Origin of the sequence: Pseudoalteromonas distincta (genome assembly GCF_005877035.1) — a bacterium.
Taxonomy (GTDB): domain Bacteria; phylum Pseudomonadota; class Gammaproteobacteria; order Enterobacterales; family Alteromonadaceae; genus Pseudoalteromonas; species Pseudoalteromonas distincta.
On the sequence record NZ_CP040558.1, the window covers coordinates 2,998,920 to 3,056,590 of the forward strand.

Here is a 57,671-nt window from a genome sequence, read left to right on the forward strand (position 1 = left end):
CAAGCATAGGCTGTCCAACTAAGTCACCAATTGCAAAAATATGGCTTACGTTAGTACGTAATTGCTTATCAACATTAATAAAGCCACGCTCATCAACGTTTACGCCCGCTTTTTCAGCATCAAGTAAGTTACCGTTTGGAGTACGGCCAACTGCAACAAGTACTTTGTCGTAACGTACTGGTTCTGCTGGGGCGTTTTTACCTTCAAACGTTACGTATAAGCCGTCTTCTTTAGCTTCAACACCAACAACTTTAGTTGAAAGCATTACGTTGAATTTTTTGCTTACGTATTTTTGGTAAATTTTGATAATGTCTTTATCAGCTGCTGGTACTAATTGATCAGCAAATTCTACAACATCAATTGCAGAACCTAGCGCACGGTAAACCGTACCCATTTCAAGACCAATAATGCCACCACCCAATACAAGTAGCTTTTCTGGTACGTCTTTAAGTTCTAATGCACCAGTTGAATCAATTACACGGTCATCTTCTGGGATGAAAGGTAAGTTAACTGGTTTAGAACCTGCTGCAATAATCGCGTTATCAAACGTGATAGTTGTAGCGCCGTCTGCGCCTTCAACTACTAAAGTATTGCTGCCAGTGAATTTGCCGTATCCAGATACAACTTTCACTTTACGCATTTTGGCCATGCCTTCTAGTCCACCAGTTAACTGGCCAACTACAGAATCTTTCCAAGTACGAACTTGGTCAAGATCGATTTTTGGTGCGCCAAAAGTAACACCGTGAGATGACATTTCTGCTGCGTCATCAATCACTTTAGCTACGTGTAAAAGTGCTTTAGAAGGAATACAACCAACATTAAGACATACGCCACCTAATGTTTCGCGAGATTCTACTAATGTAACTTCTAAGCCCAAGTCAGCAGCACGGAAAGCCGCAGAATAACCACCAGGACCACCGCCTAGTACAACAACTTGAGTTTTTAATTCGTTGCTCATGCTTTTACCTTAATTGTTTGAACGGGACACTGCCCTAAAATTTAACTGCCATGTTTCTGCAAGGCAGAAAGAGTGAGCAGCGCACAAAGTGATGCAATTCGTACAAAGATTGTATCATTGCAAATGGTAAAAATCCCAGCTAAAAACAACTGGCTGGGATTTGATTCTATTTATTTTATTGCGTATACCAATTTTACTAAACTGGTTACATCACCAACTGGCGAATATCGCTCATATAACTTGCAAGAGTCACAGTAAAGCGTGCAGCTAATGCTCCGTCAATAACCCTATGGTCGTATGACATAGACAGCGGAACCATTAGTTTTGGTTCAAACTCTTTGCCATTCCATTTAGGTTTCATTTCAGATTTAGATACACCTAAAATAGCAACTTCTGGCGCATTAACAATCGGCGTAAATGCCGTACCGCCGATACCGCCAAGGCTAGAGATAGTAAAACAGCCGCCTTGCATATCAGACGATGTAAGCTTACCGTCACGTGCTTTAACAGATACTTCCATTAGTTCACGTGATAATTCAATAATGCCTTTTTTATCAACATCTTTAAACACTGGCACTACTAAACCATTTGGCGTATCAACAGCAACACCAATGTTAATGTACTTCTTAAGAATTAAACTTTCGCCGTCGCTAGACAATGAAGAGTTAAATGTTGGGAAGTCTGCAAGTGCTTTAGCCGCTGCTTTCATCACAAACACAAGTGGTGTGATTTTAACGCCAAGCTTTTTCTTCTCGCTAAGTGCATTTTGCTCTTTACGGAATACTTCAAGACTTGTGATATCAGCTTCATCAAACTGTGTAACATGTGGGATTTGCACCCAGTTACGGTGTAAGTTTTTACCTGATAGCTTTTGAATGCGAGACAGTTTTTTCTCTTCAATTTCGCCAAATTTAGCAAAATCTACTTTAGGCCATGGAATAAGACCAAGCTCACTACCACCTGCGCTACTACCTGCAGATAATTGACCAGATTCAACTTGCTTAACTAGGTTTTTAACATAGTTTTGCACGTCTTCTTTAACTATACGGGCTTTGCGACCAGTGCCTTTAACGTTAGCTAGGTTAATACCAAACTCACGCGCTAAACGGCGAACAACGGGTGATGCATGAGCATACGCGCTGTTTTCTGTGAAACTTTCATTACTTGCTTTTGCAGGTGCTGCTTGAGCCGGTGCTGACTCAGTTTTAGCCGCTGCTGCAGGTGCTGATTTTTCAGCTGGTGCAGATGCCGCTGGCGCACTGCCTGCAACTTCAAATACAAAAATTAATGAACCAGTCGATACTTTATCGCCAGCGGCTACTTTAATTTCTTTAACTTTACCTGCAAATGGAGCTGGAACTTCCATTGCAGCTTTGTCGCCTTCAACGTTTAAGATTGATTGATCTTCTGAAACTTCGTCGCCAACGGCAACCATAATTTCAGTTACTTCAACTTCATCGCCACCAATATCAGGTACATTAACTTCTTTAGTGCTTGGTGCTGAACTTGCTGTTGAGCTCTCAGCTGGCGCTTCTACAGGAGCCGACTCTTTAGCCGGTGCTGCAGATTCACTTCCTGCTACTTCAAAAACAAACACTAACGAGCCAGTTTTAACTGTATCGCCAGCGGCTACTTTAATTTCTTTAACTGTACCGGCAAATGGAGCTGGAACTTCCATTGCTGCCTTGTCGCCTTCCACGTTTAAGATAGATTGCTCTTCTTCAACGGTGTCACCAACAGCAACCATGATTTCAGTTACTTCAACTTCATCATCGCCAATATCTGGTACAGTTACTTCTTTAATTGAAGAACCTGTAGAAGCAGCTGGTGCTGCCTCTTCAGATTTAGCTGGAGCAGCGGCTGATGCTTTTTCTTCACCAGTGCTTTCACTCTCGCCTTCAAACAAAAATACTAAAGAGCCTGTTGTAACGGTGTCGCCAACGTTAACTTTAATCTCTTTTACAGTCCCCGCTTGAGAAGCAGGTATTTCCATTGATGCTTTGTCGCCTTCAACATTTAGTAATGATTGGTCAACATCTACTTTATCGCCAACGCTTACTAATATTTCGGTTACTTCTACTTCGTCGTCACCAATATCAGGTACTTTAATTTCAATACTCATTGCAAACCTCTTATGCGTACAGTGGGTTAAGTTTGTTAGTGTCGATGTTGAACTTTTTAAGTGCTTCAACAACTACTGACTTCTCAACTTCACCGCGTTTAGCAAGTTCAGATAACGTAGCAACAACAACGTAGCTTGCGTTAACTTCAAAGTGACGACGTAGGTTTTCACGGCTATCAGAACGACCGTAACCATCTGTACCTAACACTTTGTAGTTGCTGCTTGGAATGAATGAACGCGCTTGTTCTGCGTAGTTTTTCATGTAATCCGTTGCTGCAACAGTCACAGAGTCGTTTAATACGCTTGTGATAAATGCTGTTTTTTGCTCGCTTTCAGGATTAAGCATGTTGAAACGCTCAACATCTTGACCATCACGCGTTAGCTCATTGAAAGATGTTACTGAGTAAACATCTGATGCAATACCATATTCTTCGCTTAAGATTGAAGCAGCTTTGCGCACTTCAGTCATAATAGTACCTGAGCTTAATAGCTGTACGTTGGCCTTTTTACCTTCGTAACTTTCAAGCTTGTAAATACCTTTACGAATACCTTCTTCAGCGCCTTCTGGCATAGCTGGCTGATGGTAGTTTTCGTTCATAAGCGTTAGGTAGTAGTAAATATTTTCTTGGTCGTCACCGTACATACGACGAATACCGTCTTGTACAATAACAGCCACTTCAAACGCGTAAGTTGGGTCATAAGAAACACAGTTAGGAACCGTGTTTGCAAGAATGTGGCTGTGACCATCTTCGTGTTGTAAGCCTTCACCATTTAGCGTTGTACGACCCGCTGTAGCACCTAATAAGAAACCACGTGCTTGTTGATCGCCCGCCATCCATGCCATGTCGCCAACTCGTTGGAAACCAAACATAGAGTAGTAAATGTAGAATGGGATCATTGGTAAATCGTTAGTGCTGTATGATGTTGCAGCAGCAACCCATGACGACATAGCACCTAACTCATTGATACCTTCTTGCAATACTTGACCTGAAGTTGCTTCTTTATAGTAAGAAACAATATCACGATCCTGTGGCGTGTAGTTTTGGCCATGCGGGTTATAAATACCGATTTGACGGAATAAACCTTCCATACCAAATGTACGCGCTTCATCTGCAATAATTGGTACGATATTTTTACCAATGCCTTTATCTTTTAATAAGATATTAAGTGCACGAACAAAGCCCATAGTAGTAGAAATATCACGCTTTTGCTCTTCAAGTAGTGGCTTAAATGCATCTACTTCTGGCAACGTAAGTTTTTCACTAAAACGTGGAATACGCTTAGGTGTGTAACCTTTAAGCTCATCACGACGCGCATGTAGGTACTTGTACTCAGGTGAACCTTCTTCAAGCTCTAGGTATGGTAATTCTTTTAATTGCTCTTCAGATACTAAGTCATCAAGACCAAGGCGTGAACGTAAATGTGCAACATGCGACATATCCATTTTTTTCACTTGGTGCGCAATGTTTTTACCTTCAGCTGCTTCACCCATGCCGTAACCTTTTACAGTTTTAGCAAGAATTACAGTTGGACGACCTTTTGTCTCTTCTGCTTTTTTAAATGCAGCAAATAGTTTTGATGGCTCATGACCACCACGCTTAAGCGCAAAAATTTCATCATCTGTCATATCTGCAACAAGGGCAGCTGTTTCAGGGTAGCGACCAAAGAAGTGCTCGCGCACATATGCGCCATCTTTAGCTTTGTATGTTTGGTAATCGCCATCAATTGTTTCGTTCATCAATTGTAGTAATTTACCTGTTGTGTCTTTAGCAAGCAGAATATCCCAACCGCTGCCCCACACTAGTTTAATTACGTTCCAGCCAGCGCCTTTAAACAAGCCTTCTAACTCTTGAATAATTTTACCGTTACCCATAACTGGGCCGTCTAAACGCTGTAAGTTACAGTTAATTAAATAACAAAGGTTATCTAGTTTTTCACGTGCAGCAAAAGAAATAGCACCACGTGATTCTGGCTCATCCATTTCACCGTCACCTAAAAACGCATATACACGTTGGTTTTTAGTGTCTTTTAAGCCACGACCATCTAAGTATTTTAAGAAGCGTGCTTGATAAATTGATGAAATAGGACCTAAGCCCATTGATACCGTAGGGAACTGCCAAAATTCAGGCATTAACTTAGGGTGTGGGTACGATGGTAAGCCTTCGCCATCAACTTCTTGGCGGAAGTTATCTAGTTGCGCAGCCGATAAACGACCTTCAACAAATGCACGTGCGTAGATACCTGGAGAAATATGACCTTGGTAATAAACTAAGTCACCACCGTCTACATCATTTGGTGCTTTAAAGAAGTGGTTAAAACATACTTCATAAAATGCAGCAGATGATTGGTAAGACGCCATATGGCCGCCTAAGTCGAGATCTTTTTTAGATGCACGTAGAACGATCATAATCGCGTTCCAACGTATAATTGAACGAATACGACGTTCAAGATTTACATCACCTGGGTAAGCAGGCTCTTGATCTACAGGAATAGTATTAACGTAGTTCGTGGTAATACCCGTTGGCATATCAACGCCGTCTAAACGGGCTTGCTCTAATACTTGCTCAAGTAAAAACTGAGCTCGTTCAACACCTTCTTCGCGCACAACTGATTCAAGAGCTTGTAACCACTCTTGTGTTTCTAGCGCGTCTACGTCAATTTTATTGACTTCAGACATATGGAGGTTTCCTTATGTTTAAAATACGAATATTGTTAATTTAATATCACAGCTACTTAATTTGTGTGTTCAAAGTAGTTATGTACTAACTTAATTTTGTTTAGTGCGTCTTAAACTACGTTCAATTCGCGAATGTTCTTTGCCTGCTTCAAGTAGTGCTTCTTCGATAAATGCTAAGTGCGCATTACTTGCTAAACGGGCTTGTTCTGGATTACCGTCAATAACGGCATCCATTAATAAACGCCTGTGTTGGGCTAACTGACTGCTAATATCTGACTTTTTTAATAGAACAGTTAAATTTTGCAATACATTTTGCTCAAGCAGCGCTTTCATACCTCTAACTAAATGCAGTAACACCACATTGTGCGAGGCTTCTGCCACGCTAAAGTGAAATGCATTAATTGCTTTTGCTTTTTGCTGTAAATCATCATTAACTAAGGCAATTTCATCAAAGCTTTGTTTTACTTTGCTAAAATCGTTGCTGGTCCCGCGCAGTGCTGCGTAGTAAGCAGCAATCCCTTCTAATGCATGACGAAATTCAAGTAAATCAAACTGCGACTCAGGGTGCTTACTAATCAAATCAAAAAGTGGATCAGTAAGCCCTTCTTCGAGCTGATTTTTTACAAACGTGCCGCCACCTTGGCGACGCGTAACTAAACCTTTCGCTTCTAATTTTTGAATTGCCTCACGCAGTGACGGGCGAGACACTTCAAATTGCTTTGCTAGTTCACGCTCTGGTGGCAACTTTTCACCTGGTGCTAACGAGCCTTCAAGAATCATATTCTCAAGTTGCTGTAAAATAACATCAGATAATTTTGCTGCTTTAATCTTTAAAGACATGAATCAACGTCCGCGTTGTATAAATACCAAGAGCCCATAAAACGGGGCTTTAAGTAGTATGATTTACCCAAAAGGTAAATTGGTCATACCAAAAATTTTCAATACGGTATCAAAAACACTATTAGCTGTCAATTTACAGGTAGTTTGAGCAATTAAAGTAGCGTAACGCATTTTGAACGAAGATCAAACAATGCGCAATTTGCAAAAATTGTTATAACGTATTTGGGATGAAAACAATTGGTCTGACCAGAATAAATTAGAATATTAGCTCTATTTTATTGTACTTAAAAACTGCAGGAAGAGATTAAAGCACCTTACATTGCATAAGGTACTTTATTAAAAAGGTATTAACTTAAGACAGCCCGCCAAATAATGTAAGCAACGCTATAAGTACTAAGTAAAATAATACATTGCGCTTAACAAGTTTAATCATACACGTGGCTTCGTAGGTACAGCCGTAATAACGCTTTTCAACTTGTTCTGCAGCAAGTGCAGTACATGTTACTACTTCGCGATTTGGAGATTTAAAGTTAAGTACGTAACGTAGCCAACAACTTGTGCCTTTATTAAAGTTACCTATTACTAAATAACCAAAGCTGGTTATGCGTGCAGGCAACCAGTCAAGCCAAAACAGTAGTTTATGTATAAATTTAAAACGCTTCGCAAATATTACTTTATGATCATCTCGTACTAAATCAGCTAAAGTACGCACCAGTGCATATAAAACTGCGCCCGGCGCGCCTAAAACAACAAACCAAAAAATCACCGCACAGTAAAATCGAAAGTTTACCCATGCCAATGTTTGCCCAAAGGTTTCGCCACCATCTTGATCATCAGTACGTTTTTGACCTATTTGCAGCGCATATAAAGATGCAGCAGTACCGTCATCTCGCGTTAAGGCATTTAAGTACGACTTATATAAAGCACGCTGCTTAGCACAACCAAAGCAAACCAAAAGCACAGCAATATTAATAGCTAACTGCCATAATACAAAATCAGATAAACAATAAATAAACGCTATTGCTATTACTGGGAGTAAAAGCCAAATTAAAAAGCCCGGTGCAGAACCAAAGAAGCCTTTGTCACCTAGTAGCTTATTAGAGCGATTTAAATAACCATTTGTGTAGTAGCTTATCTGCCAGTAATTAGACCGAGCCCATAAACGCTCCAGAATTAATGCAATTATTATAGAAACTAAAATCATGGGAATAACTCTCTTAACTTAGTTGTTCAAGCATATTAAAAAACAATGGCCAATTAAAGCTACTGCCAGGATCGGTTTTACGTCCCGGGGCAATATCGCAATGCCCAACAATACGCGAAGGGGTAATTTTTGGATAGCGTTGTATTATAGATTTACTAAGTGTAGTTAATACTTCGTATTGCGCTAAAGAGTATGGCGTGGTGTCGGTACCTTCAAGCTCAATGCCAATGCTAAAGTTATTACAAGCAGAAACGCCCTCAAACTCAGATTGGCCAGCATGCCAAGCACGTTTTTCAAAAGGCACGTATTGTATAACCTCACCGGTGCGCTTTATAAAGCAATGGGCCGATACACGTAAATTTTTTAAGTCACTAAAACTCGAGTGAGCATTGCAGTCAATACTACCCATAAATAACTCATCAACAAAAGAGGTACCAAACTGCCCTGCTGGCAAAGATATATTGTGAATAACCAATAAAGAAATATCAGCCTCATCAGGGCGTTCATCAAAATGCGAACAAGGCCGCTGCGCTACAGTACTTAAAACACCGTTTAAATCTATTTTCATGATACGTTTATTATATAAATATCAAGATATACATAGTACTGATGCTAAAGGATTTATTAAAACAATGATAGTAACAAACAGGTATAAAACCCTACCTGCAAATAATTCAAACCCACACGTAGGTGCTAATTTACGTCCGCTCATGTAACGTAACTTTTGAAATTAAAAGCGAGGTATAAAACCTCACCTACAGATAATACAAACCCACACGTAGATACTAATTTACTATAAGCACTTATCTTTATATTGGTGAAAAGGCAATCGCTTCTCTTTCTTTTATAAACATAGTAAAATTTGCTTAATTTATTAACGCTTATGAGCTTTTATTATGTCTATCCCGCACTCTTTAGTTAGCCAACTTGTCACTCTTGCACTCGACGAAGATCTAAATTATCAAACCGCACAAGAAGGCGATATTACCGCGCAATTGATCCCACAAAATGAGCAAGCAAGCGCCAAAGTAATCACTCGCGAAGACTGCATTTTTTGCGGAAAAGACATCATCCTTGAAGTATTCAAACAAGTAGACCCAAGCGTTAAGGTTAACGTACTTATAAATGATGGCGACGCGGTTAAAGCAAACAGCACATTATTTACCGCTATTGGCTCGGCTCGTTCAATATTAACTGCCGAGCGTACTGCACTTAACTTTGTGCAAACGTTATCGGGTACAGCCACTACTACAGCACATTATGTAAAAGAATTAAGTGGTACAACAACGCAACTACTCGATACACGCAAAACCATACCAGGCCTTAGAGCACTTCAAAAATACGCAGTAAAATGTGGCGGCGGTGCAAATCACCGTATTGGTTTATTTGACGCTTTTTTAATTAAAGAAAATCATATAGCGGCTTGTGGCACAATAAACAAAGCCGTAACTCAGGCTAAACAAAATCACCCAAACAAACCTGTCGAAGTAGAAGTAGAATCACTCCCAGAACTTAAGCAAGCAATTGAAGCTGGCGCCGACATAATTATGCTCGACAATTTTAGCGTTGAGCAAATTAAGCAAGCTGTAATTTTAACCAATAAGCGCGCAAAATTAGAGGTTTCAGGCAATATGACCCTAGAAACGCTCAAAACTTATTCACAAGCGGGCGTCGATTTTATATCAAGCGGAGCATTAACAAAAAACTTACAATCAATCGATTTATCGATGCGTTTTGAACAATTTTAAAACAATAATGGGTAATTAATACCGCTAATTAATTGACAAGTTAAGTAAAAAAGCATTAAATAACCCAAAAGGCTTACTTTGTAACAAATTGTTAAATAAAATCGCTTTTTTATAATAAGATACGTGCTAAATACTAAAATAAAATGGTAGACTAATTCTGTTGTACTATTTTATTTAAAAAGGTAGTCATAAATAACTAGTACCTTTAGTTTTTAAAGACATAATTAAAAACTAAAGCAACTAAACTACTTACTTTATGCCTATACTATTTGTTGCTACAACATGTAGTGCACTTAGTAAACTTTTATAATTAGTACTAAACATAATGAATTCACATTCGGCTTTTGTGTTTCATACTCTAAAGCTAAAGTGTAATAAAATTAATTTTAAGTAAAACTGTAAAGTAAATCAGTTAAATTAAGTGAGGCATTTTGCCGCTTAAGTGATTTAAGTTACAAAAATCTATCCTTTAGGAGAGGAAACATGAAAACAATGACTCAAAAACAACAGGGTTTCACCCTAATTGAATTAATGATTGTTATCGCAATCATTGGTATTTTAGCTGCTGTAGCTTTACCTGCTTATCAAGATTATACAGCTAGAGCAAAAGGGACTGAGATAATGCTTGCAGCTAGTACAGCAAGAACTTGTGCTAGTGAGAAGGCTCAAGTTGGTCAATCTCCGGATGATTGTGATACAGGTTTTGTTGCAACAAAATATGTGAGTGGTATGACAGTGTCTGATGCTGGTGTTATTGAAGCTACAGGTCAGAGCGACATGGCAGGCTTAAAAATAATTTTAACTCCTCAGAATGGTGCCGCGGCAGCAACTGCTGCAAATTTCACATCGGGGTTTACTATCAGTGAGTGGGTTTGTACAGGCTCTGTATCAGGAAATGCAAAAGCAAGCTGGTTACCAAGCTCTTGTACCGTTCCAGCAGCTCCTTAATAGCTTTTTAATTTCTTTGAATTTAAGGTAGCTCATTTAGCTACCTTTTTTATTTAAAAACAAAGAGTCAAATGGATGCCTAAAGAAGCAAAGAAAAAATTAGATACTTTTCAATGGGTTGGTGTCAGCGCCCGCGGAAAAAGACTTGAGGGTGAACTTACTGGTAATAGTATTGCATTGGTAAAAGCTCAGCTTCGTAAGCAAGGTATTACACCTTCAAAGGTCAAACGAAAACCAAAACCCCTCTTTGGCATTCAAAGCGCTCAAAAGATTAGCCCTAAAGACATAGCTTTACTCACACGACAAATAGCAACTATGTTGATGGCAGGTGTACCACTCATTCAAGCGATTGAAATGATAGGTTCGGGTTCTACTAACAAAAGCGTTGCCAAGTTAGTGGAGACCATTGGCGATGAAGTTAAAGCTGGTCAACCGCTATCTACAGCACTTAGAAAACACCCACGTTACTTTGACGATTTATATTGCGATTTAGTCGCATCAGGCGAGCAATCAGGTGCGCTTGATAAAATATTTGATCGTGTTGCTCTTTATAAAGAGAAATCTGAAGCCCTAAAATCAAAAATAAAAAAAGCGATGTTTTACCCGATTGCCGTTTTAGTTGTTGCGCTTATTGTAACTTCAATCCTGCTTATCTTTGTTGTACCTCAATTTCAGGATATCTTTAATGGCTTTGGTGCAGAGCTCCCAGCTTTCACGCTATTCGTCATTAGTATATCTGAATTTATGCAAGCATATTGGTGGATGATACTAATCGCTATTGTAGCTTTTGGATACGCTTTTAAAGAAGCCAAGCTTAGAAGTTTAAAACTCAGAGATGCAACCGACCGAGCCATACTAAAACTGCCAGTAATTGGTATGATTTTAAACAAAGCCGCTGTTGCTCGCTATGCACGAACTCTTTCGACTACGTTTGCTGCTGGTGTGCCGCTGGTTGATGCGCTTGACTCTGCTGCAGGCGCTTCAGGTAATGCAGTTTACCGTTACGCCATTTTAGACATAAAACTCGAGGTTAGCTCTGGTAATCAAATGAACTGGGCAATGCGTAACTCAAAAATATTCCCTGATATGGTAATACAAATGGTTGCGATTGGTGAAGAATCTGGCTCACTAGACGGTATGCTTGCTAAAGTAGCGACTATTTACGAGCAAGAAGTTGATGATGCAGTAGATGGCCTTTCAAGCCTGCTTGAGCCTCTCATTATGGCCGTACTGGGTGTACTTGTTGGTGGCTTAATTATCGCCATGTACTTGCCTATTTTCCAATTAGGTTCTGTAATTTAATTACCAAAAATAACAATTTACAGGAAATAAAAGAGAGGCTTACTTTTTGGTAAGGCATAGCTATTAATGTCTTCTCATTTACTCTCTTTCACTTCTCTTTGTGATAATAATTTCACTTGATTTTTAAACGCTTAATTTTTAAAACAATTTTCAGGTAATATGATGCAAAGTATTATTGAAGTAATGCAAAGCCAGTTGTGGTTTTATTTAACCACTATTGGCTTAATTAGTTTGTGTATTGGTAGTTTTTTAAATGTGGTTATTTATCGCTTACCGTTGATGATGCAACGTGAGTGGCAAAGCGAATGCAGACTACTGTTAGAAGATGAACTTACAGGGAATAAATCTAAACAAGCCAATATCAATAAGCCTTTTAACTTAGTAAAACCCAACTCTACCTGCCCTAAATGTAAAACAGCCATAAAGCCTTGGCAGAATATTCCTATTATTAGTTGGTTAATACTTAAAGGTAAATGCGCAAGCTGCAGTAACCCTATTTCGGTCCGATACCCTGCTGTAGAGCTAATTACTGCCCTATTAAGTTTAATTGTTGCCTATAGCTTTGGTGCGACCGAGCAAGCCCTTTTATATATTTTTGTAACGTGGATATTGGTAGCTCTGACCTTTATTGATATTGACCACATGTTACTGCCGGATCAGCTTACACTTCCGCTTGTTTGGCTTGCACTTATTGCTTCTGTAATGGGTTACACAATTACACCAACCGATGCAATTATTGGTGCGGCTTGTGGTTATTTAAGTTTGTGGAGCGTGTTTTGGTTATTTAAGTTACTAACCGGTAAAGAAGGCATGGGTTATGGCGATTTTAAGTTGCTTGCTGTATTTGGGGCGTTACTTGGCTGGCAGTCATTGCTTACTATTATTCTGCTTTCGAGCGTAGTGGGTGCCATTATAGGTATTGCGCTGTTGAGCATACAAGGTAAAGACAAAGCGACCCCTATCCCTTTTGGCCCTTATTTAGCGATAGCAGGCTGGATCACAATGCTTTGGGGCAACCAAATTCAAGGCGCTTATTTTAATTTAATAGGTTATTAAAATGAGTGAGCAAATAACTAAAGTAAACAGCTGGATATTAGGCTTAACAGGCGGTATTGGCTGTGGTAAAACGGCCATCAGTAACATGTTTGAAGAGCTTGGTATTACAATAGTTGATGCCGATATAATTGCGCGTGAAGTCGTACTCCCAAATAGCAAAGGGCTAAAAGCGATTACAGCCCACTTTGGTGAGCATATTTTATTGCCTGATGGCACATTAAATAGAGCAGAATTGCGCGCAAAAATATTCACTAACAACAGTGACAAAGAATGGCTTAATGCGTTGCTACACCCTCTTATTCGCGCAAAAATACTAAACGATTTAAATAGTGCAACTAGCCCTTATGTTGTTTTAGTAGCGCCTTTATTGTTTGAAAACAACCTTGATAAATATTGCGACCGTACCTTACTTATTGATGTACCAACCTCTGTACAAATAGCGCGTACAGCAAAACGTGACAACACAAGTAGTGAGCAAGTTAAAAGTATTATTGCCTCGCAAATGTCACGTGCCGATAAACAGCAAAAAGCGGATGATATTTTAAATAACGACCGTAGTTTAAACCTAGTGCATATAGAACTTGTTGATCTGCATAAAAAGTACCTACAATATGCATTACACAACAAAACTAACTCACATTAACACTGTCCTAACTCACACAAACTCGTATTTTAGTTAGTAAAATCACAACAAAGAATGAAAGGTGATGTAATCACCTTCTTTTTTCTGATAAATTGCTTACTATTGAAGGAATAAAACAGGTGCGCAATGAATATTAACTCACCGTTATTGAGAAAATTTATAACCCTTGGCCGCATTGATGCCGACACGGTTAAAAACAAACAAAATGAATTTGCCTCAACAGCTGAGCTTATTTCTAAATGTGGAAAAATCGATAGTAAAGATTTAGCTGAACAATGTATTGATTTGTTTCGCGTACCTTATTTTGATTTAAAATACTTTGATCCTACAAGAATCCCGGCCGATCTCGTAAAAGAAAAACTCATACGTAAACATCACATTTTACCGCTTGTTCAAAAAGATCGAAAAGTTTATATAGCAGCATCAGACCCAACAGATTACGGCGCATTCGAAAACTTTGAGTTTAGTACAGGTCTTTCATGCGAAATTGTTGTTGTTGATTATATTCAACTCGATAACAAAATTGAGCAATTGCTAGATGCCACTGGCAGCTTAAATCTAACTGATGACGAGTTTCAAGAATTTGCTGACTTAGATTCAGAAAGCCAAAGAGATACAGCACCACAAGATGACGATAAAGATGATGCGCCTATCATCGTATATATCAACAAAATTTTAATGGATGCCATTAAAAAAGGCGCCTCTGATTTACACTTTGAACCGTATGAGCACAAGTACCGTATTCGCTTTCGTATTGATGGTATTTTGCATGAAGTTGCAAGCCCACCCAATACATTAGCCACCAAGCTTTCTGCGCGTATTAAGGTTATGTCGAGACTCGATATTGCCGAAAAACGCAAACCACAAGATGGTCGTATTAAGCTAAAAATTACTGAACGCAAAAGTATCGACTTTCGTGTAAGTACCATGCCTACCTTGTGGGGCGAAAAAATAGTAATGCGTATTCTTGATTCATCAAGCGCTATGTTAGGCATTGATGTATTAGGCTATGAGCCTGAGCAGAAAAAGCTCTACATGGATGCGCTTGCCCAGCCTCAAGGGATGATACTTGTAACAGGGCCAACGGGTTCTGGTAAAACAGTATCGCTATACACAGGTTTAAATATATTAAACCAGCCTGAGCGTAATATTAGTACTGCGGAAGATCCGGTTGAGATTAACCTTGAAGGTGTAAACCAAGTACAAATTAATATTAAAGCCGATATGACTTTTGCCAACGCACTGCGCGCATTTTTACGTCAAGATCCTGATGTAGTTATGGTAGGTGAAATACGTGACTTAGAGACCGCAGAAATATCAATAAAAGCGGCGCAAACAGGTCACTTGGTTTTATCAACATTGCATACAAACTCAGCGCCGGAAACAATCACTCGTTTATTAAATATGGGTGTACCCGCTTATAACGTAGCAAGTTCGATTAGCTTAATAATAGCCCAGCGTTTAGCACGTCGCTTGTGCCCTAAATGTAAAACGCCAGAACAACTTCCGAGTGAAGAGCTAGCTCGTCAAGGATTTAGTACCGAGCAAATTGAAGAAATGACGTTATATATGCCTAAAGGGTGTGATAGCTGTACTGATGGTTACAAAGGGCGTGTGGGTATTTACGAAGTAATGCAAATTACTCCTGAAATTGCCCAAATTATTATGCGCGGTGGTAATTCGCTTGAAATAGCAGAGGTATCACTTAAAGCCGGTTTTAATAATTTACGTTTATCGGGTTTACGCAAAGCAGCCGATGGCCTTACATCCCTTGGTGAAATTAACCGCGTAACCAATTTTTAAAGTCCCACAGCAAAAGGTATAAGGCTTTAAGCTTTAAGCTCAGAGCCTTATAGCTAGAGACTCATATCTAAGTAATGTAATATGCACCAAAAATTTGTAGAGAGTAATTTATGCCTACTGTTGTAAACTGCCCAACCTGTAAAACTAAAGTTGAATGGTCAGAGCAAAGCCCATTTCGCCCTTTTTGCTCAAAGCGCTGCCAACTAATTGATTTAGGTGAATGGTCGTTCGAAAATAATAAAATTTCTGCACCAATCACCTCGGCTGAAGAGTTTAGCCAAGACATGATTGAAGATATTGAAGCAATGATGGCTAAAAATGAAGATGACTTTTTTAAATAGTTTATCTTCATAATGCCCTAAATACAAAAACCAGCATTACGCTGGTTTTTTAGTATTTACAAAAAAAGTAAAATTAACTTTTTTGTTTACGGTGCTTTTTATTCATACGCTTTTGCATTTTAGCAAACTTCTCTTTTTGCTCAGCGTTAAGCACTTGCATTACTTGGTGCTGCGTTTTTAGTTTAATTAAACCAAATTGCTCACCTTTTGCATGACGTTCATTTAATAGCTCTTTTGCTGTATTTTCGTCAAATGTTGCAGCAGAAAGTAATGCATCCATTTTTGCTTTGTGCGCTTCACGCATCGCTTTACGGGCTTCTTTATCGTCGCCACGCAGTGCTTTCATTTGTGTTTTTTGCGCTTCAAAAATAGCCTTTAGCTTAGTTTGCTGCTCATCTGTTAGGTTTAATTTTTCAACGCCGCGCTCAGAAAGTAAAAAACGAGCTTGAGAATGGCCTTGCTTATGCCCATCGCCTTTAGCTAATACGCTACCAGCACCAAGCGTTGCTGTTGCTAAGCCACAGATAAGTACTAATTTTGAAAGTGTGTTTAATTTAGTCATAATCATTACCTTAATTATTTGGTTTAACTATTGGTTCAGTTCGGTTGTTTGTAACTGCTTAATCAACTGAGTTAACTATACCTAACTCAACGCAAAGTAACGCAAAGCAGTGTAAAGGTTGTGTAAAGATTCACCTTTGCACTATTTAGCGGGTAAAATAACGCTATAAACAACTCTAAGGGTTTGTAAATGAAACTATTAATGATTGATGACGACACTGGCCTTTGTGAGCTATTAAGTGAATATTTAACTGCCCAAGGGTTTGAAATACAAAGCGTACACGACGGTGAACAAGGCCTTAAACTAGCACAAGCAAATGACTACGCCCTTATATTGCTAGATGTAATGCTACCTACCCTTGATGGTTTTGAAGTACTTAAACAACTTAGGCAAACAAAACTCACACCGGTAATAATGCTTACAGCAAAAGGTGAAGACTTTGACCGTATTTTTGGTCTAGAGCTAGGCGCTGACGATTACATTCCAAAGCCTTTTAATCATCGTGAATTACTAGCCCGCGTAAAAGCGATAACTCGCCGTATAGAGCACATTAATAGCTTAAATGTAGCTACAACGAGTAAGTTACTCGTTAATGGCATTACTGTTAACCTTGCAGCTCGAGAAGCCTCAATAGACAGCTCTACACTAACGCTTACTGGCACAGAGTACGAAATACTCACGCTATTGTGTAAAAATGCAGGTGAAGTGGTTAGTAAAGAGCAAATTAGTGAAGAAGTACTAGGTAGGCGTTTAGCTTCTTTTGATCGCTCTATCGATATGCATGTAAGTAATATCCGCAAAAAAATAGCAGAGCATATTCCAGGTGAGCGAATTAAAACAATGAGAGGTACGGGTTATGTCTTTATCCAAGGCGAATAAAAGCACTTACTTTGCTTGGTTAAAACACCCTGGGCACTACCTGTTTTTTAAAATATTTATTTGGTTTTGGTTAACTATAATCGGCACCGTTGCAGCGCTTATATTTTTAAGTAACATTACCGCTATTAACGCGGTAACTAACGAGCCGCTTTATGGCCCTATGAAAAAAAACCTAATATATACCGCCAAAAGTATTGAGCGCACTGCTATTAAACATAAGCGCAGCCTAAGCGATGTATTAGTACACCCTCGCCTATCAAAGCGTAAACTTTTATACTTAAGCGCAGCTCAAAGCGAGGACTCTCTTAGCAGTAAAGAGGTGCCAGAGAGCATCGATTTAAGTTTATTAAACTTTACTCAAAATATGTCACCACAAATTATTTTCACTGAAAAATATCAAGCCTTCGGCCCTGTTAACATAAACGTGCCTGAAGGAAGTTTTTATCTTTATGAAATAGATATTAACCATCAACCGCCGCTATTAATGCGCTTTAAGCTTATGCCTAATTGGATGAAAATAGTCATCGCAATTGTTGCCTCTCTTATTTTAAGCTTTGTATTTAGCCGTAACTTAATAGCCCCTATAAATAGTCTTAAAAAAGCAGCTATTAAACTATCAGCGGGCAACCTAAGCGCAAGAGCCGACATTTCTGTAAACCGAAAAGATGAGCTGGGAATACTTGGGCGAGACTTTAACAGCATGGCCAATCAGTTAGAGCTTTTAATTAGTTCACAAAAACGCTTATTAGCCGACATATCACATGAGTTACGCTCGCCTCTTACGCGTTTAAAAATGGCTACCGGTCTTGCGCAAATGCAAGCTAACGACGCTAGCCAATCGTATTTATTACGCATAGAAAAAGAAGCAAACCAACTTGATAAGATGATTGCCGACGTGCTGCAAGTTTCTCGCTTAGAAGCAAAAAGCCAAGCGCTTTCACTGCAAAAACAATCATTACAAATAATTGTAGATCACGTTATTAACGATGCGCAGTTTGAAGCAAAACAAAATAATAAGCAGCTAAATATAGTGGGCGCTGTAGACGTAAATATTAATTGCGACGAAACACTTATTGCCAGTGCGCTTGAAAACCTACTTCGCAACGCTATTAAATACGCAAACAATACAATTAGCATTACTCTAAAGCACACAGATGCCATTTATATAGAAATATGTGATGATGGCTCTGGTGTGCCCGACGACCAACTGAGCAAGCTTTGTGAGCCCTTTTTTAGGCAATCAGATGCGCGGGATCGCGTAAGTGGCGGCACGGGTTTAGGGCTGGCGATTGCTAAAAATGCTATTACTGCGCATGGCGGCAGTTTAGTATTATCAAATAAAGAACTAGGTGGCTTGTGTGCTAATATAACCTTGCCATTAATAAAAGAGTAAAGCATGTTTTATAGTTCAGAAGCCCAGCTTGAGAGCAATCAAGAGGCCATTAATGTTTTTTATACTGAAAATTTAATTAAAAGCTACTTAGATACGCCATCAGGAAAGCTATTTTACGCATACGCAATCCCTAAAAACGCGACAACCGCAATAGTAGTAAGTACAGGGCGTATTGAAGGCCTAGAAAAATATAAAGAACTACTCTGGGAGCTGTATTGTAATAATTTTGCTGTGTTTATTATGGATCATCAAGGTCAGGGCCGCTCTTACAGGCACCTTAAAAATAAACATAAAGGCTTTGTAAAACATTATAATAACTACAGCAGTGACCTAAATAACTTTGATCAGCAAATAGTTTCAAAGCATTGGCAAGGTAAAAAAGTCATGCTGGCTCATTCAATGGGTGGCGCCATTGCTATTGATTATTTAGCAAAATTTGAAAATAGCTATAAAGGCGTATTTTTGTCTGCTCCTATGTTTGATATTTTTACAAAAGACGTACCAAAAATACCAACGAAGTTTATTGTTAAATTAGCCACTTTACTTGGTTTACACTCTTGCTATGCATTTGGACAAGGCAACTACAACCCGATCCCATTTACCGAAAACGTACTTACTAGCAGCGAGAAGCGTTACACCTACTTTAGGCAAACCTATAAATTAGAACCTAACATACAATTAGGTGGCGTTACGTTTGGCTGGCTAGCAGCTACAATATCGTTTTTAAAGTCTGTTGATAACCTAAACGTACCAATCCCTTTGTTTATAGCAAGCGCAGCTAGCGATACAGTGGTAAACAACGAAGCACAGTACAGTCTTGCAAAAAGGCATGCTCATGCAACGATTGAGAGTTTTGAAGGGGCTAAACACGAGCTGCTTTTTGAACGTGACGAAATTCGAAAGCCGCTATTAACTAACTTTTATCAATTTTGTGAGTCGGTGACGGCTTAACAATTACTGACAAAGGGTCGAGGTGGATCAGTATATCTACCTCAGACTCAAAACGTTCTTTGAGCATTGCCTCTACTTCATCAGCCACATTGTGCGCGCGAATCAAACTTAAATGATCATCAAGCTCTAAGTGCATTTGAATAAACTTAACTTTACCACCTTGGCGAGTACGAATGTCATGCACGCCATGCACATCAGCATGGGCTCTGGCAATGTCAAATATGCTTTGTTTTTCATCATCAGGGAGCTCTTTATCCATTAAGTGATCGGCACTATCGCGAGCTATATCCCAGCTGTTATAAAGTAAGTAACCCGCTACACCTATTGCAAAAATAGGATCTGCATACAACACGCCATAATAAGCTAACAAAATAGCTAACAGCACAGCAGCGTTTAATATTAAATCGCCTTTGTAATGTACTGAGTCGGCTTTTATAGCAATTGAATCGGTATACTTAACCACTTTGTTTTGTACGAATACAATGACGAGCGTACACGCAATAGCAAAAATACTTACCCACACACCTAATAAAGAATGGCTTAACTGTATAGGGTTAAATAATCGCTCAATACCATGAAAAGCTAGTAGGCAACCTGAGCCTGCAATAAATGCGGCTTGGCCAAGTCCTGCAAGTGCTTCAGCTTTTCCGTGCCCAAACCTATGGTCATCATCCGCTGGGCGCAGTGCGTAACCCAACACTAAAAAGCTCATTGCGGTGGCAGTAATATCCATTAACGAATCAGTTAACGAGCCAAGCATTGAAGCCGAGCCAGAAGCCAGCCAGGCCCATGTTTTTGCGCCGATCATTAAACTAACCATGACCATGGTAACAATGCTGGAAGTTTTAACCCAAAATTCGTAGCTACGGTTATGCACGCGTGTATCCATTAATCACTGTATTGAATGTGTTGAGTATATCATTTTTTTAAAAGGTTTCGTGTATACTGCCCTTCGTCAAACTACAGATTATTTTATAAGGCTCATTATGCTGGATATTGTTTTATACCAACCTGAAATACCGCCTAACACAGGTAATATTATTCGCCTTTGTGCCAATACTGGCTATGCATTACATTTAATTGAGCCATTAGGTTTTGAATGGGACGATAAACGCGTGAAACGTGCGGGCCTTGATTATCATGAATTTAGCCATGTTCAACGCCATGCCTCATTTGAGGACTACCTTGAAAAATGCAAACCTAAAAAAGTGTATGCCTGTACAACTAAAGGCAGTCAATTTCATCATGAAGCAAGTTACGAAGCTGGCGACTGTTTAGTGTTTGGTCCTGAAACACGGGGCTTGCCTGATGAAATGATTCAAGCATTACCAAACGATCAACGTGTACGTATTCCTATGCAAGCAAATAGTCGTAGTATGAACCTGTCAAATGCAGTCGCCGTGTTTGTCTACGAGTCGTGGCGTCAGTTGGGCTTCCCTAACGCCCAGTAAATATAATCCGTTAGGCAATAAAAAACCGACATAATGTCGGTTTTTTATTTAAGGCCTAACTCAAGCGCTTATTCAGCGCGTTGTTCTCGTCCTAAAAGAGCCATAGCGGCTTCTTTCATGTCTTTATTTTCATAAAGTACTTTATAAATTTGCTCAGTGATTGGCATTTCTACGCCAGCACGCTGCGCTAGTAAATACACTTCTTTAGTGTTTCTAAAGCCTTCAACTACTTGGCCAATAGACTCAATAGCAGCATCAACACTCTCGCCTTTACCTAACGCCAAACCAAACCGACGATTACGTGATTGGTTATCTGTACAGGTTAGTATTAAATCACCAAGGCCTGCCATTCCCATAAAGGTTTCTGGCTTAGCGCCCAGAGCACAACCTAAACGAGTGAGCTCTGCAAGGCCTCGGGTAATGAGCGCGGTACGCGCATTAGCGCCAAAACCTACACCGTCCGAAATACCAGCGCCAATTGCAATTACATTTTTAACCGCACCACCGAGCTGTATACCAATAAAGTCATCATTGTTATACACACGGAATGAGCGACCACAATGAAGTAAATCAGCCAGCTGCTGAGCAAATTCAGGTGACGTAGAAGACACTGAAATAGCTGTAGGTGACCCCATCGCCATTTCTTTTGCAAACGTAGGACCCGAAAGTACCGCAAGTGGAATGTCATCACCCAATTCTTGCAAAGCAACTTCTTGTAACAAACGTCCAGTATTAGGCTCAAGCCCTTTAGTTGCCCACGCTACTTTAGCACCGTCTTGCAATGCAGGTTTTATCTGCGCAAGCGTGTCGCCAAAAGCATGGCTTGGCACAACAACAAGTACAATAGCACTGCTAGCAACGGCATGTTGTAAGTTAGCTTCAAGAGTAAGAGTATCTGGGAAAGGAGCATCAGGTAAGTAACGTTGATTTTTCCGCTCAGCTGCAAGCGTGGCAACGTCGTCGCTATTTCTTCCCCAAAGTGTCACCTGGTGACCATTTCGGGCTAAACAAATAGCAAGGGCGGTGCCGTAAGACCCCGCCCCTAATACAGTAACAGCTGTAGTTGCTGTACTCATAAGTTATGCGTCTGCTGAAGCCTGGTCAGCTTGCGCAGTACGTTGTTGCATGTATTGTGCAAATAACGCATCAAAATTAACTGGCGCAAGGTTAAGCTGTGGGAAAGTACCACGGTTAACAAGGTTTGAAACAGCTTCACGTGCATATGGAAATAATACGTTAGGACAAAATGCACCTAGCATGTGCGCAAGTTGCACTTCTTCAACTTCAGCAATAGTAAAAATACCTGCTTGTTGAATTTCACATAAGAACGCAGTTTCTTCACCAATAGATGCAGTTACAGTTAGCGCTAAAACAACTTCAAATACACCTTCGTCCAACTTGTTTGAGCGTGTATCTAGGTCTAGCTTAACTTCTGGTGTCCATTCTTTTTGAAAGATGGCCGGAGAGTTTGGCGTTTCAAACGATACATCTTTAGTGTAAATGCGTTGAATAGTAAATTGTGCGCCAGCTTCTGCAGCTGCTACGTTTTGATTTTCTTCGTTCATTGTTATTCCTAACTTGTTCGTTATTATAATTAAATTAAGCGTTTAGCTTAGCGTCAAGTTTACCTTGCGCTTCAATAGCCATCATGTCGTCGCAGCCACCGATATGTTCATCATTAATAAAAATTTGCGGTACTGTGCTTGCACCACCTGCTTTGGCAATCATTTCATCGCGTAGCTCAGGCTGCACACCAATATCATAATTTGTGTATTCAACGCCTTTGCTGTTTAAAAGCGAAAGAGCACGCTGACAAAATGGACAATACGCCTTGGTGTATAAAACAACATTACTCATAATAAATCCTCTATCGGCCTAGCTAAACTGATTAGCGACCTGTTGTAGTTGGTAAGCTGGCAGATTGCCACGCACCCATGCCACCTGCTAATAAGTAAACTCGTTCAAAACCAGCTTTACTCATAGCGGCTGCAGTACCTTGGGCAGTCATACCTGTAGTACATACAACTATAATGGGTTTAGTCTTGTACTTTTCAAGGCTTGAAAAGTCAGATTTTTTCGCACTCTCTGGGCTTAAGTGCTCAGCACCAGAAATACGCCCTGCATTAAACTCTTTTTGCGCACGTATATCGATTACTTGACCGTCATCACGGTTAATAAGTAACGTAAGCTGCTGGGGATTTATTTGACGAACTGCTGAAAGCTTACTTTTTATCCAGCCACTAACAATAAGGAAAACAATACCAACCCAAGCAAGGCTTAAAATGGGATGATTTGTAATAAATTCAATATATTGATCCATTCTACTTCCACTATGAAATTATGTTTTAAAACGTGATGTTTTAATTATTTTGTACTTTAGCCACGCAAGTATACCCAAACCAACCTAAAATGCGAGTTTAGGAGCACTTAGAGACGTTTAAAAAACGATAAAGCCCCCCATATATAGTTAACAGAACTCTGGATAATAAATCTATCTCAAGCAGAGTTCATGTTAGTCAATAAGGTATAAGTAAAAATATTTAATATCTTGTTTTCAATGCTGATCCTAGCTTAAAAACACGGTATGCTAAAACCACGCTAATAAACCTTTTTAGGTGCACAGTATCCATCAACAGATACTAATTTTCAGGAGCTATTATGACAGAGCATAAAAAACCACTGGTATTAATGATTTTAGACGGTTGGGGACACCGCGAAGATACGCAAAGTAATGCTATTCTTGCAGCTAACACACCTGTATTAGACAACTTATGGGCCACCCGCCCACACACATTAATATCTGCTTCGGGTTTAGATGTTGGTCTTCCTGATGGTCAAATGGGTAACTCAGAAGTTGGCCATGTAAACTTAGGTGCAGGGCGCATTGTGTATCAAGATTTTACCCGTATCACCAAGGCAATTAACGATGGCGAGTTTGATTCAACCCCAGCCTTAGTTGAAAACATAGACAAAGCAGTAAGTGCTGGTAAAGCGGTTCACATAATGGGTCTTTTAAGCCCAGGTGGTGTGCATAGCCATGAAGATCATATAGTTGCAAGTATTGAGCTGGCGGCAAAACGTGGTGCTAAAGAAGTCTATTTCCATGCATTTTTAGATGGCCGTGACACACCCCCACGTAGCGCAAAAGCATCAATAGAACGAATTGAAGCGTTATTTAGTAAACTTAAGTGCGGACGTTTAGCATCACTTATTGGCCGTTACTACGCAATGGACAGAGACAACCGTTGGAACCGTGTAGAAAAAGCTTACAACGTAATGACGCTCGCCGAAGGCGACTTTAACTTTGATAATGGTGTTGAAGCACTTAATGCAGCGTACGAGCGCGACGAAAACGACGAGTTTGTAGCAGCTACGACTATTACGCCAACAGGTGCCACTCCGGCTTCAATAAACGATGGCGACACCGTTATTTTTGCTAACTTTAGAGCAGATAGAGCCCGCGAAATTACCCGCGCTTTTGTTGAGCCTGAATTTGATGGTTTTACTAAAAAAAGAACGCCAGAGCTTAGCGCATTTGTAATGATGACAGAGTATGCAGCCGATATAGACGCACCTGTTGCATTTGGACCTACACCACTAATAAACGTACTTGGTGAATGGTTTGAAAAAAATAATAAAACACAGCTTCGTATTTCAGAAACCGAAAAATACGCACACGTTACGTTTTTCTTTAGTGGCGGACGTGAAAGTGAATTTAAAGGTGAAACACGCGAGCTAATTCCTTCGCCGCAAGTAGCAACCTACGACCTACAACCTGAAATGAACTCAGAAATGCTAACCGACAAACTAGTAGAAGCAATTAAAAGCGGTAAATACGATGCTATTATTTGTAACTACCCTAATGGCGATATGGTTGGTCACTCAGGTGTATTTGAAGCCGCTGTTAAAGCTTGTGAAGCTGTAGATAGCTGTATCGGACGTGTCGTTGATGCACTAGAAGAGTTTGGTGGTGAAGCACTAATTACAGCCGATCATGGTAATGCTGAGCAAATGGCTGATCTCAAAACTGGCCAAGCACATACTGCCCACACTAGCGAACCGGTGCATTTTATTTATGTAGGTCGCGATGCAGAGCCAATGCAAGGTAAAGCCTTAAGTGATGTAGCCCCAACAATGCTTCACTTAATGGGTATGGAGCAACCAAAAGAAATGACTGGTACGCCTATCATGATGTTGAAATAACACATGAATAAACGTATTAACCGGTTAATTAAGTGCGGTTTGATACTAACTTCATTAGTGGCTGCATCTGCAGTTGCTAATGAAGATCGTACTAAAAAAGATTTATCAGAGGTTCAAAATGCACTTGAGCAAAGCCAAGCTGAATATAACGCCCAAAGAAAAAAAATAGCGTCGCTACAAAAAAATCTAAAAAGCCATGAACTCGATATAGCTAAAAATGCTAAAGCACTTAACATGGCAGAGCAATCCGTAAAAGAGACTAAAACACAGCAAAAAGAGTTACAAAGTAAAGCCGATGAGCTTGATAAAAAGCACACTCAGTTTCAGAAAATTTTAGCCGCGCAACTCAAAAGTGCCTATATGGCCGGTGGCGACGACTACTCTAAAATGCTGTTGAATCAAGAAGACACAGCCAAGTTTGAGCGCACACTTAGCTATTACAATTACTTAAATAAAGCCCGTATTGAACAAATCGAAGATCTAAAAGATCTTCAACAGCAAATAGTACAAAACCAAGAAGAGCTCGTTAAAACACAAGAAAAACTAGAGCTTTTATTTGATGAACAAAAAAGGCGCCAAACTGCATTACTTAATGCACAAAGTGAACGCCAAGCTAATCTTAAAAACTTACAAGCTCAGCTCAACAGCACTAAAAGCTCAATAAATTATTTAAAAGAAAACCAACAAACTTTAGTAACAACGATTAAAGAGCTCGAAAAAGAAAAAACACAAAAAATAGAATTACTTGGCCTAAATAAGAGCAAGGGAAAATTAGACTGGCCGAGCAAAGGCAAGTTAGAGCACACATTCGGCCAACGTAAGCATGGTGGTATTGATTGGAAAGGCGTATTAATTGGTGCAAAAGAAGGTACTAATATTAATAGCGTGCACAACGGCCAAGTTGTATTTGCCGATTGGCTAAAAGGCTATGGGTGGGTAATTGTTGTAGACCATGGTGAAGGTTTTATGAGCCTATATGGCCACGCTCAAACGCTACTAAGAGATGTAGGGGATATGGTACGTGAAGGCGAAACCCTCGCTTTGGTAGGCCAAAGCGGCGGACAGGCAAGTTCTGGTCTATACTTTGAAATACGCCACAAAGGACGCGCAGTAAATCCTGTAAAATGGTGCAAACGTATTTAATTAGATAAATCGCTGCACCGCCCTGGAGCAGCTGATGACAACTAAAAAACACACAATAAATACCGTTAATAAAAAAAGTGCAGACTTTTATATAAGTCTGTACTTGCTTGTATTACTAACCCTAATTACCTTTACTAGTAATGCACTAGCAAGCTCAATTAAAGATCTTAAAAGACAACAAATAGACGAAATACTCTTTAACATTCATACCTATTACGTTGAAGATCTCACCTTACAAAATAGCCACCATATTAAATATAACAACCAGCAGTTTGAGCGTTTATATTCAAAACTCGACTCCTATTCTAAGTACTTAAATGAGTATGAATTAGCCTCATTATTTGATAACACAAATGGTCGTTACACAGGTATTGGTATAGAAGTTAAAAACATAGACGAGAATATGACTATTGTTAACGTGGTTAATAATTCGCCCGCAAAAGCGGCAGGTATTTTACCAGGCGATATTATTGTAAGTGTAAACAACAACGCAGCCCAAAACCGTACTATCGACGAAGTAGCAACACTAATAAGAGACAGTGAATTTTCGAATATAGATATAATTGTAAATCGCGATAACAATAAAAACCCACTCACTTTTCATGTTACACGTCGCCAAATAAACCTCGAAAGTGTAACAAGCGAACTTTTAGATTTTGGAACTGGCTACATAGCTATCAATAACTTTTCTAACCACACATTACATGAAGTTGCACTACAAGTTGCCGCCCTGCAAAGCCATTTTGGATACCCACTTAAAGGCTTAGTAATTGATTTACGTGATAACCCAGGGGGGACATTAAAAAGCGCAGTGGCTGTATCAGACCTATTTTTACAAAGTGGGACTATAGTGACGACTAAAGGACGTTTTTACGATGCCAACCAAGCATTTTACGCAAAGCGTGGAGATATTCTAAAAAATGCGCCCATAGTTGTGCTTATAAACGAAAATTCAGCCTCTGCAGCCGAAATACTTGCAGCAGCACTTAAAGATAATAAACGAGCAACCATTGTTGGCAGCCAATCTTTTGGGAAAGGCTCTGTACAATCACTCATTCCACTCGGTGATGGCAATACCGCATTAAAGCTCACCACAGCGAAATACTTCACACCGTTAGGTAAATCGATTGATGGAATAGGAATAACCCCAGATGTGGCGGTTAATCAAACAAACCTTTCACAAAGTAATAAAGCCGTTATAATAAAAAATGAACACACTAACAATAATGCGCAATTACTTACTGGTAATCTAACCGATTTACAGTTGGTTAAAGCCAAACAATTACTCAGCATGCAATAGCTTGTATAAGCTGTATAAATAAAGCTAAAAAGATAATAAAAACTATAAACGTGAAAATAATAAAATGGCTAACATTAGCTATTTGTTTTAGCTCTGCAACAATTAGCGCCAAGCAAATAGCAATAGTGATAGACGATATAGGCTATCATCAACGGGACTTAGAGTTCCTTTCCTTACCTGGGCAATTGTCGTATTCAATTTTGCCCCATACCCCTTATTCGCAAATTTTTGCAACACTTGCCAGTCAATCAAATAAAGAGTTATTGCTTCATGTACCTATGCAGGCACTTAACGGTAAAGAACTAGGGCCTGGTGCGCTTACTTTAAATATGAATAAAGAGCAGCTTCAGCAAACTCTTGGAACCGCTCTCGCTAGTTTACCGCAAGTTAAAGGCGTTAATAACCACATGGGCTCAGCGCTTACGCAAAAAAGCCAAGCTATGAAGTGGACAATGGAAGTACTTAAAAAGCGTCATTTATATTTTTTAGATAGTCGCACAACCGATTTGAGTCAGGCACAAAATGCCGCTAACTTTTTGGGTGTTGCTAATATTAGTCGCCAAGTGTTTTTAGACAACATAACTACACCAGAACAGCTGCAGCTAAGGCTTGAAGAGTTAAAACAATTAGCCATTTCCCATAGCTTTGCCATTGCAATTGCTCATCCCTACCCTGAAACCATCGAATTTTTACGCCATGCCTTACCAGAGCTAACTAAGCAAGGTTTTGAACTCGTACCGGTTTCGCAATTAGTTGAACGTAAGTACATTCAGTTAGCGCATGCTGAGGAAAAAGGAGTGAGTGCTCGGTGATATAAGCTTTAAATAATGCTATATCCGAATAATAAACTAATACCAATTCGCTTAATTAAGTGGTCTATTTTGAGGGCGGAAAAACGTGTTGATAGCTAGGCAAAAAATTCGCTATTCAGTTGTTCTAAATGAGAATTTTTTAACGCAGGTAGCGACACGTTTAGCCCCGCAAGATGATTAAGTATTATTGCGGATTGGTATAATCATTTAATAATGCAGAGTATCGGTATTACTTGATAGGGTACTTTACATAAATTTCGCTTTGCTAAACCAGCTTACTGAAAAGCAAAAAGCCCCGCATTTTCATGCAGGGCTTTTTAAATTTGCTGCTTGAGCAATATTAGCTCATAGCGCTTTGTAACTTTTTCATCGCTGTTTTTTCAAGCTGACGAACACGCTCAGCAGATACACTGTACTTTTGTGCAAGCTCCTGAAGCGTCGCTTTATCATCAGACAACCAACGTGCGCTAACAATATCTTGCGAACGCTCATCTAGTGTTTTAAGTGCGCTAAATAAACGAGTATGCGCTTGCTCTTTCCACTGCTCTTGTTCAACGTCGTCAGCTAAGTCTGCTGCGCCATCTGTTAAATACTGTACTGGAGAGTATGTACTTGTTGGTGCATCGTCGTTATCGTCACCAGTTAAGTCAAAGCCCATGTCTTGGCCGCTCATGCGCGATTCCATTTCACGTACTTCTTTTTCACTCACACCTAACTCGCTAGCAACAGTGCTAACCTCAGCTTGGTTGAACCAGCCTAAACGCTTTTTGTTTTTACGAAGATTAAAAAACAATTTACGTTGCGCTTTAGTGGTTGCAACTTTAACTATGCGCCAGTTTTTAAGAACAAACTCGTGAATTTCGGCTTTAATCCAATGCACTGCAAACGACACTAAACGTACACCCACTGTAGGGTCAAAACGTTTAACCGCTTTCATCAGGCCTATATTACCTTCTTGAATAAGGTCAGCTTGTGGTAAGCCGTATCCCGAGTAGCTTTTAGCAATATGTGCTACAAAGCGTAAATGCGACATAATGAGTTGCTTGGCAGCACTAAGATCGCCTTCTTCCTGAAGTCTTTTAGCAAGTTCTTGCTCTTGTTCAACTTTAAGCATAGGAATAGTGCTTACCGCTTGAAGGTAACCGTCCATGCTTGCGCTTTGTTGTCCGACTGTAAGTGCCATTGCGTATAAATCTTTACTCATTTTTCACCTCGGTGATAAACATTTGAAACTATCTTAGCACTCTTTCTCTAAGAGTGCTAACCCCAATTTAAAACTTTTTAAAAGTATAAATCAAGCAGTTTTTAGTATGTGTTTAGTCTACTACAAGCGACTGAATAAGTGATGAATTGAGGGATTGCAGCCAATTAACCTAACCGCATCACCTTATTTACAACTCATTACTTTATGGGAGGATAGTACACAAATATGACAGTTTTAATAACGGGAGGTACAACCCAGTCCGATACGATACGCATATCAAGCTGGGTTGGTTCACTTATAGTTTGCAGGGGTTTTTATACTTTATCGGGTTCTATTTCTTTAATATATCGATTTACAGAAAGGTACGAGCCTACAAATCCTAAGCTTGTTGCAAGTAACACTAAAAAGCCGAGTTCATTAAGCGATAATCCTATTAACGAAAAGCTTGTTTGATACACCCCCGCCACACTGCTCACAGCGCTTGAAAGCCACCACATCATCAGTCCTACGCATATAAAGGCAAACAAACCACCTATTACACCATACCAAATACCGGTCCACAAAAATGGGGCATGTATAAAGGTGTTCGTTGCGCCTACTAGCTTCATTACTTGTATTTCTTCTTTTTTATCCATGATCGACAAACGAATGGTGTTACCAATAATAAGTGTCACTGAGGTAAGTAGTAATAATGCAATGGTTATTACACTTTCTTTGAGTAAATCTAGTAATGCATTTAAACGCTCTAACCAGGCTATATCGAGCTTACCAAAATCAACTTCACGTTCACTTTCTAATTTAGTTAGCAGTACTTTAGCGGCATTTGGGTGTCTGTGACGTTTTGTTGGAGTAACGAGTACCACATCCGGTAATGGATTTTTATCTAAATACTCCAAAGCTTGCCCAAAGCCAGATACATCTTTAAATTCAGTTAATGCCTGTTGTTTTGAAATAAACTCAACACTTTCCACTTCTGGGTAAAGTGCTAAACGCTTTACTAATGTTTGCGTTTCTTGCTCGTTCATACTTTCTTTAACGAACAACGATATTTCACTCGCCTCTTCAAAGCCACTACTCACTTGCTGTACGTTTTTAACGACTAAGTAAAGTGTTGCAGGTAACGTTAGGCTCAAACCAAGTACAGCGATAGTCATCATAGACGCAAGCGGCGTGCGCCACATTTCACCTAAGCTATGCACACCTTGGCGAAAAATATTAATAATAAAAAAGTAACCGCCAGCTAATACTGATTTTTTTTGCTTGTCGTTACTATTTTGGCGACCTTTAAAAAGTAAACTCATAGTGCCCCCTCAGCAAGCGGGTCTTGAAGCATACGGCCATCTTTTAAGGTTAAGCTACGATACTTCATACGTGCAACCAAACCCAAATCATGCGTTGCGATAAGAACAGTGGTACCGTGTTTATTAAAGTCTTCAAACAACTTGAGTATTTCCATTGAAAGCTCTGGGTCAAGATTACCTGTTGGTTCATCAGCTAGTAAAATTGGTGGGGAGTTTACAATAGCTCTGGCAATACCAACACGTTGTTGTTCGCCTCCAGAGAGCATTGAAGGATGACATTTCACCTTGTCAATTAGACCTACCTTGTCAAGCGCGCCATGGACCCGTTTAGCTATTTGCTTATGGTGAGTCCCCTCAATAATGAGAGGTAATGCCACGTTATCAAAAATAGTATAGCGCTCTAATAACCTATGATTTTGAAAAATAATACCTATATCACGACGAGCATAAGGAATTTGACGCGAGTTTACTTTGTTTAAATCAACACCGTTGATAAATACACTACCTGCTGAAGGACGTTCCATTAAGCTAATTAACTTAAGCAACGTACTTTTACCCGCACCACTGTGGCCAGTTAAAAAGGCAAGTTCACCCGGTTTAATATGAAAATTAACTTTTTCGAGGGCGCGGTGCCCTCCAGGATAGGTCTTACTTACTTGCTGAAAATTTATCATCTTTTTATTATGCCAACTCCATTAACACATTAATGAAATTAGTATTCCTCGCAATTAAAAAGGGAGCTAGCTCCCTTTTTTGGTAAATTAAACGTCGTCCTCATCTTGGCTAAATAACGCATCAATAAAGTCATCGCTTTTAAAAGCGCGTAAATCATCAATACCTTCACCAACACCAATGTAACGAATTGGAATATTAAACTTATCTGCAACCGCAAAAATAACACCACCCTTTGCAGTTCCATCAAGTTTTGAAAGCGTAATACCAGTTAAACCAACACATTGATTAAACAAGTTTACTTGGCTAATTGCATTTTGCCCTGTGCCTGCATCGATAGTTAACATCACTTCATGCGGCGCATCAGGATCAATCTTTTTCATTACACGAGCTATCTTTTCAAGCTCTTGCATTAAATTATCTTTATTTTGCAAGCGTCCAGCTGTATCAGCAATTAACACGTCTATATTACGTGCTTTAGCCGCTTGAAATGCATCAAACACAACTGATGCACTATCTGCACCTGTATGCTGTGCAATAACGGGAATGCTGTTACGTTCACCCCAAACCTGAAGCTGCTCAACAGCTGCCGCTCTAAACGTATCACCAGCAGCCAGCATAACCGACTTACCTTCGTTTTGAAATTGCTTAGCCATTTTACCAATAGTCGTTGTTTTACCAACACCATTTACGCCTACCATTAAAATAACAAACGGCTTTTTATCTTCGCTTATGACTAAAGGCTGTTCTGCCGTTTTAAGCATCGCAGCCATTTCTTGTTTCATTAATTCATAAAGCGCATCACCATCTTTTAACTGTTTACGGTTCGCTGCATCAGTTAAACGATCAATCAACTTCATGGTGGTATCAACGCCTAAATCGGCGGTGAGTAATTGAGTTTCAAGATCTTCAAATAATTCGTCGTCTATTTTTTTTCCACTAAAAATAGACGCAAAACCAGAACCTATATTAACGCGAGTCTTTAACAAGCCTTTTTTAAGACGAGAGAAAAACCCTTCTTTTTTTGGCTTTTCGGCTTTTTTAGCTTCTTCAATTGCAAGTTCAGCTGCAATACGTTCTTGTTCTAAGCGCTCATTTTCTGCTTCTTCAGCTGCAATACGTACTTGCTCTAAGCGCTCATTTTCTGCTTTTTCAGCCGCAATGCGTTCTTGCTCTAAACGTTCATTCTCTGCTTTTTCAGCAGCAAGGCGCTCTTGCTCTAAACGCTCATTTTCTGCTTTTTCAGCTACAAGGCGTTCTTGCTCTAAACGTTCATTCTCTGCTTTTTCAGCTGCAAGGCGTTCTTGCTCTAAGCGTTCATTCTCTGCTTTTTCAGCAGCAAGGCGTTCTTGCTCTAAACGCTCACTCTCTGCTTTTTCAGCTGCAAGGCGTTCTTGCTCTAAACGCTCATTCTCTGCTTTTTCAGCTGCAAGGCGTTCTTGCTCTAAACGTTCATGCTCTGCTTTTTCAGCTGCAATACGTACTTGCTCTAAACGCTCGCTTTCTGCTTTTTCAGCCGCAATGCGTTCTTGCTCTAAAAGCATCTGCGCTTCTTGTTCTGCTAAGCGCTTCGCTTGCTCTTGCCTTTGAGCTTCAGCATCCGCTTGTTCTTTTGCTAATAACTCAGCATTCGCTTGCTCTATTGCAAGCTTTTCGGCTTTGATTGCCTCATCTTGTTTTTCAAGGCGTATTTGCTCTAGTCGCTCAGCCTCTACTTTTTCTGCCGCTAATCGTTCTTGCTCTAAGCGCATCTCTTTTTCTTGATCGGCTAAACGTTTCGCATGTTCTTGTCTTTGCGCCTCGGCATCTGCTTGCTGTTTTGCAAGCAATTCAGCATTGGCCTGCTCAATGGCAATCTTTTCCGCGTTTTCAGCACGCTGGCGTTCTTGTTCTAAACGCTCTGTTTCAGCCTCTGCTTTTAACCGTTCAGCTTCAGCTTGCTCCTGCGCTAGTTTTTCTTGCTCTAAACGTGTTGCTTCAATTTTTTCAGCAGCGATACGCTCTTGCTCTAAGCGCTCTGTTTCAGCCTCAGCTTTTAAACGATCAGCTTCAGCTTGCTGCGCTAGTTTTTCTTGCTCTAGCTTCTGCGCCTCTTCTTGCGCTAATACTTGTTGTTTATCAGCTGCTGCTTTTTGCTCTGCTTCTTTTTTATCTGACTTGCCAAAACCGAGCCACGACATGAATTTACTTTTTTTTGTCATACTTGCTAATAACCACTTATAAAAATCTGATAAACTAAAATTTGAAATAGCTTGGCAATGCCCAGCAATAGTTGCTAATAAATACAACCATTCAAAACGTAAGTGTTCAATAGTAACACTTTTAATGCGGTTGAAAAATGAAGCTACACGTAATCACCCATAATATTATCTGAGCTAGATACCATATACCATTTTTTAGTGAGCTAAATGAGAAAAAAAACAACGCAAAATAAAGCTGCTAACAAGCCCAATGATGGCTTTATTAGAGTGATTAGTGGTCAATTTCGAGGCCGTAAACTCCCTGTTAAAAACGTAGAAGGCTTGAGACCTACTACCGATCGAATTAAAGAAACTGTATTTAATTGGCTAATGCAAGATACGCGTGACGCAAATGTACTTGATTGTTTTGCAGGTTCTGGTGGATTGGGATTTGAAGCACTGTCTCGATTTGCTAAAAGCGCTACATTTATCGAGCTCGACTCATTAGCTGCTAAGCAATTAGAACAAAATATTAGCACTTTAAAGCTCGACAACGCATACGTTAAACATACCAATTCGCTCTCCTTTTTAGAGCAAAAAAACACAAACGAAGCTTTTAATCTTGTATTTGTTGACCCACCATTTCGTAAAGATTTAGCGCAAACAACCTGCAATTTATTAGAAAAAAACCAATGGTTAAGCAACGACGCTTTAATTTATGTTGAAGTAGAGGCAGAGCTAGCCGCCTTAGAAATACCAGCCAACTGGTTGTTAATTAAAGAAAAAAAGGCGGGACAAGTACTTTGCCAACTGTACCAGCGCCAAGCAAATTAATACTGTTTAACGTAATGCGTTTCTGTTAATATTGTCCTTTACATGTGGTGTTGCTTCGGATTACAATACCGCACCATTTTTGAACCACTTGATCAATGTTTGATCAACTTGAGCAACGCTCATAATTTAGGTAGGTGAATTTTTAATGCCAGTAATTAAAGTAAGAGAGAACGAACCGTTTGACGTAGCACTTCGTCGCTTCAAGCGTTCATGTGAAAAAGCAGGAATCCTTTCAGAAGTTCGTCGTCGCGAGCACTATGAAAAACCAACAGCTGAGCGTAAGCGTAAAAAAGCTGCTGCAGTTAAACGTCACATGAAAAAACTTTCTCGTGATAACGCTCGTCGCGTTAAATTATACTAATATATTAGGTCTTGTATAAATGAGCCTTTTAATAACGCTAAAAGATGCGCAAAAAGATGCGATGAGAGCTAAAGACAAACAACGTCTTAACCCTATTCGTATGGTACTTGCTGCAATCAAGCAACGTGAAATTGACGAGCAAATAACGCTAGACGACGCAGGTATTACCTCCGTTATAGTGAAGCTTGTTAAACAACGTCGTGACTCTTACACTCAGTACAAAGATGCTGGGCGTGATGATTTAGCTGATATTGAAGCCAATGAAATAGTAGCGCTTGAAACTTTTTTACCTCAACAATTGAGTGAAGAAGAAATAATTGCTCTCATTGACGCGGCTATTGCTGATACTAATGCAGCAGGTATGCAAGACATGGGTAAAGTAATGGGTATAATCAAAAGCAAAGCTGAAGGTCGAGCCGATATGGGTAAGATTTCTGGTTTAATTAAGCAAAGATTAACTGCCTAATACTCCCACATACATTAAAGTATGATTGAAGTAAACCGAGCCTAGCGCTCGGTTTCTTTGTTTTTAACTTTAATAAAAAGTACACCGATTAGGTTACTTTAAAATGAAATTTTTTATAGCTTCCCTATTTATTTCGCTGTCATTTTGGTAAGTTAAAGCACACTATATTTTGCATCAAGCAAGTATAAAAAAGTAAATTTCATATTCGTTCTTCTTCTTATTATTTCAGGACTGTATTTTACTAATGGCCGGAAAGATCCCACGTAACTTTATAGACGATTTACTTGCCAGAACCGATATTGTCGACCTGATAGACTCAAAAGTAGGTCTAAAAAAAGCAGGTAAGGATTATCAAGCTTGCTGCCCATTTCATAACGAAAAATCTCCCTCATTTACTGTATCGCAAGACAAACAGTTTTATCACTGCTTTGGGTGTGGCGCTAATGGTAATGCTATTTCGTTTGTAATGGAGTACGAAAAGCTAGAGTTTGTAGATGCTATTGAAGAAATAGCCAGCATGCTTAATTTAGAAGTACCTCGAGAACAAGGCGCAAATTCAGCACCAGAGCGTACGGCTGCGCAAAAGCGCTCCGATTACGACTTAATGCTTCATACTGCTCGCTTTTATCAGCACCAATTAAAACACCATAGTAATTCTGCTGCTGTTATTGAGTATGTTAAAGGCCGTGGTTTAAGCGGTGAAACTGTTAAAAAATTTATGATTGGCTACGCTCCCAGTGAATGGGATGGGCTATGCCTACAGCTTGGTCGTAATAAAGAACAAAAAGAGCAATTGGTTGAGCTAAAGCTAGCTTCAGAAAAAACACCAGGCAGACAATTTGATTTTTTTCGCGATCGCCTAATGTTCCCTATTCGCGATAAACGCGGACGCGTTATTGCATTTGGTGGGCGTGTAATGCAAGCCGACCAAGGGCCAAAATATCTAAACTCGCCAGAAACCCGAATTTTCCATAAAGGCTTTGAGCTTTATGGGCTTTACGAAGCAAAGCAAGCGCATAAAAAACTTGATCATGTAATGATTGTTGAAGGTTATATGGATGTTGTTGCCTTAGCTGAACAAGGGATTGAATATGCAGTTGCATCACTGGGGACAGCAACAACAAGTGAGCACATGCACACTTTATTTAGAACTACTGACAAAGTAATCTGTTGTTACGATGGCGACAGGGCTGGCCGTGATGCTGCTTGGCGGGCACTTGAAAATGCACTCCCTTATTTAAACGATGGTAAAGCACTACAATTCGCATTTTTACCAGATGGCGAAGACCCTGACTCGCTTGTACAAAAAGAAGGTAAAGAGCAATTCGAACAACGTTTAAGTGAAGCTGATGACTTCACTAAAGTATTGTTTAATAAATTAAGCCAAGAAGTTGATTTAACACTCGATTCAGGAAAAGCTAAACTTCTTAGTGCAGCACTTCCACTAATTGAAAAAATTCCAAGTGAGTTTTACCAAGAAAACATTCTTGAACAATTAGGACGCTTAATTGGCAGAACGCGTGAGCAGTTGAATAGCCGTTTAAAAACGCCTAAACAACAACACTCTATTGAACGTAAATTTAAAATAACACCTATGCGCCAAGCTATCGGTATATTGATCCAGCACCCTAATTTAGCTAAAAGTGTGCCGTATTTACCTGAGCTTGCACAAATGAACATTGCTGGCATAGGGCTGTTATTACGATTACAAGAACAAGCTTTAGAAAAAGAAAATGTGACCACAGCGCAACTGCTCGAGTTTTTTCGAGGAACTGAAGATTACGAGCCATTAATCAAGCTTGCAACGTGGCAACATGAGATAAATGAAGAACGTTTAGAGACGGTTTTTAAAAATACTTTCAAGTTTATTGAAGATCAGTGTTTAAATTATCGACTCGAGACCCTATTAATAAAGGACAAGACACAAGGCCTTAGTAGCGATGAAAGGCTTGAGTGTCATTTGTTAATGACAGCGTTAAAAGCGACTAACAGTTAGGGTCTGTTTATCTTTCGAGGTTAAGTTTACAGCAGTGTGTTTGGTATTTAGACAAGACATAGCCTATGTAGTGTGGTTATTCCACATAAATAGGCGATAACGCAGCATAAATGCCAAACACTCGCTGCCCTTTGGGTTCGACCCAAGGGAGGTTTACTCTTTGTTGCTCGGTTTTTACTTAGCCCACTAGGTTACAAACCTCGCGCCGCGATTAAACCACCCTTGGATAGAACAAACTTTAATCCTGAAAGGCCAACAGACCCTAGTCAAAATTGATTTAAACTGTTATACTGTGCTATTCACTGCGTCACATTATTCTAGTTAGCTTTAATGCAAACTACATGATGGCGCCTGTTGTATCAACTTATCAGAGTGGAAGAAACAATCTCTATGGATCCAACTCCTCAGTCACAATTAAAACTTCTGATTCAGAAAGGTAAAGAGCAAGGCTACTTAACTTTTGCAGAAGTAAATGATCACCTTCCACAAGACATTATAGACTCAGATCAAGTAGAAGATATCATAAGCATGATTAATGACATGGGTATCAAGGTTAGCGAAAACGCGCCTGATGCTGATGAATTAATGATGCAAGAAACAACGACAGACGAAGACGCAGCTGAAGCTGCCGCTGCAGCCCTTGCGACTGTAGAAAAAGAAATCGGCCGTACAACGGATCCTGTTCGCATGTACATGCGCGAAATGGGTACTGTTGAACTTCTTACACGTGAAGGCGAAATTGTAATCGCTAAACGTATTGAAGAAGGCATTAATCAAGTACAGATTTCTGTTGCAGAGTACCCTGAAGCAATCACTTACCTACTAGAGCAGTGGGATAAGTTTGAAGCTGAAGAAATGCGTTTAAGCGATATTATCGTTGGCTTTATCGATCCTAATGAAGATACAGCGCCAATTTCAGCAACTAACATCGGTTCAGAATTAAGTGCTAAGCAACTTGAGGACGACGATAAAGATGACAAAGATGATGCTGATAGCGATGATGAAGATGAAGAAGAGATAGACACAGGGCCAGATCCTGAAGAAGCTCGTATTCATTTTGAAAATTTACGTGATTTATATAATAAAGCACGTGATACGTTTGAAGCTAAAGGTCGTTCGCATCCTGAATCACAAGCAGCCATTTTTGAAATTGGTGAGCTTTTCAGAACATTTAAATTAATACCTAAACAGTTTGACCGCATGGTAAATAACATGCGTGAAATGATGGATCGAGTTCGTGTTCAAGAACGCCTAATCATGAAGCAAGCTGTTCAAATTGCTAAATTACCAAAGAAAACATTCGTTAAGCATTTTGCTAATAACGAAACTGACGCTTCTTGGGTTGATTTAGAAATTTCAGGTAACGAAAAGTATTCAGCTAAACTTGAAGAAGTTAAGCCAGAAATCATTCGTAGCATTAATAAATTATCTGTTATTGAACAAACAACAGGTTTAAGCATTGAGCGTATTAAAGACATCAACCGTCGAATGAGCATAGGTGAAGCGAAAGCACGCCGTGCGAAAAAAGAAATGGTTGAAGCTAACTTACGTCTTGTAATCTCAATTGCTAAAAAATACACAAACCGTGGCTTACAATTCTTAGATTTGATCCAAGAAGGTAACATTGGTCTGATGAAAGCGGTTGATAAGTTTGAATATCGCCGTGGTTATAAGTTCTCTACTTATGCTACGTGGTGGATACGTCAAGCAATCACACGCTCTATTGCTGACCAAGCAAGAACAATCCGTATCCCTGTACATATGATTGAAACGATTAATAAACTTAACCGTATCTCTCGTCAAATGTTACAAGAAATGGGTCGTGAGCCAAATCCAGAAGAATTAGCAGAACGCATGATGATGCCTGAGGATAAAATCCGTAAGGTACTTAAGATTGCTAAAGAGCCGATTTCAATGGAAACACCAATCGGTGATGATGAAGATTCTCACTTAGGTGACTTTATCGAAGATACAACTATTGATTCGCCAATCGATTCGGCAACAATGGAATCTCTTCGTGGCGCAACTAACGATGTACTTGCAGGCTTAACAGCTCGTGAAGCTAAAGTACTACGTATGCGTTTTGGTATTGATATGAATACCGACCACACCTTAGAAGAAGTAGGTAAACAGTTTGACGTAACACGTGAACGTATTCGTCAAATAGAAGCGAAAGCGCTGCGTAAATTACGCCACCCTTCTCGCTCAGATTTACTGAAAAGCTTTTTAGACGCTAAATAATTTAGCGCTACTATATAAACTAAAAAGGCCGCTATAGCGGCCTTTTTTCTATTTGAAGGAAATAACCATGGCTTGGATCCAAATTCGTATTAATGCCAATGCTGCAACAGCTGATGCCGTAAGCGATCTATTAATGGAAGCGGGTAGCGCTTCAGTAACCTTTATTGACGCAAAAGACACCCCTATCTACGAGCCTAAAATTGGCACCGTTGTGTTCTGGGCTGATACCACGGTTATTGGCTTGTTCGAAGCTAATCATGATATGAACGCAGTCGTTGCGTTATTAAAGCGCCATGATGAGCTAAAAGACAATTTAGTATACAAAATCGAGCAACTTGAAGATAAAGACTGGGAACGTGAATGGATGGATAACTTCCACCCTATTCAATTTGGCGAAAAACTATGGATTTGCCCAAGCTGGCGCGATATTCCTGACCCTGATGCTGTAAATGTATTGCTAGACCCTGGCCTTGCTTTTGGCACGGGCACACATGCAACAACGGCCTTGTGCCTTAAATGGTTAGAAAGCCAAGATCTGACGGGTAAAACGGTTGTTGATTTTGGTTGTGGTTCAGGCATTTTAGGTATTGCAGCTATAAAACTAGGTGCAGAGCGTATGATTGGGATAGATATTGACCCTCAAGCGCTTGAAGCAAGCCTTGATAACGCGAACCGAAATGGTGTTGCAGACAAACTCGAAGTATACCTTCCAGAAAACCAACCTGAGTTTAGTGCAGATATAGTAGTGGCAAATATTTTAGCCCAGCCACTTCGCGAATTACATAGTGTGATTTTAGGGTTATTAAAGCCAGGTGGTAAAATTGCCATGTCAGGTATTTTAGAAGAACAAGCGCAATCGGTTGCTGACATTTATGCACCGTTTATTGAACTAGATGACATTGCCGTTGAAGGTGATTGGACTCGAGTAAGTGGCAGTAAAAAAGCGTAATAAATCGAACAATCAAATCTAGAGCATTAACTCAAAACATGCATGTAAAGCCTGTATTTAACAGGCTTTACTATTTTTTTACATATCCAAAAACTTTCTAGTTATCTTGTAAAAAATAAAATCTGTATGAATTTCAAACAAATCAACCTACTTGTCATGTGGTTATCAAATGTCAATACGAAAAGGGCAAAAAAAAGTTACTTTTGTTCAATTTATAGCCTTTGATTTTTGTGAAAAAAACCGTAAACTTAGCGCCCCTTGAAAAGAGGCCTATTGAATATAGTGCGTATCGGTAAATACCAACTTGAGAATAATGTAATTGTCGCGCCAATGGCAGGCATTACAGACAGACCATTTAGACAACTTTGTCGACGCTTAGGTGCGGGCTTAGCTGTGTCTGAAATGCTATCGTCAAATCCTAAGGTTTGGAAAACAGAAAAGTCGATGAACCGTATGGATCACAGCGGTGAGTCGGGTATACGCGCGGTGCAAATTGCAGGAGCAGATCCTGAGCTTATGGCGCAGGCCGCACAATTCAATGTTGCTAATGGTGCACAGATCATAGATATCAATATGGGGTGCCCAGCAAAAAAAGTGAACAAGAAACTCGCAGGCTCTGCCTTATTACAGTTTCCTGAACTTGTGGAAGAGATTATTGATGCAGTCGTTAATGCTGTTGATATACCTGTGACACTTAAAATCCGTACAGGATGGGATCCGGATAACCGTAATGGTGTAGAGATTGCGAGAATAGCTGAACGTTATGGCATTGCATCACTTGCTGTACATGGGCGTACGCGTGCATGTATGTACAAAGGTGATGCTGAGTACGCCACGATTAGGGATATAAAACGTTCAGTGTCGATTCCTGTTGTTGCCAATGGTGATATTACATCACCAGAAAAAGCAAAACAGGTTTTAGACTATACGGGTGCAGATGCCATTATGATTGGCCGAGCCGCCCAAGGTCGCCCTTGGATATTTAGGGAGATAGACCACTATTTGCGAACTGGGGAACATTTACAGCCACCTGCTATTGCAGAGGTGCGCAGTATATTAATGGAGCATTTAACAAACCTCCATATGTTTTACGGTGAGCCAATGGGAGCGCGAATTGCTCGCAAACATGTATCTTGGTATTTGCAAACCCATGACAGTGATGGTCAGTTTAGGCGAGTATTTAATGCGCTCGACAACCCACAGGCACAGGTCGTCGCATTAGAGCAATACTTTAAAACACTAGCAGCTAACTAAGAAAGAAAGAGACTTAATAATGTTCGAACAAAACGTGACTTCTCCATTTATCACTAACCCTCATGTTCAGTCACACGAGAAACCGCAGCCATTGCGTGATGCAGTAAAAAAAGCTGTTCACCACTATTTAAAGCAGCTTAACGGTCAAGATGTGCAAGACGTTTACGACCTTGTTCTTTCAGAGCTAGAAGCGCCATTACTTGAAGAAGTAATGACATATACACGTGGTAACCAAACTCGTGCAGCAATTTTACTAGGTATCAACCGTGGTACTTTACGTAAAAAGCTTAAAAAATACGGCATGAACTAATACCAATTATATTGAAAGCGTAAGTATTCTAACGAGCTAAACAAGCCCATAACGTCGTCAAAAGTTTTTTATGTAGAATAACTACACTGCAAAATTTTTGCCTTGTTATAGACTTGTTTTTCTATTGTTATTACTACTTACTAATCCAATACAACTGGTATTATGCAAAAAAAGCACCTTAGGGTGCTTTTTTTATGCCTACAGTTTATTAACTAAATTGCAAAATGCTCACGCTTATTGAGCCTTTATAAGTCGTTTTTTGAGTAGTAATCAGTTAAAATGCCCGCTTCTAAGCTAGCTCATTAACTGAGGAAATCAAACTACAATGGATACTCATCGTCCCATTCGTCGCGCACTATTAAGTGTGTCTGATAAAACCGGTATTGTTGAATTTGCCCGCGCACTTGAAGCGCAAGGCGTTGATATTTTATCAACTGGCGGCACATGTAAACTACTTGCTGATAACGCCATAAAAGTGACTGAAGTATCAGATCACACAGGCCACCCTGAAATCATGGATGGTCGCGTAAAAACTCTTCACCCAAAAATTCACGGCGGCATATTAGCCCGTCGCGGACAAGATGAAAGCGTAATGGCAGATAACAACATTTCTGCTATCGACATAGTTGTAGTTAACTTATACCCCTTTGCGAATACAGTCGCTCAAGAAAACTGCAGCCTTGAAGATGCCATTGAAAATATTGATATTGGCGGCCCTACAATGGTTCGTGCAGCAGCTAAAAACCACAAAGATGTAACAATCGTGGTAAACGCGAGCGACTACGACCGTGTTATTAGTGAAATGCAAAACAACAATGGTTCAACAACGTACAAAACACGTTTTGATTTAGCGATTGCCGCATATGAGCACACTGCACAATACGACGGCATGATTGCTAACTACTTCGGTAAAATGGTGCCTGATTACACCGAGGAAGCTGCTGTAGAGACTAAATTCCCGCGTACTATCAATATGCAGTTCACTAAAAAGCAAGATATGCGTTACGGTGAAAACTCACATCAAGATGCTGCTTTTTATGTTGAAAATGACATTGCTGAAGCATCAGTTGCAACAGCAACTCAATTGCAAGGTAAGGCCCTTTCGTTTAACAACATTGCAGATACCGATGCAGCACTTGAATGTGTTAAAGAATTTGACGTACCTGCGTGCGTAATTGTAAAACATGCTAATCCGTGTGGTGTTTCAATTGGCGACAACATTCTACAAGCATACGAGCGCGCTTTTAAAACAGACCCTACATCAGCATTTGGTGGCATTATTGCCTTTAACCGAGAGCTAGATGCAGCAACTGCACAAGCAATTGTTGACCGTCAGTTTGTTGAAGTAATTATTGCACCTAGTATTTCGAGCGACGCTGCAAAAATTGTTGAAGCTAAAAAGAACGTTCGTCTATTAGAGTGTGGACAGTGGACAGGTAAAGCCGCAGGTCAAGATATTAAACGCGTTAACGGCGGTATTTTAGTTCAAGACCGCGACTTAGGCATGGTAACGCAAGGCGACTTAAAAGTTGTTTCTAAGCGCCAGCCTTCTGAGCAAGAACTTAAAGATTTACTGTTTTGCTGGAAAGTAGCTAAGTTTGTTAAATCAAACGCAATTGTTTATGCCCGTGACGGTATGACCATTGGTGTAGGCGCAGGCCAAATGAGCCGCGTATACTCAGCTAAAATTGCAGGTATAAAAGCAGCAGACGAAAACCTTGAAGTTAAAGGTTCAGTTATGGCGTCTGACGCATTCTTCCCATTCCGTGATGGCATTGACGCAGCCGCAGCCGCTGGCATTACTGCGGTAATTCAGCCTGGTGGCTCAATGCGTGATGAAGAAGTGATTGCAGCTGCTGATGAAGCTGGCATGGCAATGGTACTAACTGGTATGCGCCATTTCCGCCACTAATCACACAAAGGGTTAAACGTTGGTTTAACCCTTTTTGTTTGCTATAAATTCACGTATTCTGATTATTCAATAACCTATTTAAAATTATAATGTGAAGGAACAAACAATGAAATTTGCGCTAAAATCGCTACTTGTAGCCACACTAACAATGACATCGACTATGGCGCTTAGCCATAACCACGAATCAAGCCTTGAACATGCACTTCAATCAAGCGAACGCAGTGCTAAAAACAGCGCTCGTGATGAATATCGTCACCCAGCTCAAACACTTGCATTTTTTGGCTTTAAACCAACCATGACAGTTGTTGAAATTGCACCCGGTGGTGGTTGGTATAGTGAAATTTTAGCGCCAGCACTAAAAGAGCAAGGCACTTATTATGCCGCGCACTTTCCTGCTGATTCATCAGTTGGCTACTACCAACGCTCTCTTGCAGGCTTTAAACAAAAAGTAGCTGAAGATGAGCGCTTTAGTAGCGTTAAAATTACTGAGTTTGCACCTGTAACACATTTAGATATTGCGCCAGCTGGCAGTGCCGATATGGTTTTAACATTTCGTAATGTACATAACTGGTACATGGGCAAAGATAAAAGCGGTGCATTAAGTGCATTCCAAGCTTTTTATAAAGCCCTTAAACCAGGTGGTACATTAGGTTTAGTTGAACACCGTTTAGCTGAAGAGCGTGCTGATGAAGATCAAAAAACATCAGGTTATATGAAGCAGAGCTACGTAGTAGACCTTGCTAAACAAGCAGGGTTTGAATTAGTAGCAAGCAGTGAAATAAATGCAAATCCAAAAGATACAGCCGATCACCCTAAAGGTGTATGGACGCTACCACCAAGCTTAAGACTCGGCGAACAAGATGCTGACAAATATAAAGCTATTGGTGAAAGCGACCGCATGACGCTGAAATTTAAGAAACCGCTTTAAATAGGAATTTTCGCCATGAATGTTTTAGTCATTGGCAGCGGCGGCCGCGAACACGCACTTGCGTTTAAAGCCGCTCAAAACACCAAAGTAAATACTGTATTTGTAGCCCCTGGTAATGCAGGTACTGCACTTGAACCAAAACTTGAAAACGTAGCAATAAACGTTGACGACTTAGATGGTTTACTTAGTTTTGCACAGCAAAATAAGGTAGAGCTTACTATTGTAGGTCCAGAAATACCGTTAGTACTGGGTGTTGTTGATAAGTTTCGTGAACATAACATGGCTATTTTTGGACCAACGGCGGGCGCAGCTCAGCTTGAAGGTTCGAAATCGTTTACTAAAGACTTTTTAGCACGTCATAAAATCCCAACGGGCGACTACCAAACGTTTGAACAAATTGAGCCTGCCCTTGCTTATTTAAAAGAGAAAGGCGCGCCAATTGTTGTAAAAGCAGATGGTTTGGCTGCGGGTAAAGGCGTAATTGTAGCCATGACGGAGGCCGATGCCGAAGAAGCGATTCGCGATATGCTTGCGGGTAATGCTTTTGGCGATGCGGGAAGTCGTGTTGTTATTGAAGAGTTTTTAGACGGTGAAGAAGCGTCTTTCATCGTAATGGTTGATGGTAAAAACGTATTACCATTTGCAACCAGCCAAGATCATAAACGCGCTTACAATGGCGATGCGGGTCCTAACACGGGTGGCATGGGTGCATACTCACCTGCGCCAGTTGTTACTGATGAAATCCACCAGCGTATTATGAACGAAGTGATCTACCCTACGGTAGAAGGCATGGCAAGCGAAGGCCATCCGTACACCGGCTTTTTATATGCAGGTTTAATGATTGACGAAACAGGCACCCCTAAAGTAATTGAGTACAATTGTCGCTTTGGCGATCCTGAAACTCAACCAATGATGCTACGTTTGCAATCAGATTTGGTTGAATTGATTGAAGCTGCTAATCGTGTAGAACTTGATAAAACAACAATTGAGTTTGACCCACGCGCAGCCGTTGGTGTTGTACTTGCCGCTAAAGGCTACCCTGGTGATTACCCTAAAGGTGACGCTATTTCGGGGCTAAAAGTGGATTACCCTGCAGGTGAAAAAGTGTTTCATGCGGGTACTAAACAAAGTGGCAATGACGTTGTAACCGCAGGCGGTCGCGTATTATGCGCAACAGCACTTGGTAACACTGTTACGCAAGCGCAGCAACGCGCCTATGAGCTTGTTAAACAAATTAGCTGGGATGGTATGGAATATCGTACAGATATAGCTTACCGTGCTATTGCACGCGAGCAATAGCCTATAATACCTATTCATTGGTATAACCAATTAATTTAATTAAAAAAGCGCAGTTTCCCTGCGCTTTTTTAGTGCTACACTAATTAAAAGGTTTTTTAAAAGTAAATTAACGTTGGAACTAAGAACTTTACGTTACCATGCAATTGCTGTTGCCATACTGATTTTTATATTTTTTATAATCAGTACATTGGCATCAAACTTAGTCGTGCCTACACGATATACAATTGATAAAACGGCTCCAATGTACCTCGATTACGCCTACTATATTGACAAAACCAAAACTAAAACATTCGATACCATCATTAACCAACCTGAATTACTTACTCATCAACCATTTTCAGATGTTCCATGGAGCTTTAGCCAACAAAATTATTGGTTGTTTCTTGATTTAGAAAATAAAAGCCTTAACAAGCAAAATGTTGTGGCACATTTTGACAACCCTATGGTCGATCACCTTACGGTTTATCGCCTCGATAAAAATAACAAACTAATTGAAACATACAAACTCGGCGATAAAGAAGAAGCCCTCTCTTTGTTTGAATACAGCGTACCGCATATTCGCTTTTTAGTAGAAAGAAAATCATCACAACGCCTAGTAATAAAAATAGACACAATAGGCATAAGTAAAACACCTGTAAACTTGTATCGTGATAAAGAGTTTATTGACTTAGTGCGCTCTCAAACTGGGATCTGGGGTATTTTTGTAGGCGTGCTATTGATGGCTGCGCTTTACAACTTGGTGCTTTATTTTGGTATAAAAGACCGTGTTTATTTAATTTATATTGGCTACATCGTCAGCGCTATTACGCTAATGGGTGCAGTACTGGGCTTTGGTTTTTATTTATGGCCTAAGCAATGGCAGCTCTTTATTCACGAACAAATTGTATTTAGTAATTATGGGGTCGCCTTTTTCACCCTTGCTTTTTGCACCATGTTTTTGCGCTATCATAAAGATAAATGTTGGCGTTACAAAATGAGCATAGCTCTACTTTGGCTTATGTTTACTCTTGCTGTATGTAGCTTGTTTATTCCTGAAAATATAGCGGCTCCTATATTTTTTGGTGTAATGGTACTGCTTTATATTACTTGTATTATTTTAATATATAACAAGTTACGCAGTGGTTTTAGGTGGGCTAAGTTTTATGTTTTATCATGGATACCGCTAATTTTTGGTGCGGCAATTCAACCCATGGAACTCACTGGCGTTTTACCGTATACCTTTGCAACCCGCCATGCCTTTTTAGTCGCTATTTTGTGTGAAGTTATTTTAATGGCGATGGCATTAGCAGACAGGGTAAGGTATCAGCGAGAACGTGCGCTTTATCATGCCACGCATACACAACAAACACGATTACTTAATAGCTCCAAGCTAAAACAAGCATTTATGGCACTACAGAGCCAAAACCGCTCAACAACGTTGTGTTTAATAAAAATACGTCACTTTAATTCACTCAATACGATTATTACCTCTACTCAGGGCTACACACTTATAAAGCATATAGCCAAAGAGCTTGAATTAGAACTCAGCCATGAACGTGAATTTACAAACCTCGAAACAGATTTAAACACCAGTCCTCGCTTAGCCGATTTAAGCAGTGGTGTATTTGCCTGTATTTCTACAAAAACACAAAACCAAGAAATGCTAGAAGCACTACTGACTAAAATAATTAGTAGCCTACCAAAACAATATGAAATTAAAGGGCTAAACCTGCAGCTTAGTTACAGTATAGGTATTAGTAGTGCAGGCAATAGTAACGACTTTGAATATTGGTTAAAGCGTGGTTATTTAGCGCTTAAAAAAGCAAAAGGTAGCGTTAATCAAGTTGGGTCATCGTCAAACGGTAATAATCTGATGATGGACGTTGCTCTAGCCGCTAAGCTGCAACAAGCCATAAAAACAAATCAACTGGCGCTTTACTACCAACCTCAAATAAACTTATTAAGTAACCACGTAAGTGGTGCTGAAGCTTTATTACGTTGGCCCGACCCAACTTACAGCAACTTATCAATTGAAGAGCTAATAATACTTGCTGAACACACAGGTATTATTAACGAGCTAACACTGTGGGTAATAGAGCAAGCTTGTAAAGACATAGTTGAGCTTACAAAAAATGGCTATAACGAGCACACAATTAGCGTAAATTTAAGTGCTAAAAACTTAACCATAAATAATTTAGCCGAAAAAGTAGAAAATATTTTAATTAAATACCAAGTGCCGGCACACTTACTTAAATTTGAACTAACCGAATCGGCCTTCGTAGATAGTCAAGATGCACTTATAAAGTTAGTTGATGAGTTAACCGCATTAGGTATTAAAGTGGTACTGGATGACTTTGGGACAGGCTACGCGTCACTTAGCTACTTAGTCAATTATCACTTTAGTGAGCTTAAAATAGATAAGTCATTTGTTTTTGATTTGCCTAATAACCCAACTCACCAAGTTATTGTACAAACAGCCATTGATATGGCGCATAACCTCAATTTATCAATAACAATTGAGGGGGTAGAAACCCAAGAAATCCATCACTTGCTCAAAGATATGAACGCTGATTGCGCCCAAGGTTATTTATACGCAAAAGCACTGCCTTACACCAACTATTTACACTTCTTAAAAAGCCAATATAGCTTAAAAATGTTAGACTCCTCTTTTTAACATCTTTAGGGGCCAAGTAAAGATGCAAGGCACACTGCGTAAACTAAAATCGAGCTTAACCGAACCAGTACAATATCACTTACCTGTAGGTGAACACTTAGTAGACTTAAATGCATTTATAGGTAAGGAGCTTACGCTTACCTTTAGTGGCACTATTTTATGTTCTAACTGCGGTAAAAAAACAAAAAAAAGCTATTCTCAAGGTCACTGTTTTGTATGCATGCGCAAGCTTGCTAGTTGCGATATGTGCATAATGAAACCAGAAACCTGCCACTACGATCAAGGCACTTGCCGAGAGCCGCAATGGGGCGAAGAAAACTGCATGATCCCACACTATGTGTATCTCGCTAATACCTCAGGTTTAAAGGTAGGTATTACCCGCCACACACAAATACCAACTCGCTGGGTTGATCAAGGCGCTACTCAGGCATTACCTATTTTTAAAGTGCAAACTCGCCTGCAATCCGGTTTAGTAGAAGTTGCATTGGCTGAATTTATTGCCGACAAAACTAATTGGCGCAATATGCTAAAAGGTCAAAACGACGCAATTGACTTAAAGGCAGCGGCAGCCGAGCTGATCCCACAAATTAGTGAAAAGCTAAATGAGCTAAGTGAATTATTTGGCGCAACAGCAATAGAACAACTTGATGAAGATGTGGTTGATTTAAACTTTCCAGTAACCGAATACCCAACAAAAATCAGCTCATTTAACTTTGACAAAGACCCTGTTGTAAGTGGTGTTTTACAAGGTATTAAAGGTCAGTACTTAATCTTTGAAAAAGGCGTTATTAATATTCGTAAGTTTACGTCCTACGAAGTAACCGTAGGCTAACGGGCTATGTTAAACAGCTATCCACAATTATTGGTTATTTATAATGAGCTTGAGATAGCCCATAACCAACAAGAGCAACAAGAGTGCTTACACAGCGTTACGCAAAGTGAGCTAAGCGATGTGCGAGTACTTAACAAGCAAGGTGACTACCTTAATTTACAAGGCACTGTTTACCCTAAATTGAATGGCGAGCAACTAGCACAGCTTGTTACAGCTTACTTATTAAATGAAGGACAATGCTGCCTTGGTAAAATAAAAACCCTAAGCACAGCGCAGGCGTTTGATTTACTAGGGTTATAAACACTCTCATTATTTAAATCTCGGTAAGCACTTTTATATGCGCTACAGCACTTCTACCCAAAGCTGATAGCGCATAGCCACCTTCTAAATACGAAATAACCCCTTTGCAACCGCCCTCTTTAGCAACGCCACATAGTTGCTCGGTAAGCCAAGTATAGTCATCTTCAACAAATTTTAAGCTTGCCATATCATCTTCTAGGTGAGCATCGAACCCTGCACTTATAAAAAGTAATTCAGGCTTAAACGCTTTTAATTTTGGTAACCATTGCCCAGTAAACACCTCTTTTAAATCATCGCCATTACTGGCAATTGGCAAAGGAGAATTAACGATATGACTATTATTTTTAACCGCTGTATTTGGGTAAAACGGATACTGAAATAACGAACAAAGTAGTACGTTTTTATCATCAATAAAAATGTCTTGTGTGCCATTCCCATGGTGTACATCAAAGTCAGCAATCGCAATGCGTTTAACCCCTTTGCTTTGTGCGTACTTAACGGCAATAGCTAAATTATTAAACACACAAAACCCAGATGATGACTCTTTATTAGCATGATGCCCTGGCGGGCGTACTGAGCAAAAAGCAGCATCGAGTTTATCGGCAAGTATTTCATCAACAGCTAACAACCCTGCACCTACTGCTCGCTCAATCGCTTTAAACGAATCGGGGCACAACCACGTATCGCCATCTAAATTAGCGAGTCCTTCGGTTGGGAGTGTATTTTCTACGTGCTTAACTAAAGCTTCATCGTGAGCAAGTAAATAATGTTCACGCTCGGCCTTAGGTGCTTGCAGGTGCGTTAAGCCAACATCTACACCGCTGGCTAATAATCGGTCGGTAATTGCATCTAAGCGCTCTGGGCACTCAGGGTGGTCGTCTATCATTTTATGTTTACGGCAATGAGGGTGTGAAATAACTGCAGTACGCATAAAACGCTCCTAGCCAAAGTAAATTGAGTGTTTAATATAACAAAGCCACCTAATGGTGGCTTTGCGACTTTGGTGTATATCGACACTTTAAATATCGATACCTTGAATATCAATATTATTAGCTATTTTGCTTTTAAATGCAGGTTTCTAAAATCAAAGCTAAAATCGGTAACTTGTGTTGATACTGCACGCATTTTAGCGCTGTTTACACGGTTTTGTGAGCTCATTTCAAAACGAATAAACGCATCCGCCTCAAGTAGCTTTTCATCCCACTTAACAATAAATGTATTGCCAGTGTAATGCTCCAGAGTGCCTTTCAAGCGTTTAGTGTGGGTAAAATCAATGCATAATTTACCATCTAACTGCTCAATAATTACATCGCCATACCAATCATCGTGCAATGTACCAGTATAATTAATATTTGGTAATTGTGGTTGGTAGTCAGCGGGGGCTTCTGGTTTTGCATTAGCATACGCTTGTTGTTTGCCTTCAAAATGACTTTTAGCTAAATCCTCTACCCAGTCTTTATCTTCAAGTTCAAGTGCATCTTCAAGCACTTCATGGGTTACTGCCGAAAGTGCACCAAAAGCTTGTTGATTAGATAAAATAACAATACCGAGGTTTTTCTCAGGCAATAAAGTAACTTGCGATACCATTCCCAAAATACCACCGCCGTGACCTAGCTTTTTAAAGCCGTGGTAGTCTTCAATACTCCAGCCTAACCCATAACCCCTAAACTGCTGATGATACGATTCAAACGCACTTTTAGACGCCATAGATGTAATATGTGGGTGCCACATTTGCGCTTGTTGCTTTTCACTAAATAGCTGCTCGCCACTTGGCATTTTACCGCCCGCTAATTGCGTACGAAGCCATTGGCTCATGTCGCTTACACTTGAAGCAATGGCACCTGCACCTCTAAAATCTTCTAAGTAATTCACAAAAAATGGATGAAGCGTGCCATCCATAGGAATATGACCTGTCGCCCAGTTTTTATTACTTTTAGGAATACGTGAAAAGCCCGCGCGTGAGTTATCCATGTGCAGCGGCTGTAATATATTTTTTTCGATGTAATCGTTCCAGCTGATACCCGACACACGTGCAACCACCTCACCAGCGGTAACAAACATCAAGTTGTTATAAGCATACTTACTACGAAAACTGCTCGCTGGTTTTAAATACTGTAATCCCGCTAAAATTTCATCAACTGACTTATCGGTACTTGGCCAAATCATTAAATCGCCCTGCCCAAGCCCTAGCCCACTGCGGTGACTTAATAAATCACGAATACGCATTTCGCGTGTTACGTATGAGTCGTACAATCTAAACTCTGGTAAATGATCAATTACGCGGTCATCCCAGCTTAACTTCCCCTCATCAACCAACTTGGCAAGCGCTGCTGTTGTAAACGCTTTCGTGTTTGAAGCAATACCAAACAAGGTGTCTTTGTTTACTTTTTTGTTGGTATCGAGATTAGTTACACCAAAGCCTTTAGCAAATATTACTTTATCGTTTTCAACAATGGCGACTGCCATACCGGGTACGTCAAAACGTGCCATTGACGCTTTAATTACGTCGTCAATTTTGTTGGTATCAACTTGTGCCCAGCTGCTAAACGTAGTGCCTGCTAGTAGTGCAATTGCGGCAAGTTTGGTTAATTTCATATCAATCCTATTTTATTATTTTTGATGAACTGCAAATTCAATTGCTGCGCGCTCTTGATTGGTGTCGCTTTTTTGTGCGCGATTTAATATGGCATCACTGTATTCTTTTGGTACGCCCGCTTCAAGTGAACCGCGATGAACGTGTTTTATATACCAATCATATGGGAGTACATCGCTGTCATGGGTATTAGCTATATAACAATGTGCGGCTAAAGTCTCACCCGTTAAAAGCGTTGGGGCTATATCTACACAATCGTAACCTGGCCCTTCAATACTGTCTAAAATAGCTTTTTCTTCTTCATTAAGCTCATAAATAACGCCGTAAACCAATGCATCTTCTTTATCACTTGGACAAATACTGCATTTACCTGAGCCATCTTTAAATAGCATATCAAAAGTAAGCTCGTAGCCTTTAAGTACCGCAGTTCCTACACGCTTTACATTGGGCAAGCGCGCTAACAAACGATTAGATGACATATTAGAACCAAACGAAAAATTATATAGCGGCATTTTATCTCCTGCGCTTTTTGAATAAGTTAAATAACAACACGTACTGCAAGTGCAATTAAAATAATGCCAATTCCACGGTCAAACCAATAACCGCGTTGTTGGAAAAAGCCCCTTACATTATCGCGAGAAAGCATCATTGAAAGCATTGAAAACCACGCCCAAGTAGCCAATGCCATGTACACGCCGTAGCCAATCTGTATGCTAGTAGGTGTTGTTGGGCTAATCACGAGTGTAAATAACGACATAAAAAATAACGTGGCTTTTGGGTTTAATGCATTGGTGAAAAAGCCGCGCCTAAAAGCCACCCAAACGGGTTCCTCTTGAACGGTTTTGTTTTCAACATCTTTTACAGCCTCGCCTTCATTACTTGCAGGCGGTTTTGCAGCTCTAAGAGCTTGTACGCCTAAGTAAGCTAAATATGCACCAGCAAGGTACTTAAGCGCCATAAATAAACTAGGCGATTGCGTTAAAATAAGCGCAACACCTAAAACGCAATAGGCAACGTGCAGTAAAATAGCAGCGCCAACACCGGCGCTTGTCCACAATGCATTGCGCCTTCCTTGTTGCACACTTTGCTTAAGTACTACGGCAAAGTCAGGCCCTGGGCTTGCTACTGCAAAAAAATGAGCAATAACAATCAGTAAAAATTCATCTAAGTATTCCACGCAAATCCTTGCTAGTTTGGCGAATAAGCTAATAACAGCGGGTTGGCCGAGTTATTTACCAATGCTTTAATTTCTTTTTGTGCTTTTTTAAACTGGCCACGTAAATGCGGCTTTAAATATTTTTTAGACACCTTATCGTTTTTAAAGTAACTGATTAGGGCATGCATAAATACCGTATGCGTTTCACTTAACTTAGCTTCACGGTTAGCGTATGGGTTATAGCAAGAGCCACACCCGCCTTTAAACTGATACACCGTGTTGCTCATCATCACACCAAACCCTAAAAAACAAGCAAGTGCATCAGCAGCTTGTGGTAAATACTCCCTACCACCAGGCGGCAGCACCCCAACGTGATGAATAAGTATGGTGGCCAGAGTACCCGCATAACTTGCCACTAAATCTTGTGGCTGATTAATCTGATTAGGATTAAAAGAAATATTAATCGTATGGCTTGGCGGCACAATTAAATGGCTGCCTTCGCCACGTATTTCATTGCTAAATTCAAAGTGTGGAAAAACTTGCGGTTGTAATTGCTGCGGTGCAACTAGTTGAATAGGCCATGCGTTCATACCCGCGTAACTAGTAACGCGGTTAAAAACATTGCTCGCCATTTCTTCAATGCTCGATACCGAATCAGGGAAAAAAGTGGCCGTTGGCAGTATTATTTGAGTGTGCTTTGTAAAAAACTCAGCATCAAAGTTTTCTACAGCCCAAATAAATGTATCAATAAGCCATTGCTGTTCTTGCTGCTCTAATAATGGCTTTGATTTAAATAAAGCTAACATAGTGTGCTCTTTTAGGTTTTAGTTTAGGTGCTTACGTAGGTGCTAACTTAGTCTTTTTGTGTAAGCGCCCAGTCCCACGCTTGAGTATTGTATAGCGGCACTGTTGATAGCGCATGGTGGTGGCTACCACTGGACTCTTTAGTTGAGTACGATAAGTACAATAAAGTACGATTTTCAGCATCGTAAATACGACGCACTTTTAGTGATTTAAATAATATACTTTTAGATGATTTGAATATCACCTCGCCCGATTTGCTACGGTCTATTTTTTGTAGCTGCTTCGCTGTAATTGGCCCCGTTTGACGACACGCTATAGACATATCAGAGGGATCAGAAAAGTCCAAATTAGCCTCTATATGACTAATATGACAAGTAACGCCCTCAACAATAGGATCTTGCTGCGAATTCACCACAACATCTTTAGTTGTAAATAACCCAAGGCTTACCGACGCAACATCGTCAGAGCAAGCACTTAACGTAATAATTGCACCTGCAAGTAAAGCTAAACGTTTAAATTTTTGTGGTAATTTCATACTTATCCTTAATCAATATATAGGTAACTTAGTAGATAAGTTACTAAGCGAAGGTTCACCTGTTTGTTTTTATACTAACATCAAAAATAAATACGACTAAATTAGTTTAAAGTAAAGATTTTAGATAGCTCAGGGTTTAGTGACCCCTCTTGTATTTGATACAATTACCTCTCGCTCATGCAGTAACTCATAATAGGAAACGCCTAAATGCCGCACATTATTATTGAACACTCAGAAGACCTCCCCGTTTTACCTCAAGTACTGGTAGAAAAAATTCATACAACCGCTTTCGAAAGTAACTTATTTGAATTAGAAACCATAAAAACACGTGCTATTGCTTATCAGCAATATCAACTTGGCGCAGGAAAATCAGGGTTTATACATATCGCGGTACATATTTTGGCAGGACGCTCAATTGAGCAAAAACAAATGTTAAGCGAACTGCTACTTTCATGTTTAAAAACATATTGCAGAGCATCAGACAGTCTAAGCGTAAATATTTACGATATTGAGCATGAGATATACCGTAAAAATTAGTTAACTCTTGTAGTTTTGAGCAATAAAAGTAAACACTAGTAAGTAAAAAGCCCCAATAGGGGCTTTTTTGTCTTCTGAAATTAAATGCTGATCACTGTCACTTATAAAGCAAAGCATCTGATCTAATGCTGGAATTTAATAGTGCATTCGCACTATTCCAAATTTAAGAAAGCTTAGCTTAATCTATGGATTAACTTTATTTAGATTACGTTTCTTATTAGGGATAACTAAAGAATAAAAATTACACAATATTAAATTAATGTAGCTTTAAATAATTTGGATAGATATTTACTTGGGAAATTTGTAAAAGTGGTGGCCCCTCCCAGACTCGAACTGGGGACCTAACGATTATGAGTCGTGTGCTCTAACCAACTGAGCTAAGGGGCCAACTTTTATATAACTGCTAGGCAGTTAATTTTTGAAGCGTTCAGTCACAGAGCGACTAAAGCGGGTTGCAGTATAAAAACTTTTTAGGTGCTTGTCACTACCAAAAACCTTTATTTTAACAATCAACAAGCCAACTGCTTAAATAGTAATCTTTTAAGTGGGTATAAGCATAAAATACAAGATATTTCCCATGATATTCTCTGCATTAAATTATAAAAAACCTCCTCCCACATGTAGTCTTTTATATTTAACGCTCTACTTTTTTAAGCAAAGCTAACATATATGTGTAGGCATACAAGGCTGTAAAAAATATGCTTGGGGCTACTGTCAGTGCCAAATTAGGTGTCTGATTAACTACATTTACCATAATCACTAAGCTCGATTGGACAGTAATCGGAATAATAGGCGCAAAAAGTACGCCTGCTATTTTTTTATTACTTAAATACGAGGCGCTAGAGTTAATTGCATTGTTAAAACTTTGTCGTATTGCTACGTTTTGTGGTGTTTTAGAATGAAACATACAAATAATTGGAGTTACAAACGCAAGCGTTACATAACTAAACTTATACTTGTTGACGACCATTTCTAAAATAAAGGTAAAAAAAAGCGTTACAAATCCACTATACAAACCTTGCACTAATGCAGCTTGAAGCGTAACCGATTTAGCAATGTCTGCCGTACTATTTGCCCAGTAGGCCCAACTAAAATAAAAAACGAAAGACACAACGCCTGACATTATAAGTCGAATATTCAATTAACTGCCTCAATATGCCTAAAACCTAGTTTAATGATAACACTAGAAGTGAAGGTAATATTGTCACTAAATAATAAAGTATTTGATTGTATATTGTAGATGTATAAACACACTAATGTTGAAGATTTCCTAAATGGCATCAAGTCAGAATCTGAGCGCGACTGTTAGCTGGAAAGCTTATTAGTAAACAATAAGTATAGTTTTAAAATAATATTGGGAGTGAGTTAAGGAAGTGAATTAATGGGTTGAAGAGCTTTAAAAATTGGATTTAACCTAAAAACTATCTAAAAACTCTCTAAAAACTAATATTGTGAGCCGATCGGTACTGAAGTATTTAGCTAAACCTCAGTACTCGGCTTACACAATATATAATCTGTCATTATTTTTTCGCAATAATGTAGATTGCATGTATTAACCCTGGGAAATAACCTAGCAGTGTTAATAGAATATTTAACCAGAAATGCATACCTAAGCCAACTTGCAAAAACACACCTAATGGCGGTAATAAAACCGAAAGTATTATACGAATAATATCCATGATCAAACTCCATTTAAATTAAACATTGAAAAGACTTAAAGCCCAGCATTACTGGGCCTTAACTATACTGTATTATTCAGCAACAATAGCTAGTTTATCGACTACGTCGCGAACATCTTCAGCATTTTTAGCAATTTTAACTGCTAGTTGCTTTTCAGCTTCAGACTCTACAGAGCCATTCAGAGTTACCACACCGTTGTCGGTATCAACATCAATGTCTGTACCACCTACTTCTGAGTCAAACAGGAAGCGAGTTGTGATTACAGTGGTGATTTTAGCGTCCGTTAGGTCGTTATCATCATCGTCCATCATGTCGTTGCTTTTATCTTCGGTGTCCAT

The 57,671-nt window shown here is 39.7% G+C and carries 55 protein-coding genes and 1 tRNA gene (2 of these 56 cut by a window edge); 30 read left to right on the forward strand and 26 right to left on the reverse strand.

Going from position 1 to position 57,671, the window contains the following annotated elements:
• The 6 genes from lpdA to ampD all read right to left on the reverse strand — a co-directional run.
• Window positions 1–958: the 5' portion of a dihydrolipoyl dehydrogenase gene (gene lpdA, locus FFU37_RS13385; protein ID WP_002957761.1), read on the reverse strand. 467 nt of this gene lie to the left of the window's left edge; only the first 958 of its 1,425 coding nucleotides appear in the window; its start codon is at window positions 956–958; the stop codon falls past the left edge of the window.
• Window positions 959–1,163: 205 nt separating this feature from the next.
• Window positions 1,164–3,080 (reverse strand): pyruvate dehydrogenase complex dihydrolipoyllysine-residue acetyltransferase, encoded by a 1,917-nt coding sequence (gene aceF, locus FFU37_RS13390; RefSeq protein ID WP_138489695.1) that lies wholly within the window; start codon window positions 3,078–3,080, stop codon window positions 1,164–1,166.
• 10 nt (window positions 3,081–3,090) lie between these two features.
• Complete coding sequence (gene aceE, locus FFU37_RS13395; protein ID WP_002957763.1) at window positions 3,091–5,757, reverse strand: pyruvate dehydrogenase (acetyl-transferring), homodimeric type; 2,667 nt, start codon at window positions 5,755–5,757, stop codon at window positions 3,091–3,093.
• A gap of 90 nt (window positions 5,758–5,847) precedes the next feature.
• Entirely contained in the window at window positions 5,848–6,597 is a 750-nt protein-coding gene (pdhR, locus tag FFU37_RS13400) for a pyruvate dehydrogenase complex transcriptional repressor PdhR (protein ID WP_002957764.1), read from the reverse strand.
• A 352-nt stretch (window positions 6,598–6,949) separates the two neighbouring features.
• Entirely contained in the window at window positions 6,950–7,801 is an 852-nt protein-coding gene (gene ampE, locus FFU37_RS13405) for a beta-lactamase regulator AmpE (protein ID WP_138489696.1), read from the reverse strand.
• A gap of 13 nt (window positions 7,802–7,814) precedes the next feature.
• Window positions 7,815–8,369, reverse strand: a complete 555-nt coding sequence (ampD, locus tag FFU37_RS13410) for a 1,6-anhydro-N-acetylmuramyl-L-alanine amidase AmpD (protein ID WP_138489697.1) — start codon at window positions 8,367–8,369, stop codon at window positions 7,815–7,817.
• 328 nt (window positions 8,370–8,697) lie between these two features.
• Between ampD and nadC the strand changes: the two genes are divergently transcribed.
• The 7 genes from nadC to yacG all read left to right on the forward strand — a co-directional run bounded on the left by nadC (window position 8,698) and on the right by yacG (window position 15,642).
• Window positions 8,698–9,549, forward strand: coding sequence for a carboxylating nicotinate-nucleotide diphosphorylase (gene nadC, locus FFU37_RS13415; protein ID WP_138489698.1), 852 nt, complete (start codon window positions 8,698–8,700; stop codon window positions 9,547–9,549).
• 483 nt (window positions 9,550–10,032) lie between these two features.
• Entirely contained in the window at window positions 10,033–10,497 is a 465-nt protein-coding gene (locus FFU37_RS13420) for a pilin (protein ID WP_217496773.1), read from the forward strand.
• A 75-nt stretch (window positions 10,498–10,572) separates the two neighbouring features.
• Window positions 10,573–11,799, forward strand: a complete 1,227-nt coding sequence (locus FFU37_RS13425; protein WP_138489699.1) for a type II secretion system F family protein — start codon at window positions 10,573–10,575, stop codon at window positions 11,797–11,799.
• A 162-nt stretch (window positions 11,800–11,961) separates the two neighbouring features.
• The gene (locus tag FFU37_RS13430) at window positions 11,962–12,855 is read left to right on the forward strand and encodes a prepilin peptidase (RefSeq protein WP_138490040.1); all 894 of its coding nucleotides are present in this window, start codon (window positions 11,962–11,964) and stop codon (window positions 12,853–12,855) included.
• Window position 12,856: 1 nt separating this feature from the next.
• Complete coding sequence (gene coaE / locus FFU37_RS13435) at window positions 12,857–13,498, forward strand: dephospho-CoA kinase (protein WP_138489700.1); 642 nt, start codon at window positions 12,857–12,859, stop codon at window positions 13,496–13,498.
• Window positions 13,499–13,624: 126 nt separating this feature from the next.
• On the forward strand, window positions 13,625–15,301 hold the full coding sequence (pilB, locus tag FFU37_RS13440) for a type IV-A pilus assembly ATPase PilB (RefSeq protein ID WP_138489701.1): 1,677 nt from the start codon (window positions 13,625–13,627) through the stop codon (window positions 15,299–15,301).
• Window positions 15,302–15,411: 110 nt separating this feature from the next.
• On the forward strand, window positions 15,412–15,642 hold the full coding sequence (gene yacG, locus FFU37_RS13445) for a DNA gyrase inhibitor YacG (protein WP_002957774.1): 231 nt from the start codon (window positions 15,412–15,414) through the stop codon (window positions 15,640–15,642).
• A 73-nt stretch (window positions 15,643–15,715) separates the two neighbouring features.
• On the opposite strand, the gene FFU37_RS13450 is transcribed toward yacG, so the two are convergent.
• Window positions 15,716–16,204 (reverse strand): Spy/CpxP family protein refolding chaperone, encoded by a 489-nt coding sequence (locus tag FFU37_RS13450; protein ID WP_138489702.1) that lies wholly within the window; start codon window positions 16,202–16,204, stop codon window positions 15,716–15,718.
• Between the two features lie 189 nt (window positions 16,205–16,393).
• Here FFU37_RS13450 and FFU37_RS13455 point away from each other — a divergent pair, with 189 nt between their 5' ends.
• From FFU37_RS13455 to FFU37_RS13465, 3 genes are read left to right on the forward strand one after another with little or no spacing between them, the layout of a single operon-like run.
• Window positions 16,394–17,083, forward strand: a complete 690-nt coding sequence (locus tag FFU37_RS13455) for a response regulator (protein WP_138489703.1) — start codon at window positions 16,394–16,396, stop codon at window positions 17,081–17,083.
• Entirely contained in the window at window positions 17,061–18,476 is a 1,416-nt protein-coding gene (locus FFU37_RS13460) for an ATP-binding protein (protein ID WP_002957777.1), read from the forward strand. Before FFU37_RS13455 ends, FFU37_RS13460 begins: the two co-directional genes overlap by 23 nt.
• Before the next feature lie 3 nt (window positions 18,477–18,479).
• On the forward strand, window positions 18,480–19,427 hold the full coding sequence (locus FFU37_RS13465) for an alpha/beta fold hydrolase (RefSeq protein WP_138489704.1): 948 nt from the start codon (window positions 18,480–18,482) through the stop codon (window positions 19,425–19,427).
• On the opposite strand, the gene FFU37_RS13470 is transcribed toward FFU37_RS13465, so the two are convergent.
• Entirely contained in the window at window positions 19,390–20,304 is a 915-nt protein-coding gene (locus tag FFU37_RS13470) for a cation diffusion facilitator family transporter (RefSeq protein ID WP_502587486.1), read from the reverse strand. The genes FFU37_RS13465 and FFU37_RS13470 overlap by 38 nt on opposite strands.
• A 109-nt stretch (window positions 20,305–20,413) precedes the next feature.
• Here FFU37_RS13470 and trmL point away from each other — a divergent pair, with 109 nt between their 5' ends.
• Window positions 20,414–20,878, forward strand: coding sequence for a tRNA (uridine(34)/cytosine(34)/5-carboxymethylaminomethyluridine(34)-2'-O)-methyltransferase TrmL (gene trmL / locus FFU37_RS13475; protein WP_002957780.1), 465 nt, complete (start codon window positions 20,414–20,416; stop codon window positions 20,876–20,878).
• Window positions 20,879–20,946: 68 nt separating this feature from the next.
• Here trmL and gpsA read toward each other — a convergent pair whose 3' ends face one another.
• From gpsA to FFU37_RS13495, 4 genes are read right to left on the reverse strand one after another with little or no spacing between them, the layout of a single operon-like run.
• Entirely contained in the window at window positions 20,947–21,954 is a 1,008-nt protein-coding gene (gpsA, locus tag FFU37_RS13480; RefSeq protein WP_002957781.1) for an NAD(P)H-dependent glycerol-3-phosphate dehydrogenase, read from the reverse strand.
• A 3-nt stretch (window positions 21,955–21,957) separates the two neighbouring features.
• Entirely contained in the window at window positions 21,958–22,443 is a 486-nt protein-coding gene (secB, locus tag FFU37_RS13485) for a protein-export chaperone SecB (protein WP_002957782.1), read from the reverse strand.
• Window positions 22,444–22,477: 34 nt separating this feature from the next.
• Entirely contained in the window at window positions 22,478–22,735 is a 258-nt protein-coding gene (gene grxC, locus FFU37_RS13490; protein WP_002957783.1) for a glutaredoxin 3, read from the reverse strand.
• A gap of 31 nt (window positions 22,736–22,766) precedes the next feature.
• A complete protein-coding gene (locus tag FFU37_RS13495) occupies window positions 22,767–23,198 on the reverse strand; it encodes a rhodanese-like domain-containing protein (RefSeq protein ID WP_138489705.1) in 432 nt (143 codons plus the stop codon).
• 338 nt (window positions 23,199–23,536) lie between these two features.
• Here FFU37_RS13495 and gpmM point away from each other — a divergent pair, with 338 nt between their 5' ends.
• Genes gpmM through FFU37_RS13515 form a run of 4 tightly spaced genes read left to right on the forward strand, consistent with a single transcriptional unit; the run spans window position 23,537 to window position 28,336 of the window.
• Window positions 23,537–25,081: a 2,3-bisphosphoglycerate-independent phosphoglycerate mutase gene (gene gpmM / locus FFU37_RS13500; protein WP_002957786.1), complete on the forward strand. Its 1,545-nt coding sequence runs from the start codon at window positions 23,537–23,539 to the stop codon at window positions 25,079–25,081.
• A 3-nt stretch (window positions 25,082–25,084) separates the two neighbouring features.
• Window positions 25,085–26,224, forward strand: coding sequence for a murein hydrolase activator EnvC family protein (locus FFU37_RS13505; RefSeq protein WP_024603730.1), 1,140 nt, complete (start codon window positions 25,085–25,087; stop codon window positions 26,222–26,224).
• Between the two features lie 34 nt (window positions 26,225–26,258).
• Window positions 26,259–27,524, forward strand: a complete 1,266-nt coding sequence (locus FFU37_RS13510) for a S41 family peptidase (RefSeq protein WP_138489706.1) — start codon at window positions 26,259–26,261, stop codon at window positions 27,522–27,524.
• 50 nt (window positions 27,525–27,574) lie between these two features.
• Window positions 27,575–28,336 carry a divergent polysaccharide deacetylase family protein gene (locus FFU37_RS13515; protein ID WP_138489707.1) on the forward strand — a complete coding sequence of 254 codons (762 nt, stop codon included), beginning with the start codon at window positions 27,575–27,577 and terminating at the stop codon, window positions 28,334–28,336.
• A gap of 340 nt (window positions 28,337–28,676) precedes the next feature.
• Here the strand turns inward: FFU37_RS13515 and rpoH are convergent, their stop codons facing one another.
• From rpoH to ftsY, 4 genes are all read right to left on the reverse strand, one after another.
• On the reverse strand, window positions 28,677–29,540 hold the full coding sequence (gene rpoH / locus FFU37_RS13520; RefSeq protein WP_002957791.1) for an RNA polymerase sigma factor RpoH: 864 nt from the start codon (window positions 29,538–29,540) through the stop codon (window positions 28,677–28,679).
• 314 nt (window positions 29,541–29,854) lie between these two features.
• Window positions 29,855–30,841: a permease-like cell division protein FtsX gene (ftsX, locus tag FFU37_RS13525; protein ID WP_002957792.1), complete on the reverse strand. Its 987-nt coding sequence runs from the start codon at window positions 30,839–30,841 to the stop codon at window positions 29,855–29,857.
• The gene (gene ftsE / locus FFU37_RS13530) at window positions 30,838–31,515 is read right to left on the reverse strand and encodes a cell division ATP-binding protein FtsE (protein WP_002957793.1); all 678 of its coding nucleotides are present in this window, start codon (window positions 31,513–31,515) and stop codon (window positions 30,838–30,840) included. The genes ftsX and ftsE overlap by 4 nt, the downstream gene beginning before the upstream one ends.
• Before the next feature lie 87 nt (window positions 31,516–31,602).
• The gene (gene ftsY / locus FFU37_RS13535) at window positions 31,603–33,714 is read right to left on the reverse strand and encodes a signal recognition particle-docking protein FtsY (RefSeq protein WP_138489708.1); all 2,112 of its coding nucleotides are present in this window, start codon (window positions 33,712–33,714) and stop codon (window positions 31,603–31,605) included.
• 207 nt (window positions 33,715–33,921) lie between these two features.
• On the opposite strand from ftsY, the gene rsmD reads away from it, so the two are divergent.
• The 14 genes from rsmD to FFU37_RS13610 all read left to right on the forward strand — a co-directional run bounded on the left by rsmD (window position 33,922) and on the right by FFU37_RS13610 (window position 50,028).
• Window positions 33,922–34,527, forward strand: coding sequence for a 16S rRNA (guanine(966)-N(2))-methyltransferase RsmD (gene rsmD / locus FFU37_RS13540; RefSeq protein WP_138489709.1), 606 nt, complete (start codon window positions 33,922–33,924; stop codon window positions 34,525–34,527).
• A 145-nt stretch (window positions 34,528–34,672) separates the two neighbouring features.
• Window positions 34,673–34,888 (forward strand): 30S ribosomal protein S21, encoded by a 216-nt coding sequence (rpsU, locus tag FFU37_RS13545; RefSeq protein WP_002957797.1) that lies wholly within the window; start codon window positions 34,673–34,675, stop codon window positions 34,886–34,888.
• Between the two features lie 19 nt (window positions 34,889–34,907).
• Window positions 34,908–35,354, forward strand: a complete 447-nt coding sequence (locus FFU37_RS13550; protein WP_007376027.1) for a GatB/YqeY domain-containing protein — start codon at window positions 34,908–34,910, stop codon at window positions 35,352–35,354.
• Window positions 35,355–35,598: 244 nt separating this feature from the next.
• Entirely contained in the window at window positions 35,599–37,350 is a 1,752-nt protein-coding gene (dnaG, locus tag FFU37_RS13555) for a DNA primase (RefSeq protein WP_138489710.1), read from the forward strand.
• 390 nt (window positions 37,351–37,740) lie between these two features.
• The gene (gene rpoD / locus FFU37_RS13565; protein ID WP_002957800.1) at window positions 37,741–39,591 is read left to right on the forward strand and encodes an RNA polymerase sigma factor RpoD; all 1,851 of its coding nucleotides are present in this window, start codon (window positions 37,741–37,743) and stop codon (window positions 39,589–39,591) included.
• A gap of 67 nt (window positions 39,592–39,658) precedes the next feature.
• Window positions 39,659–40,540, forward strand: a complete 882-nt coding sequence (gene prmA, locus FFU37_RS13570; protein ID WP_138489711.1) for a 50S ribosomal protein L11 methyltransferase — start codon at window positions 39,659–39,661, stop codon at window positions 40,538–40,540.
• 282 nt (window positions 40,541–40,822) lie between these two features.
• Entirely contained in the window at window positions 40,823–41,794 is a 972-nt protein-coding gene (gene dusB / locus FFU37_RS13575) for a tRNA dihydrouridine synthase DusB (RefSeq protein WP_024603689.1), read from the forward strand.
• Between the two features lie 19 nt (window positions 41,795–41,813).
• The gene (gene fis, locus FFU37_RS13580; protein ID WP_002957804.1) at window positions 41,814–42,104 is read left to right on the forward strand and encodes a DNA-binding transcriptional regulator Fis; all 291 of its coding nucleotides are present in this window, start codon (window positions 41,814–41,816) and stop codon (window positions 42,102–42,104) included.
• Window positions 42,105–42,429: 325 nt separating this feature from the next.
• Window positions 42,430–44,016: a bifunctional phosphoribosylaminoimidazolecarboxamide formyltransferase/IMP cyclohydrolase gene (purH, locus tag FFU37_RS13585; RefSeq protein ID WP_024603688.1), complete on the forward strand. Its 1,587-nt coding sequence runs from the start codon at window positions 42,430–42,432 to the stop codon at window positions 44,014–44,016.
• A gap of 106 nt (window positions 44,017–44,122) precedes the next feature.
• The gene (locus FFU37_RS13590; protein ID WP_002957806.1) at window positions 44,123–44,944 is read left to right on the forward strand and encodes a class I SAM-dependent methyltransferase; all 822 of its coding nucleotides are present in this window, start codon (window positions 44,123–44,125) and stop codon (window positions 44,942–44,944) included.
• Between the two features lie 15 nt (window positions 44,945–44,959).
• Window positions 44,960–46,243: a phosphoribosylamine--glycine ligase gene (purD, locus tag FFU37_RS13595; protein ID WP_138489712.1), complete on the forward strand. Its 1,284-nt coding sequence runs from the start codon at window positions 44,960–44,962 to the stop codon at window positions 46,241–46,243.
• 112 nt (window positions 46,244–46,355) lie between these two features.
• Window positions 46,356–48,896 (forward strand): EAL domain-containing protein, encoded by a 2,541-nt coding sequence (locus FFU37_RS13600; RefSeq protein WP_138489713.1) that lies wholly within the window; start codon window positions 46,356–46,358, stop codon window positions 48,894–48,896.
• 22 nt (window positions 48,897–48,918) lie between these two features.
• Window positions 48,919–49,728, forward strand: a complete 810-nt coding sequence (locus tag FFU37_RS13605) for a DUF2797 domain-containing protein (protein WP_024597548.1) — start codon at window positions 48,919–48,921, stop codon at window positions 49,726–49,728.
• A 6-nt stretch (window positions 49,729–49,734) separates the two neighbouring features.
• Entirely contained in the window at window positions 49,735–50,028 is a 294-nt protein-coding gene (locus tag FFU37_RS13610) for a DUF4144 family protein (RefSeq protein ID WP_138489714.1), read from the forward strand.
• Between the two features lie 13 nt (window positions 50,029–50,041).
• Here FFU37_RS13610 and FFU37_RS13615 read toward each other — a convergent pair whose 3' ends face one another.
• The 6 genes from FFU37_RS13615 to FFU37_RS13640 all read right to left on the reverse strand — a co-directional run bounded on the left by FFU37_RS13615 (window position 50,042) and on the right by FFU37_RS13640 (window position 55,116).
• Window positions 50,042–50,959, reverse strand: coding sequence for a histone deacetylase family protein (locus FFU37_RS13615; RefSeq protein ID WP_138489715.1), 918 nt, complete (start codon window positions 50,957–50,959; stop codon window positions 50,042–50,044).
• A gap of 122 nt (window positions 50,960–51,081) precedes the next feature.
• Window positions 51,082–52,623 carry a serine hydrolase gene (locus tag FFU37_RS13620; protein ID WP_138489716.1) on the reverse strand — a complete coding sequence of 514 codons (1,542 nt, stop codon included), beginning with the start codon at window positions 52,621–52,623 and terminating at the stop codon, window positions 51,082–51,084.
• Window positions 52,624–52,638: 15 nt separating this feature from the next.
• A complete protein-coding gene (locus FFU37_RS13625; protein WP_138489717.1) occupies window positions 52,639–53,133 on the reverse strand; it encodes a gamma-glutamylcyclotransferase family protein in 495 nt (164 codons plus the stop codon).
• Between the two features lie 26 nt (window positions 53,134–53,159).
• On the reverse strand, window positions 53,160–53,798 hold the full coding sequence (locus FFU37_RS13630; protein WP_039488238.1) for a LysE family translocator: 639 nt from the start codon (window positions 53,796–53,798) through the stop codon (window positions 53,160–53,162).
• A gap of 11 nt (window positions 53,799–53,809) precedes the next feature.
• Entirely contained in the window at window positions 53,810–54,583 is a 774-nt protein-coding gene (locus tag FFU37_RS13635; RefSeq protein WP_138489718.1) for a hypothetical protein, read from the reverse strand.
• Window positions 54,584–54,630: 47 nt separating this feature from the next.
• Entirely contained in the window at window positions 54,631–55,116 is a 486-nt protein-coding gene (locus FFU37_RS13640) for a CreA family protein (protein WP_138489719.1), read from the reverse strand.
• A gap of 207 nt (window positions 55,117–55,323) precedes the next feature.
• Between FFU37_RS13640 and FFU37_RS13645 the strand changes: the two genes are divergently transcribed.
• On the forward strand, window positions 55,324–55,653 hold the full coding sequence (locus FFU37_RS13645) for a 5-carboxymethyl-2-hydroxymuconate Delta-isomerase (RefSeq protein ID WP_002957818.1): 330 nt from the start codon (window positions 55,324–55,326) through the stop codon (window positions 55,651–55,653).
• A 310-nt stretch (window positions 55,654–55,963) separates the two neighbouring features.
• Here FFU37_RS13645 and FFU37_RS13650 read toward each other — a convergent pair.
• The 4 genes from FFU37_RS13650 to FFU37_RS13665 form a co-directional block, all read right to left on the reverse strand.
• Window positions 55,964–56,040 (reverse strand) — tRNA-Ile (locus FFU37_RS13650).
• A gap of 247 nt (window positions 56,041–56,287) precedes the next feature.
• Window positions 56,288–56,794 carry a hypothetical protein gene (locus FFU37_RS13655; protein ID WP_239022704.1) on the reverse strand — a complete coding sequence of 169 codons (507 nt, stop codon included), beginning with the start codon at window positions 56,792–56,794 and terminating at the stop codon, window positions 56,288–56,290.
• A 379-nt stretch (window positions 56,795–57,173) separates the two neighbouring features.
• Entirely contained in the window at window positions 57,174–57,332 is a 159-nt protein-coding gene (locus FFU37_RS13660; protein WP_002957822.1) for a YqaE/Pmp3 family membrane protein, read from the reverse strand.
• 72 nt (window positions 57,333–57,404) lie between these two features.
• On the reverse strand, window positions 57,405–57,671 hold the final stretch of the coding sequence (locus tag FFU37_RS13665; protein WP_024597541.1) for a BON domain-containing protein. It continues 300 nt past the right edge of the window; the window shows 267 of its 567 coding nt (coding positions 301–567); its start codon lies off the right edge, out of view — the gene reads right to left on this strand; the stop codon is at window positions 57,405–57,407.

Coding starts and splice junctions, on each gene's coding strand:
- aceF (WP_138489695.1), bottom strand. CDS start 3,080: ATGAGTATTGAAATTAAAGTACCTGATATTGGTGACGACGAAGTAGAA.
- aceE (WP_002957763.1), bottom strand. CDS start 5,757: ATGTCTGAAGTCAATAAAATTGACGTAGACGCGCTAGAAACACAAGAG.
- pdhR (WP_002957764.1), bottom strand. CDS start 6,597: ATGTCTTTAAAGATTAAAGCAGCAAAATTATCTGATGTTATTTTACAG.
- ampE (WP_138489696.1), bottom strand. CDS start 7,801: ATGATTTTAGTTTCTATAATAATTGCATTAATTCTGGAGCGTTTATGG.
- ampD (WP_138489697.1), bottom strand. CDS start 8,369: ATGAAAATAGATTTAAACGGTGTTTTAAGTACTGTAGCGCAGCGGCCT.
- nadC (WP_138489698.1), top strand. CDS start 8,698: ATGTCTATCCCGCACTCTTTAGTTAGCCAACTTGTCACTCTTGCACTC.
- FFU37_RS13420 (WP_217496773.1), top strand. CDS start 10,033: ATGAAAACAATGACTCAAAAACAACAGGGTTTCACCCTAATTGAATTA.
- FFU37_RS13425 (WP_138489699.1), top strand. CDS start 10,573: ATGCCTAAAGAAGCAAAGAAAAAATTAGATACTTTTCAATGGGTTGGT.
- FFU37_RS13430 (WP_138490040.1), top strand. CDS start 11,962: ATGCAAAGTATTATTGAAGTAATGCAAAGCCAGTTGTGGTTTTATTTA.
- coaE (WP_138489700.1), top strand. CDS start 12,857: ATGAGTGAGCAAATAACTAAAGTAAACAGCTGGATATTAGGCTTAACA.
- pilB (WP_138489701.1), top strand. CDS start 13,625: ATGAATATTAACTCACCGTTATTGAGAAAATTTATAACCCTTGGCCGC.
- yacG (WP_002957774.1), top strand. CDS start 15,412: ATGCCTACTGTTGTAAACTGCCCAACCTGTAAAACTAAAGTTGAATGG.
- FFU37_RS13450 (WP_138489702.1), bottom strand. CDS start 16,204: ATGACTAAATTAAACACACTTTCAAAATTAGTACTTATCTGTGGCTTA.
- FFU37_RS13455 (WP_138489703.1), top strand. CDS start 16,394: ATGAAACTATTAATGATTGATGACGACACTGGCCTTTGTGAGCTATTA.
- FFU37_RS13460 (WP_002957777.1), top strand. CDS start 17,061: ATGTCTTTATCCAAGGCGAATAAAAGCACTTACTTTGCTTGGTTAAAA.
- FFU37_RS13465 (WP_138489704.1), top strand. CDS start 18,480: ATGTTTTATAGTTCAGAAGCCCAGCTTGAGAGCAATCAAGAGGCCATT.
- trmL (WP_002957780.1), top strand. CDS start 20,414: ATGCTGGATATTGTTTTATACCAACCTGAAATACCGCCTAACACAGGT.
- gpsA (WP_002957781.1), bottom strand. CDS start 21,954: ATGAGTACAGCAACTACAGCTGTTACTGTATTAGGGGCGGGGTCTTAC.
- secB (WP_002957782.1), bottom strand. CDS start 22,443: ATGAACGAAGAAAATCAAAACGTAGCAGCTGCAGAAGCTGGCGCACAA.
- grxC (WP_002957783.1), bottom strand. CDS start 22,735: ATGAGTAATGTTGTTTTATACACCAAGGCGTATTGTCCATTTTGTCAG.
- FFU37_RS13495 (WP_138489705.1), bottom strand. CDS start 23,198: ATGGATCAATATATTGAATTTATTACAAATCATCCCATTTTAAGCCTT.
- gpmM (WP_002957786.1), top strand. CDS start 23,537: ATGACAGAGCATAAAAAACCACTGGTATTAATGATTTTAGACGGTTGG.
- FFU37_RS13505 (WP_024603730.1), top strand. CDS start 25,085: ATGAATAAACGTATTAACCGGTTAATTAAGTGCGGTTTGATACTAACT.
- FFU37_RS13510 (WP_138489706.1), top strand. CDS start 26,259: ATGACAACTAAAAAACACACAATAAATACCGTTAATAAAAAAAGTGCA.
- rpoH (WP_002957791.1), bottom strand. CDS start 29,540: ATGAGTAAAGATTTATACGCAATGGCACTTACAGTCGGACAACAAAGC.
- ftsX (WP_002957792.1), bottom strand. CDS start 30,841: ATGAGTTTACTTTTTAAAGGTCGCCAAAATAGTAACGACAAGCAAAAA.
- ftsE (WP_002957793.1), bottom strand. CDS start 31,515: ATGATAAATTTTCAGCAAGTAAGTAAGACCTATCCTGGAGGGCACCGC.
- ftsY (WP_138489708.1), bottom strand. CDS start 33,714: ATGACAAAAAAAAGTAAATTCATGTCGTGGCTCGGTTTTGGCAAGTCA.
- rsmD (WP_138489709.1), top strand. CDS start 33,922: ATGAGAAAAAAAACAACGCAAAATAAAGCTGCTAACAAGCCCAATGAT.
- rpsU (WP_002957797.1), top strand. CDS start 34,673: ATGCCAGTAATTAAAGTAAGAGAGAACGAACCGTTTGACGTAGCACTT.
- FFU37_RS13550 (WP_007376027.1), top strand. CDS start 34,908: ATGAGCCTTTTAATAACGCTAAAAGATGCGCAAAAAGATGCGATGAGA.
- dnaG (WP_138489710.1), top strand. CDS start 35,599: ATGGCCGGAAAGATCCCACGTAACTTTATAGACGATTTACTTGCCAGA.
- rpoD (WP_002957800.1), top strand. CDS start 37,741: ATGGATCCAACTCCTCAGTCACAATTAAAACTTCTGATTCAGAAAGGT.
- prmA (WP_138489711.1), top strand. CDS start 39,659: ATGGCTTGGATCCAAATTCGTATTAATGCCAATGCTGCAACAGCTGAT.
- fis (WP_002957804.1), top strand. CDS start 41,814: ATGTTCGAACAAAACGTGACTTCTCCATTTATCACTAACCCTCATGTT.
- purH (WP_024603688.1), top strand. CDS start 42,430: ATGGATACTCATCGTCCCATTCGTCGCGCACTATTAAGTGTGTCTGAT.
- FFU37_RS13590 (WP_002957806.1), top strand. CDS start 44,123: ATGAAATTTGCGCTAAAATCGCTACTTGTAGCCACACTAACAATGACA.
- purD (WP_138489712.1), top strand. CDS start 44,960: ATGAATGTTTTAGTCATTGGCAGCGGCGGCCGCGAACACGCACTTGCG.
- FFU37_RS13605 (WP_024597548.1), top strand. CDS start 48,919: ATGCAAGGCACACTGCGTAAACTAAAATCGAGCTTAACCGAACCAGTA.
- FFU37_RS13610 (WP_138489714.1), top strand. CDS start 49,735: ATGTTAAACAGCTATCCACAATTATTGGTTATTTATAATGAGCTTGAG.
- FFU37_RS13615 (WP_138489715.1), bottom strand. CDS start 50,959: ATGCGTACTGCAGTTATTTCACACCCTCATTGCCGTAAACATAAAATG.
- FFU37_RS13620 (WP_138489716.1), bottom strand. CDS start 52,623: ATGAAATTAACCAAACTTGCCGCAATTGCACTACTAGCAGGCACTACG.
- FFU37_RS13625 (WP_138489717.1), bottom strand. CDS start 53,133: ATGCCGCTATATAATTTTTCGTTTGGTTCTAATATGTCATCTAATCGT.
- FFU37_RS13635 (WP_138489718.1), bottom strand. CDS start 54,583: ATGTTAGCTTTATTTAAATCAAAGCCATTATTAGAGCAGCAAGAACAG.
- FFU37_RS13640 (WP_138489719.1), bottom strand. CDS start 55,116: ATGAAATTACCACAAAAATTTAAACGTTTAGCTTTACTTGCAGGTGCA.
- FFU37_RS13645 (WP_002957818.1), top strand. CDS start 55,324: ATGCCGCACATTATTATTGAACACTCAGAAGACCTCCCCGTTTTACCT.
- FFU37_RS13660 (WP_002957822.1), bottom strand. CDS start 57,332: ATGGATATTATTCGTATAATACTTTCGGTTTTATTACCGCCATTAGGT.